This window comes from Dorea ammoniilytica (assembly GCF_025567415.1).
In the GTDB taxonomy this organism is placed as follows: domain Bacteria; phylum Bacillota; class Clostridia; order Lachnospirales; family Lachnospiraceae; genus Claveliimonas; species Claveliimonas ammoniilytica.
Genome location: NZ_JAOQJV010000017.1, coordinates 1 through 54,149 on the forward strand (window position 1 = coordinate 1; position 54,149 = coordinate 54,149).

General features: G+C 43.9%; 50 protein-coding genes, 1 tRNA gene, 1 pseudogene and 1 other annotated feature. Of the genes and pseudogenes, 8 read left to right on the forward strand and 44 right to left on the reverse strand.

All coding sequences use genetic code 11. The features are described from left to right. Positions 1–21: 21 nt before the first annotated feature. Positions 22–405 carry an NUDIX domain-containing protein gene (locus OCV65_RS10910; protein ID WP_262582089.1) on the reverse strand — a complete coding sequence of 128 codons (384 nt, stop codon included), beginning with the start codon at positions 403–405 and terminating at the stop codon, positions 22–24. A 107-nt stretch (positions 406–512) separates the two neighbouring features. On the opposite strand from OCV65_RS10910, the gene OCV65_RS10915 reads away from it, so the two are divergent. From OCV65_RS10915 to OCV65_RS10925, 3 genes are all read left to right on the forward strand, one after another. Then, positions 513–1,373, forward strand: coding sequence for a class I SAM-dependent methyltransferase (locus OCV65_RS10915; RefSeq protein ID WP_262582090.1), 861 nt, complete (start codon positions 513–515; stop codon positions 1,371–1,373). A 3-nt stretch (positions 1,374–1,376) separates the two neighbouring features. Further along, the gene (locus OCV65_RS10920; protein ID WP_118453122.1) at positions 1,377–2,741 is read left to right on the forward strand and encodes an NAD(P)/FAD-dependent oxidoreductase; all 1,365 of its coding nucleotides are present in this window, start codon (positions 1,377–1,379) and stop codon (positions 2,739–2,741) included. A 108-nt stretch (positions 2,742–2,849) separates the two neighbouring features. Next, the gene (locus tag OCV65_RS10925) at positions 2,850–3,374 is read left to right on the forward strand and encodes an adenine phosphoribosyltransferase (protein WP_262582091.1); all 525 of its coding nucleotides are present in this window, start codon (positions 2,850–2,852) and stop codon (positions 3,372–3,374) included. A gap of 170 nt (positions 3,375–3,544) precedes the next feature. On the opposite strand, the gene OCV65_RS10930 is transcribed toward OCV65_RS10925, so the two are convergent. The 11 genes from OCV65_RS10930 to OCV65_RS10980 all read right to left on the reverse strand — a co-directional run bounded on the left by OCV65_RS10930 (position 3,545) and on the right by OCV65_RS10980 (position 16,183). Then, positions 3,545–4,819 (reverse strand): ISL3 family transposase, encoded by a 1,275-nt coding sequence (locus OCV65_RS10930; RefSeq protein WP_262582124.1) that lies wholly within the window; start codon positions 4,817–4,819, stop codon positions 3,545–3,547. A 486-nt stretch (positions 4,820–5,305) separates the two neighbouring features. Beyond that, positions 5,306–5,788 carry an AlbA family DNA-binding domain-containing protein gene (locus OCV65_RS10935; protein WP_262582092.1) on the reverse strand — a complete coding sequence of 161 codons (483 nt, stop codon included), beginning with the start codon at positions 5,786–5,788 and terminating at the stop codon, positions 5,306–5,308. 383 nt (positions 5,789–6,171) lie between these two features. After that, a tRNA-Asn gene (locus OCV65_RS10940) sits at positions 6,172–6,243 on the reverse strand. 72 nt (positions 6,244–6,315) lie between these two features. Continuing rightward, a complete protein-coding gene (pdxT, locus tag OCV65_RS10945; protein ID WP_262582093.1) occupies positions 6,316–6,912 on the reverse strand; it encodes a pyridoxal 5'-phosphate synthase glutaminase subunit PdxT in 597 nt (198 codons plus the stop codon). 1 nt (position 6,913) lies between these two features. Then, positions 6,914–7,789 (reverse strand): pyridoxal 5'-phosphate synthase lyase subunit PdxS, encoded by an 876-nt coding sequence (gene pdxS / locus OCV65_RS10950; RefSeq protein WP_262582094.1) that lies wholly within the window; start codon positions 7,787–7,789, stop codon positions 6,914–6,916. Between the two features lie 242 nt (positions 7,790–8,031). Next, complete coding sequence (locus OCV65_RS10955; RefSeq protein ID WP_262582095.1) at positions 8,032–9,072, reverse strand: XdhC family protein; 1,041 nt, start codon at positions 9,070–9,072, stop codon at positions 8,032–8,034. Between the two features lie 34 nt (positions 9,073–9,106). Then, positions 9,107–10,024 (reverse strand): CvpA family protein, encoded by a 918-nt coding sequence (locus OCV65_RS10960; protein WP_262582096.1) that lies wholly within the window; start codon positions 10,022–10,024, stop codon positions 9,107–9,109. 10 nt (positions 10,025–10,034) lie between these two features. Then, a complete protein-coding gene (locus OCV65_RS10965; RefSeq protein ID WP_262582097.1) occupies positions 10,035–11,291 on the reverse strand; it encodes a DUF5711 family protein in 1,257 nt (418 codons plus the stop codon). An 84-nt stretch (positions 11,292–11,375) separates the two neighbouring features. Then, on the reverse strand, positions 11,376–12,491 hold the full coding sequence (locus tag OCV65_RS10970; RefSeq protein WP_262582098.1) for a LysM peptidoglycan-binding domain-containing protein: 1,116 nt from the start codon (positions 12,489–12,491) through the stop codon (positions 11,376–11,378). Positions 12,492–12,716: 225 nt separating this feature from the next. Continuing rightward, positions 12,717–14,456, reverse strand: a complete 1,740-nt coding sequence (locus OCV65_RS10975; protein ID WP_262582099.1) for an ABC transporter ATP-binding protein — start codon at positions 14,454–14,456, stop codon at positions 12,717–12,719. Continuing rightward, positions 14,453–16,183 (reverse strand): ABC transporter ATP-binding protein, encoded by a 1,731-nt coding sequence (locus OCV65_RS10980; protein ID WP_262582100.1) that lies wholly within the window; start codon positions 16,181–16,183, stop codon positions 14,453–14,455. Before OCV65_RS10980 ends, OCV65_RS10975 begins: the two co-directional genes overlap by 4 nt. 219 nt (positions 16,184–16,402) lie before the next feature. Here OCV65_RS10980 and hcp point away from each other — a divergent pair, with 219 nt between their 5' ends. Beyond that, the gene (gene hcp / locus OCV65_RS10985) at positions 16,403–18,040 is read left to right on the forward strand and encodes a hydroxylamine reductase (RefSeq protein WP_262582101.1); all 1,638 of its coding nucleotides are present in this window, start codon (positions 16,403–16,405) and stop codon (positions 18,038–18,040) included. Positions 18,041–18,095: 55 nt separating this feature from the next. Here the strand turns inward: hcp and OCV65_RS10990 are convergent, their stop codons facing one another. From OCV65_RS10990 to dnaX, 6 genes are all read right to left on the reverse strand, one after another. Then, a complete protein-coding gene (locus tag OCV65_RS10990; RefSeq protein WP_262582102.1) occupies positions 18,096–19,961 on the reverse strand; it encodes an ATP-binding protein in 1,866 nt (621 codons plus the stop codon). Between the two features lie 243 nt (positions 19,962–20,204). Then, complete coding sequence (locus OCV65_RS10995) at positions 20,205–21,143, reverse strand: transketolase family protein (RefSeq protein ID WP_118452455.1); 939 nt, start codon at positions 21,141–21,143, stop codon at positions 20,205–20,207. Next, positions 21,131–21,967 (reverse strand): transketolase, encoded by an 837-nt coding sequence (locus OCV65_RS11000; RefSeq protein ID WP_262582103.1) that lies wholly within the window; start codon positions 21,965–21,967, stop codon positions 21,131–21,133. Before OCV65_RS11000 ends, OCV65_RS10995 begins: the two co-directional genes overlap by 13 nt. Positions 21,968–22,111: 144 nt before the next feature. After that, positions 22,112–22,708, reverse strand: coding sequence for a recombination mediator RecR (gene recR / locus OCV65_RS11005; RefSeq protein ID WP_262582105.1), 597 nt, complete (start codon positions 22,706–22,708; stop codon positions 22,112–22,114). 2 nt (positions 22,709–22,710) lie between these two features. Next, positions 22,711–23,058, reverse strand: a complete 348-nt coding sequence (locus OCV65_RS11010; RefSeq protein WP_118383099.1) for a YbaB/EbfC family nucleoid-associated protein — start codon at positions 23,056–23,058, stop codon at positions 22,711–22,713. A 25-nt stretch (positions 23,059–23,083) separates the two neighbouring features. Then, positions 23,084–24,646, reverse strand: coding sequence for a DNA polymerase III subunit gamma/tau (dnaX, locus tag OCV65_RS11015; RefSeq protein ID WP_262582106.1), 1,563 nt, complete (start codon positions 24,644–24,646; stop codon positions 23,084–23,086). Positions 24,647–24,972: 326 nt separating this feature from the next. Here dnaX and map point away from each other — a divergent pair, with 326 nt between their 5' ends. Further along, positions 24,973–25,782 carry a type I methionyl aminopeptidase gene (map, locus tag OCV65_RS11020; RefSeq protein WP_118383101.1) on the forward strand — a complete coding sequence of 270 codons (810 nt, stop codon included), beginning with the start codon at positions 24,973–24,975 and terminating at the stop codon, positions 25,780–25,782. Positions 25,783–25,820: 38 nt separating this feature from the next. On the opposite strand, the gene OCV65_RS11025 is transcribed toward map, so the two are convergent. From OCV65_RS11025 to OCV65_RS11125, 21 genes are all read right to left on the reverse strand, one after another. Next, positions 25,821–27,863, reverse strand: coding sequence for an alpha-glycosidase (locus tag OCV65_RS11025; protein ID WP_262582107.1), 2,043 nt, complete (start codon positions 27,861–27,863; stop codon positions 25,821–25,823). 21 nt (positions 27,864–27,884) lie between these two features. Then, entirely contained in the window at positions 27,885–29,726 is a 1,842-nt protein-coding gene (gene ftsH / locus OCV65_RS11030; protein ID WP_118383102.1) for an ATP-dependent zinc metalloprotease FtsH, read from the reverse strand. Between the two features lie 15 nt (positions 29,727–29,741). Beyond that, positions 29,742–30,269, reverse strand: coding sequence for a hypoxanthine phosphoribosyltransferase (hpt, locus tag OCV65_RS11035; RefSeq protein WP_262582108.1), 528 nt, complete (start codon positions 30,267–30,269; stop codon positions 29,742–29,744). Then, positions 30,253–31,668 carry a tRNA lysidine(34) synthetase TilS gene (tilS, locus tag OCV65_RS11040; RefSeq protein WP_262582109.1) on the reverse strand — a complete coding sequence of 472 codons (1,416 nt, stop codon included), beginning with the start codon at positions 31,666–31,668 and terminating at the stop codon, positions 30,253–30,255. The genes hpt and tilS overlap by 17 nt, the downstream gene beginning before the upstream one ends. 111 nt (positions 31,669–31,779) lie before the next feature. Then, positions 31,780–33,183 (reverse strand): SpoIIE family protein phosphatase, encoded by a 1,404-nt coding sequence (locus OCV65_RS11045; RefSeq protein WP_262582110.1) that lies wholly within the window; start codon positions 33,181–33,183, stop codon positions 31,780–31,782. Between the two features lie 75 nt (positions 33,184–33,258). Beyond that, positions 33,259–33,582: a septum formation initiator family protein gene (locus OCV65_RS11050; protein WP_118452449.1), complete on the reverse strand. Its 324-nt coding sequence runs from the start codon at positions 33,580–33,582 to the stop codon at positions 33,259–33,261. Between the two features lie 96 nt (positions 33,583–33,678). Then, entirely contained in the window at positions 33,679–33,999 is a 321-nt protein-coding gene (yabQ, locus tag OCV65_RS11055; protein ID WP_118383105.1) for a spore cortex biosynthesis protein YabQ, read from the reverse strand. Between the two features lie 9 nt (positions 34,000–34,008). After that, entirely contained in the window at positions 34,009–34,293 is a 285-nt protein-coding gene (gene yabP, locus OCV65_RS11060; protein ID WP_118383153.1) for a sporulation protein YabP, read from the reverse strand. 115 nt (positions 34,294–34,408) lie between these two features. Then, a complete protein-coding gene (locus tag OCV65_RS11065) occupies positions 34,409–34,648 on the reverse strand; it encodes an RNA-binding S4 domain-containing protein (RefSeq protein ID WP_118383106.1) in 240 nt (79 codons plus the stop codon). A 121-nt stretch (positions 34,649–34,769) separates the two neighbouring features. Further along, positions 34,770–35,045, reverse strand: a complete 276-nt coding sequence (locus OCV65_RS11070) for an HU family DNA-binding protein (RefSeq protein WP_118383107.1) — start codon at positions 35,043–35,045, stop codon at positions 34,770–34,772. 125 nt (positions 35,046–35,170) lie between these two features. Then, positions 35,171–36,157 (reverse strand): protein kinase family protein, encoded by a 987-nt coding sequence (locus tag OCV65_RS11075; protein WP_262582111.1) that lies wholly within the window; start codon positions 36,155–36,157, stop codon positions 35,171–35,173. A 72-nt stretch (positions 36,158–36,229) separates the two neighbouring features. Beyond that, a complete protein-coding gene (locus OCV65_RS11080) occupies positions 36,230–37,555 on the reverse strand; it encodes a CCA tRNA nucleotidyltransferase (RefSeq protein ID WP_262582113.1) in 1,326 nt (441 codons plus the stop codon). 99 nt (positions 37,556–37,654) lie between these two features. Next, entirely contained in the window at positions 37,655–39,094 is a 1,440-nt protein-coding gene (proS, locus tag OCV65_RS11085; protein WP_262582115.1) for a proline--tRNA ligase, read from the reverse strand. Positions 39,095–39,245: 151 nt separating this feature from the next. Continuing rightward, positions 39,246–39,458 (reverse strand) — a binding site (T-box leader). A 141-nt stretch (positions 39,459–39,599) separates the two neighbouring features. Then, on the reverse strand, positions 39,600–41,198 hold the full coding sequence (locus OCV65_RS11090) for an ASKHA domain-containing protein (RefSeq protein ID WP_262582116.1): 1,599 nt from the start codon (positions 41,196–41,198) through the stop codon (positions 39,600–39,602). Further along, on the reverse strand, positions 41,191–42,207 hold the full coding sequence (locus OCV65_RS11095) for a methylcobamide:CoM methyltransferase MtbA (protein WP_330666936.1): 1,017 nt from the start codon (positions 42,205–42,207) through the stop codon (positions 41,191–41,193). Before OCV65_RS11095 ends, OCV65_RS11090 begins: the two co-directional genes overlap by 8 nt. A 12-nt stretch (positions 42,208–42,219) precedes the next feature. Beyond that, positions 42,220–42,870 carry a corrinoid protein gene (locus tag OCV65_RS11100; RefSeq protein WP_262582117.1) on the reverse strand — a complete coding sequence of 217 codons (651 nt, stop codon included), beginning with the start codon at positions 42,868–42,870 and terminating at the stop codon, positions 42,220–42,222. Positions 42,871–42,889: 19 nt separating this feature from the next. Continuing rightward, a complete protein-coding gene (locus OCV65_RS11105) occupies positions 42,890–43,753 on the reverse strand; it encodes a uroporphyrinogen decarboxylase family protein (RefSeq protein WP_262582118.1) in 864 nt (287 codons plus the stop codon). Between the two features lie 112 nt (positions 43,754–43,865). Beyond that, the gene (locus OCV65_RS11110; RefSeq protein WP_118383119.1) at positions 43,866–44,627 is read right to left on the reverse strand and encodes an ABC transporter permease; all 762 of its coding nucleotides are present in this window, start codon (positions 44,625–44,627) and stop codon (positions 43,866–43,868) included. 23 nt (positions 44,628–44,650) lie between these two features. Then, on the reverse strand, positions 44,651–45,754 hold the full coding sequence (locus OCV65_RS11115; RefSeq protein WP_262582119.1) for an ABC transporter substrate-binding protein: 1,104 nt from the start codon (positions 45,752–45,754) through the stop codon (positions 44,651–44,653). Positions 45,755–45,902: 148 nt separating this feature from the next. After that, positions 45,903–46,685 carry an ABC transporter ATP-binding protein gene (locus OCV65_RS11120; RefSeq protein ID WP_262582120.1) on the reverse strand — a complete coding sequence of 261 codons (783 nt, stop codon included), beginning with the start codon at positions 46,683–46,685 and terminating at the stop codon, positions 45,903–45,905. Beyond that, positions 46,678–47,865, reverse strand: coding sequence for a MalY/PatB family protein (locus tag OCV65_RS11125; RefSeq protein WP_262582121.1), 1,188 nt, complete (start codon positions 47,863–47,865; stop codon positions 46,678–46,680). The genes OCV65_RS11120 and OCV65_RS11125 overlap by 8 nt, the downstream gene beginning before the upstream one ends. A gap of 544 nt (positions 47,866–48,409) precedes the next feature. Here OCV65_RS11125 and OCV65_RS11130 point away from each other — a divergent pair. Next, a complete protein-coding gene (locus OCV65_RS11130) occupies positions 48,410–49,267 on the forward strand; it encodes a PD-(D/E)XK nuclease family transposase (protein WP_262582122.1) in 858 nt (285 codons plus the stop codon). 70 nt (positions 49,268–49,337) lie between these two features. Here OCV65_RS11130 and OCV65_RS11135 read toward each other — a convergent pair whose 3' ends face one another. From OCV65_RS11135 to OCV65_RS11155, 5 genes are all read right to left on the reverse strand, one after another. Further along, positions 49,338–49,904 carry a DUF4428 domain-containing protein gene (locus OCV65_RS11135; RefSeq protein ID WP_118453305.1) on the reverse strand — a complete coding sequence of 189 codons (567 nt, stop codon included), beginning with the start codon at positions 49,902–49,904 and terminating at the stop codon, positions 49,338–49,340. A 206-nt stretch (positions 49,905–50,110) separates the two neighbouring features. Continuing rightward, positions 50,111–50,953, reverse strand: a complete 843-nt coding sequence (locus tag OCV65_RS11140; protein WP_118453306.1) for a PTS system mannose/fructose/sorbose family transporter subunit IID — start codon at positions 50,951–50,953, stop codon at positions 50,111–50,113. 16 nt (positions 50,954–50,969) lie between these two features. Beyond that, on the reverse strand, positions 50,970–51,776 hold the full coding sequence (locus OCV65_RS11145) for a PTS mannose/fructose/sorbose/N-acetylgalactosamine transporter subunit IIC (protein ID WP_118383126.1): 807 nt from the start codon (positions 51,774–51,776) through the stop codon (positions 50,970–50,972). A 32-nt stretch (positions 51,777–51,808) separates the two neighbouring features. Next, on the reverse strand, positions 51,809–52,321 hold the full coding sequence (locus tag OCV65_RS11150; RefSeq protein WP_243007050.1) for a PTS sugar transporter subunit IIB: 513 nt from the start codon (positions 52,319–52,321) through the stop codon (positions 51,809–51,811). 1 nt (position 52,322) lies between these two features. Continuing rightward, entirely contained in the window at positions 52,323–52,760 is a 438-nt protein-coding gene (locus tag OCV65_RS11155) for a PTS sugar transporter subunit IIA (protein ID WP_118383127.1), read from the reverse strand. A gap of 414 nt (positions 52,761–53,174) precedes the next feature. On the opposite strand from OCV65_RS11155, the pseudogene OCV65_RS13535 reads away from it, so the two are divergent. Next, positions 53,175–53,435: pseudogene (locus tag OCV65_RS13535) on the forward strand (HTH domain-containing protein); the annotation flags it as partial. Between the two features lie 123 nt (positions 53,436–53,558). Next, positions 53,559–54,134: a helix-turn-helix domain-containing protein gene (locus OCV65_RS11160; RefSeq protein WP_262582123.1), complete on the forward strand. Its 576-nt coding sequence runs from the start codon at positions 53,559–53,561 to the stop codon at positions 54,132–54,134. Positions 54,135–54,149 lie beyond the last annotated feature (15 nt).

A 54,149-nucleotide genomic window follows, 5' to 3' on the forward strand; every position in this document is an offset into this window, starting at 1 on the left:
GATGGTTAAACGACAGCAATACTATGCTTCACTGCAGGGGGCTGCATAAGGTCGAACATTCTTGAGAATAAAGTGTAAACCAATATTGACAATATCATAGTATTCGCTGTGGTTGAAACAACAGCTTACTACATTCAGTCCAATTTCTTCTCGGACTTCACGTCTTAATGCATGTTCTGCAAATTCCCCTTTGTTGACATAGCCGGCTACCAGAATATTACGATCTTTTCCGTATTGCTTGATCAGCAGTAATTTCTTGCCGCCTGGTGCATATACAATAGTGCTGATCGCTGTATTAAAGGTTGGAAAGCGGAAGGCCTTACAGGCCTCGCAGTAAGGTATCTCACCTTCATTTTCCAGATGTCTGCGGATTAATTGGGTTCCGCATTCAGGACAATATGACATATAAATTTCCTCCGCATTATGAATTCTATGGGTTACTATAGCACGAAATATGATTCCACGCAACGACCTGGATTATTTGGTAAGGATTTTCGTTGCGGGCAGGAGGAATGACTGCTATACTGTATGTTGGAATAGAGCGGAGGAGTGATAAAAAGAAGCTTATGACGACTTTGGAAGAATATTATAATAAATTTAATGAGGACAAACGTCTGGACAGCCGACATGGCAGGGTGGAGTTTCAGACCTCTATGCATTATATTCATAAATATCTGGATCAGATCGCGGAAGAGACAGGCAAAAACAGACGAGAAATCCGTATATTGGATATTGGTGCAGGAACAGGCAGGTACAGCATTGCACTGGCTGAAGAAGGATATGATGTGACAGCGGTAGAGTTTGTAAAGCATAATCTGGGACGTCTGAAGCAGAAATGCAGCCTGGTGAAGGCATACCAGGGAAATGCATTGAAGTTAAAACGCTTTGAACCAGAGAGTTTTGATCTTGTATTACTGTTTGGACCAATGTATCATCTGAAAGGTGAAGGTGAGAAGCTTCAGGCGTTGCTGGAAGCGAAGCGTGTACTGAAACCGGATGGCGTACTGCTAGTGGCATATATTATGAATGAATTCAGCGTGCTGACTTATGCATTTAAGGAACGCCATATCAGGGAAGCTGTGCAGGAAGGAATGTTGGACGAAACATTTCACTGTACAGAGAAAGGAAATGAGCTCTATAGCATGGTTCGGTTGGAGGATATTGCAGAATTGAACTGGCAGGCGGGTATGGAACGGATACAGATCATTGCAGCAGACGGAGCAGCGAATTATATGCGTCCGTTTCTGAATGCGTTGGATGAAGATGAATTTGAACAGTTTATAACATATCACATGGCTACTTGTGAACGGATGGATCTGATGGGAGCATCCGGACATACGGTAGATATTTTGCGCAAGTCAAGGGAGGAATAAAGGATGAAGTATGATGTAGTGATAATCGGAGCAGGACCGGGAGGTATCTTTTCGGCATATGAATTGATGAAATTGAAGCCGGAACTGAAGGTTGTTGTATTGGAAGCAGGACAGCCTCTGGAGAAGAGAAAATGTCCGATTGATGGTAAGAAGATCAAGAATTGTATCCATTGTAAGAGCTGCGGAATCATGAATGGATTCGGAGGCGCAGGTGCATTTTCAGATGGAAAATACAATATTACGAATCAGTTTGGTGGTACTCTGCATGAATATATTGGTAAGAGAGAAGCAATTGATCTGATGAAGTATGTGGATGATATTAATATGAGCCACGGCGGTGAGGGTACGAAGCTTTATTCTACAGCTAATACAGAGATTAAGAAGACATGTCTGCAGAACGATCTGCATTTGCTGGATGCATCCGTACGTCACTTGGGAACAGACATTAATTACGTAGTCCTTGAGAACCTTTATAATGAATTAAAAGATAAGGTTGAGTTCCATTTCATGACACCGGTAGAGACAGTGGCGAAGAGTGGAGATGGTTATGTGGTGAAGACCGCAGATGCCGAATATACATGTGATAAATGTATTATTTCTGCAGGACGAAGTGGAAGTAAATGGATGGAAGGTGTATGTAAGGATCTGGAGATCCCGACCAAGTCCAATCGTGTGGATATTGGTGTGCGTGTAGAACTTCCGGCAGAAGTATTTGCACACCTGACAGATGAATTGTATGAAAGCAAGATTGTGTATCGTACACAGAAGTTTGAAGATCTGGTAAGAACATTTTGTATGAATCCGCGGGGAGTGGTTGTAAATGAGAACACGAATGGTATTGTAACGGTAAATGGTCACAGCTATGAAGATCCAGCATTGCATACAGAGAATACGAATTTTGCATTGTTAGTATCCAAGCATTTTTCAGAACCATTTAAGGACAGCAACGGATATGGTGAAAGCATCGCAAGATTGTCTAATATGCTGGGCGGAGGAGTAATGGTACAGCGTTTTGGGGATCTGATCCGTGGACGTAGAAGTACGGTATCAAGAATTGCTGAAAGCTATGTGACACCAACACTTGCAGCAACACCGGGTGACCTGAGTCTGGTTATGCCAAAACGTATTCTGGACGGTATTATTGAGATGATCTATGCACTGGACAAGATTGCTCCTGGTACAGCTAATGATGATACATTGCTGTATGGTGTAGAAGTGAAGTTCTATAATATGGAAGTAGAGATTGACAACCACCTGCAAACCAGACATGAAGGATTGTTTATTATCGGTGACTGCAGCGGTGTCACACATTCCCTGTCTCATGCATCGGCAAGCGGTGTGTGTGTGGCAAGATATCTTGCAGAATAAGAAAATATCAGAGACAGAGCAGAGAATGCATAACAGGAACAGTAGAATTTTGAAACAGACTATGGTATACTAGACGAGTAGTCATTATTTCACTAAGGAGCGATATTGATGAAAAAGATTGAAGAATATGTAAAAAGTATTCCGGATTTCCCGGAGAAAGGAATTATCTTTCGCGATGTGACAAGTGTGTTGCAGGATGCAGATGGATTACATCTTGCGATTGATGAGATGCAGAAGTTCCTGGAAGGTGTAGATTTTGATGTGATCGCCGGAACAGAGTCCAGAGGATTTATTTTTGGTGTACCAATCGCATATAATCTTCATAAAGCATTTGTGCCAGTCAGAAAGAAAGGTAAGCTTCCAAGAGAGACTGTTTCCGCTGAATACGAACTGGAATATGGCAAAGCAGAGATCGAGATGCATAAGGATGCTATTCAACCGGGACAGAAGGTTGTATTGGTGGATGATCTGATTGCTACAGGTGGCACGATTGAAGCGGCAGCCAGATTGGTGGAAGAGCTTGGCGGTGAAGTAGTGAAAATAATCTTCCTGATGGAATTAGAGGGCTTGAAAGGAAGAGAGAAGCTGAAAGGCTATGATGTGGAGAGCGTCATTCATTACGAAGGAAAGTAATGAATTTCTTTGGCGCTGTGTGATGCAGAATCCCCGGAGCCGGCGGTGCGGATATATATCCGATATCATTGCTGACTCCGGGTTTTATATATTTCCGGTATCGAAAATAGAATTCCAATCAGAATTGAGTATGACGTGCATATTTTATATATTTTTTGAAAAAAATAGGCTCAATCACAAATTTTGTGGGATTTCCGATTCCTCTCGTAGCTCTGTCGGCTCATATCGAATAGCTTCAGAAAGAAATATTCGTCATCAGGATATCCGTATCCCTGTCTGCGAAGAGTCTTGATTTTGTTGTTGATACCTTCAATCTTTGCAGCTGAGATATCATAAGTTGCGTGGGCGATAATGCCCTCAAAGTGGTTGCTAAGCAGACGCTCAAACCACAGGAAGTGTGGATTGCCCGTTGCCTTGCACATATCCATAATACTGATGATGTCTTCTGCCATAATGGCCTCATCTTTCCGAGAATAAGCCAGGTTAAGCTTTTCCTTGATCAGGTCCAGAGTAAATAGCAGCTGGTTCTCCTGAAGCAGTGCGTCATAGCGTTCCTCGTATCCTTCCTTACGGACAATACTGTCAGTTTTGAACAGACTGCTCCCTTTGTGAATCTGACGTTCTTCTCTGGCATCGGCATCCTTGGATTGAAGCGTTTTTCTGGAAGACATCAGGATATAGCGAGTCTTCTTTAATGCTCTGGCTGCTTCGACATTACCTTCTTCATAGAGTCGTCGCTGCTCGTCTTTGCGGACTTCGCTTACAACCTTGTCGTTAAAGTTCTTTACGATATGAAAGTAATCGAATACCGGCTGGATATGAGGACACTTCTCCTCGAAAGCTTCCTGAAAATCGGAGTTCATGTCACAGGCAACTGCCTCGACCTGATCCATCCATTTCAGACCGACATGCTCGATAAAGTCATATACAACCTGCTTTTTCTTACCACCGGCAATCCAAAGGATATGCCCGGTTTCCATATCGATGATGTGGGTCGCATATCGGTAACCATTATGCAGTTTGAACTCATCAATACCCAGAAATTTCGCGGGTTTTTCCGGCTTGATCAGCTTTCCATCATTAGTAGTATACAGTTCCCGGAGTCTCTCTTTATCGATATCCTTTACGGTATTCTTACCAAGGCCGGTAAGTTCAGCCACTTCCTTGTTTGTATAAACACCGGAAGCGAGTAGATCCCGGGTATACTGATACAGTTCTTCTGTGATCATATGACCAGGAGCCTTAAAAGAGATAAACTGCATCTTTGTAGATCCACACTTTGGACAGGCATACTGGTTGCGTGTAAAGGTCACGCAGCTAAGGCTGCCACCAAAGGGAAGATGTCTCAGATTTATAGAAGGATGATTATTTACATGCATCTTAGATCCGCAGGAGCAAAGAAGATTTTCCTCTGATGCATCAAGAGATCCTTCGAAACAAAACACTGTCCGACCTGATTTAGCGGTCTTAACAGAAGTAGATTCATTATGAAAGCCGTAAAGGCAGGAAGGAATCTTTAAAAAATCGGTAGATTGAGTAAATGCTAATTGTCCATTCGCTTCTTTTCGTATATAATCCAAGACAGAGGATCTCCTTTCGATTGGGTAAAATACGTCGGCCAAAACGTTTATTCCAATCTTAACGGAAGATCCTTTTTTATTCAATTAATACTGGAGCAAAAGCAACAACTGTTCTAAGGCTCCTGAGTCGGAGGGGAAAACCTAGCCACCCTTTAGGGCTTGGCCTTTACATGGTTCTCAGGCAATGCTACAATGCCTGATCCCGACGGCTCACAAATCACAACTGTTCTTGAGTTCTTCGCCGTCGGGGTGATTACCCTACGCATTACCTGAGGTTCATGTCAAGGCTGGCGGACGGCTTAGAAAACCTATAACGTGGTAACGTCAATCCCACGAAAAAAATGATTGACCCTATTTTTTTAGTAATTTTTCATCCACGTCTTCAATTGTTTTATTTGATGTTAAATTTTCCCATCGATTGCCATCGTCTTCGGTTTTCAAAAGAAAACTGGTTATTTCTTCTCTCGACATAACTAAATCTTCATCTGCAACTCTGATTCTCGCCACATTATATGCAAAATAAGGTATCTGTTTACCCGAAAACTTTACATGAATACAATCCCTTCCTCCTAATACCACTTTGCTTATTTCTGGATAAATTCTTGGTTCAATAAAATTTTTAATCTTCTGACTTACTTCTCGTAATGATTCTTCCGTCACAACTTGTCCAATTACTGTTCCATCTGTTTTTACACCAAAGTAAAGTTCTCCGCATTGATGCTTATTCAATATCGCACAAATAGAATGTACCGCTTCTTTTAATTCACCTGTTGATCTTTTAAATTCTAAAGTCTCCGTTTCGATTCCCAAATTCATATCATCACTCTCTTTCATATATTCCGCCCACACATTTAGACATTTTTTTGATACTTAATTAACCATTAAAAGGTTATATTTCATCATAAAAACCCACATTTTTATTATCCTGTTTTTCCTGATTATTTGGGAGCTCCCTGTCAGACATCTTTGATCATCATATACTCGAATGAGTTATTACAAGCCCTTGTATAGATTACATATGATATTAACACCTTTGATTGTATACGTCAACTTATTTCGAGATTTTGCTAAGAAAATAATTTAGAAACACAATCATCAGAAGTGCTAAAATGCACCTTCTGAGATTGTATGCGGTCGTTAAGATCCAGGGTAAGCTCGAACTTCCCCTCATCGCAATAGAAAAAAGACCTGTAAAGTTATACTTTACAGGTCTTAAACTCCCCGAGTTGGGCTCGAACCAACAACCCCACGGTTAACAGCCGTGTGCTCTACCATTGAGCTATCGAGGAATACGTGATTCATATCACTCGTTTAATATAACCCCTTGCGCGAAAAAATGCAAGGGGTTTTTGCAAATTTTTTTAATTTTTTCTACAATTGTTGTTTTTGATACAGTCAGCGATCAATCCCAGGAATTTTTCATGAATCCGGCTATCCGCATCCAGTTCCGGGTGAAATGACAAGCCGATCTGCGCGCCGTACTGCACTGCCACAATTCTGTCGTCTACATGGGCGAGCACCTGAACCTGCTCGTCTGCTGTCTCAATATAAGGTGCTCTGATAAATGTCATCGGCACTTCTCCAATGCCTTTCACTTCTGCATCTGTATGAAAGCTTCCCAGCTGTCTCCCATAAGCATTTCGCCGCACAGTGACAGGCAGTGTACCAAAGTACACGTGCTCGTCATTGCTTAAATGTTCTGCCAAAAGGATCAGTCCGGCACAGGTTGCCAGAACCGGCATCCCGCTTTCAATCTTTTCTTTCAAGGAATCGTACATCTCAAGTTCTCGCAAAAGTTTTCCCTGTACGGTACTCTCACCTCCCGGAAGTATCAGGCCGTCAAATGGCTGTTCCAGATCTTCTTTTTTCCGAAGCTCGATACATTCTGCGCCAAGTGATTCCAGCTTTTTCCGATGTTCGATGAACGCGCCCTGTACTGCAAGTATCGCTACTCTCACTTTATTTGCCCCTCTCTGCCATCAGAAGTTTAATCTCCTGTTCGTTGATTCCGACCATTGCTTCTCCAAGGTCTTCTGAAAGTTCTGCCAGCATCTTCTGATCTTTGTAATTTGTAACGGCTTTTACGATCGCTGCTGCACGTTTCTTCGGATCACCGGACTTAAAGATACCAGAACCTACAAATACACCTTCTGCGCCAAGCTGCATCATAAGTGCCGCATCAGCCGGAGTTGCCACACCACCTGCTGCAAAATTTACAACCGGAAGTTTTCCATTACTATGTACATATTCCACCAACTCATATGGCACCTGAAGCGTCTTAGCCGCCTCAAACAGTTCATCGTCTCTCATTGACACAAGCTGCGCGATCTGCTGATTCATCTTTCGCATATGTGTCACTGCCTGAACCACATCTCCGGTTCCCGGTTCTCCTTTCGTACGGATCATCGATGCACCTTCATTGATTCTTCTCAGTGCTTCTCCAAGATCCTTTGCTCCACATACAAACGGCACTTTGAACTGACGCTTGTCAATATGGTATACATTATCCGCCGGTGATAATACTTCACTTTCGTCTATGTAGTCAATCTCGATGGCCTCTAAAATCTGCGCTTCTACGAAATGTCCGATTCTGCATTTCGCCATAACCGGGATGGAAACAGCTTCCTGGATACCTTTGATCATTTTCGGATCACTCATACGCGATACACCGCCTGCAGCACGGATATCTGCCGGAATCCTCTCCAGCGCCATGACTGCACATGCACCTGCTTCTTCTGCGATCTTTGCCTGCTCCGGTGTCGTAACATCCATGATGACGCCACCCTTCAACATCTGTGCCAGCTGTTTATTTAATTCATATCTTTCTGTACTCATTTTCAGATCCCTCCTGCTTTTTATCATTTATTATCGTTATTTACCTATAGGATTAGTATGAATGTTACTCCATGTATGGACTGTTTAAAATATCCAGTTTTTATATTTTTAACCAGACCACTTTGTTGTTACAATGTCATCTCGCCTAGCGTCTTGAGCAAGCTCAGACTTTGACTCGTCGCGATACAAAAAAAGAATGCTTCGAAAATTCAAAGCATTCCTTTCACATTTTCATCTATTCCTTATACTTTTCCAGAAATCATTTCCATCAGTACATCCGCAATACCACCGCATACCATACCTTCATCTTCCGCATCTGCTCCCGTCAAATCTACATGACAAATCCTGGCTCCGCTCTCTCCGTTCCGGATCATCTGCAATGCTTTCTGTAGTATATTCGACTCCATGCAACCGCCTCCGATCGTTCCAATACAGGTGCCATCTGCAAGTACCAGCATCTTCACGCCAATTCCCTGCGGAGCTGATCCTTTTCTGGTAATAATCGTTGCCATTACTTTCGCATCCGGATACTTTTCCTCATCACAAATGACGCGGATCATATCTTTAGAATATCCGAATGTACGCTTCTTTTTATTCTTCACTTCGATGATCTCAGCCATGATCGCCACACCAATCTCTACCGGTGTCTCTGCGCCAATATCCAGTCCGATCGGCGTATACACTTCATCCAGCACTTCCTGATCACATCCATTTTCCACTAACAATCTCTTAACCAATGCCACTCTTCTGCGGCTTCCGATCATACCGATATACGCATGTTCTTTCTGCGTAATCTTTTCCAGACACACCTGATCATATCGATGTCCCCTGGTCACAATGACAAAATACGTATCTGAACTTCCCAAAATCTGATCGAGTGCTTCTGCAAATGGTTCACAGATTACCTGATCGGCACCTGCCCTTCTGGCATTATCTGCGAATTTCGGTCGGTCTTCCAACACAGTTACTTTCATTCCCATCATGATCCCGATCTTGATCACAGGTATCGACACATGTCCGCCGCCGCAGACTACCAGATGCTTTTCCTGACCTAAGGTATCACAAAACACCTTACATCCATCAACTGTCTCGATTCCGCTTTCTTGCAACTGACTGACAGCCTCTTCTCGTCCGTCAAAGAAACTTTTCGCACTACTTTTCCAGACTATCTGACCATTAGAGATCAGTGCTTTCTCCCCCAGATATTCTGGTTCCAGTGCTGTCACTGCTATATTCACGCTGCCCAGTTCGCAACGTTCCACAGCCTCAAATAATTCTATCATTGGTTTTTGTCCCCATCATATTCCATAACATATTTTACAACTTCATGGATGTCGCCAGTTTCAACACCGGATTATACTCATAAATCGTTTTGAGAAATTCATTTTCCTGAATCATAGCAATCATGCTTTGTCCGATTCCGGTTGTGCACAACATTGTGATCACAAGAAATACCAGCCACACGATTATCAGTACCATCAGCATACCAAGCACACCTCCTGCCAGGCGATTCACCAGACCAACTACCGGAAGCTCCGACACCACATTCAGCGAGAAAATAATCGCCCGAAGTATGATCGAAACAACTATAAATGTCAGCAAAAATGCCGCTACATTAATAATCAGTTTTGCCATATAAGCAGACACATAACTCACAAATTCGGTCACACCAAGCTTATCGTAGATCTCACTGTTGTTGTTCGTCAGAAGCAGATTCTTAAATACCGATGGTATGTCAGCATTCTCGATTGCCGAGATCTGCATATCTCGTGGAATTTCGATGTTTTCCGGTGACTCAGTCCCATTATCTGCACTCTGTTGATTAATGCCATCCAGGATATTCCGCGAAATTCCCATTTCTGCCAGATCATTCTTGCTGATACTACCGTTCGCAATATCTTCTACGGTAATACCAAGTTCATTTAGTCTGTCTTCGTCCACGCCCGCTGCTTTCAGCGCATTCCGAATCTGGTCTTCTTTGTTCGTTCCGTCTTCTTCGCTGTCTCCCATGACCATCCCGGCAATTGTAGACTCTATCTTCGTCTCCAGAACATCCTGTACAGGTGTCATCTTTGTAATTCCTTTACTCACATACGGTGTCAAAAAGAAGACTAGCACAAATGTCACGATTGTTGCCAGAAGTGATACTGTGATTTTAATCGCCCCTCTTGCAATACCTATGATCAGACCGAGCAAAAAAGCTCCTGCCACAACGGCCACTAACCAGTTATCCATATATTTCTCCTTACTTTACAAACCGGACAACTTCCATCCCATTTGCACTCATCACTATATATTTGTTCACTCCGAATGTAGGGAATATCTCCAGAATAACATCATCCACTTCACCCTGATATTTATGAATGCCGTTACGGGTATAAACACTACATTTTTTACCATCGTACATCAATACCTGACTGCCACTGATCTTCACATTGGCATAATCACCGGTAAAGTCTTCCGACAGGATCTTCTTGCCCGACTTATTATACAGGCACAGTTCGTATCCGCCTTTTCCTTCATTTTTTAAAACCAGACCGATATATTTGTCACTGTGAAATGCACTCTTGATCTTTTTATTTATTGTAATATTCTTGGAAAGCTTCGGCTTCTCTGCACCCTTGTAAATGAGCAGACTGTTATCTGTCACTACTGCTGATGTATCCGCATCCATATAATCTGCTGATGCAGCCACAACTCCAGGATACTCGTCTGATGTCACTTCATAATCCTGACTCTTTTCCTTGGTTCCATCAAAGCTATAATATACTACTTTGGTCAGAATCTGACCTTTCTGCACACTGAGATAGGATACCAGAAGCATCTTGCCGTCCTCCGACAGACTGATATCCATTGGATATCCCGTACCAGCGAGAGAGGTGGTAAGCTCTACAAGCACATTACCTTCCGCATCATAGCAGACCAGCTTCGGTGAGGCATTGGTCGTAAGTACTGCACAGACAATCCCCTGCGAAGACACGGATACCCGTTCTACCGGAAGTGCCGTCTGCATCTCTCCTTTCAGACCTTTTTTATCCATAACCATGATCGTATTGCCACCTTTGTCGGCTACAACCACTGCTTCATCTTGCCATGTATTTACAATGGGATTCTTGATCTGATAAGGTTGATTCCACTCTTCATCGCCCTTGCGGTTCACCAGCGCGATACCATCCTTACTATATTTCAACACTCCATTGCCAAATTCCAGATAGCTTACATTCCCTTCTGCATTGATCTCATAAGTCGTACTGACTCTGGATGTCGTATAGGTTCTCAGATTGATCACCAGTGCCATTGCTACAACTACGACGATGATCAGAACTGCTGCGATAATCCTCTTTGTCTTCTGACTCTTCCTATGCTTACGCACCTGTTCGTCAATCTCCTCCTGCACGCCATCTTCTTCCCGGAGCTCCTTCAGCACCTCATCAATCAGTGCGTCGGTCTCATCCTCATGACTCTCTACTATATGTATATCTGGTTTCTTCTTTCGTCTCATTATTATCCCCTTTTACTCTACAGTAACGGTTTTATTCAACATTCCGTTTACCGCCTACTTGGACTTCCTTATCATACCACACTTTTATGGCAATAACAATTTCTGTCCGATGAATATCAGATTGCCATCTTTTAATCCATTCATCCTGCAGATTGCATCCGTTTCTGAAGTTGTCCCATAGAGCTTTTTGCTGATCAGATCCAGGGTATCTCCCTTCTGTACCACATAATACTCCTCAGATGCACCCTGCAGCTCCTCCTGAATCGTAGACGGATCCGGTGTAGTTCCTCCATTCGTCTCCTGCGATGCTTCATCAGTTCCGCCCACACTCTCTCCCTGGTCACCCTGCCCGGTCTGTTCTGCGATCTGCTGATCACTCTGCTCATCTGAATTCTGCGCATCTTGCTGCGCATTGTTTCCGGATGATCCGTTTGCTCCCATATTCGAAGACAACGTTTCGATCGAATTCTGTACAGAATTCATTTTATCATAATTATTCATGGTTGAGATACCGATTGCAAGCACTATTACAACTAACAGGACACTTGTCAGATATACGTATCTGGATTCCCGTCTCTGCTCTCTGACTTCCATCCGCCCTTTTATGGTGCTGCGAAAATCCTTTGCAGCTCGATCCTCAACCACTTCGCTGGGTGTCACGCCAATCTGCCTGCGTTCACGGATCATGTAACTCTGCATGTCCGGATTCTTTTCATAAAATATATAATGCCCGCCAATCTCCATCAGCTCTTTGAATTTATAGGCAAAATATAATTCTTCTTCCTGTCCTTTCAAGATCAATAAACTATTCTTTTCCGGCAATAATTTTTCGTGCGCTTTCGCCATTTCCCGGCTTAACGCAAGCGGTCTGTCCGGTACAGTCTGAAACCATCCTATAATGTCCATTTCATGGAAATATTCCCGGCTCTCCACCTTTGCCGTTTCCAGTTCTTCTTTCGTGATCACCGGATTTATTTCCTCCGAAATACTATCCTTCACCTGCAAGGCACCGGTCACAAAGATACATTCTTCTCCCTCAATCTGTACCTTTTCTCCCAGCAAAAATGCCGTTATCGTCACTTCTCTTCCCTGTTCTTCCAATTGATTCAGAAATGTCTCCACATAATCTTCCACGTAAATGCGCGGACTGTCACTGACATTTCCGATCTGTTTTACATTTTTTGGAAATTGTCTCTCCATTTATACTCACCTCACCCAATATTTGCGCCTATCATAGCACGTGATCTGCGCGTATTTTAGCAATCGGTGAGATCTGTCTTCACAAAGTTTCTTCTTTTTCTCCTGCGGTACACGAAAAAGCGCCCCGGCAATTGCCGCAGGCGCTTCTCTTCTGTCGTTATTCTATTGATGATGTCGAAATACTTCTTATATCTCTATAACTGTTCAGAGCACCTGAAAATCTGCTCAGCTCTGAACAGTTACAAACTGACTGTTATACAGATTCGCATAGAAACCGCCTGCTGCCAGCAGCTCTTCGTGATTCCCCTGCTCGATAATACTTCCGTCTTTCATAACCAGGATTACATCTGCCTCACGGATCGTTGAGAGTCTGTGTGCTACGATAAAGCTGGTACGTCCCTTCATCATTTTTGCAAAAGCGGACTGGATCTTCATTTCCGTACGTGTATCAATGGAAGATGTTGCTTCATCCAGAATCAGCATCATCGGCAGACACAGCATGGCTCTCGCAATACACAGCAACTGTCTCTGTCCAGCTGACAGATTACCGCCGCCACCTGTGATCATGGTGTCATATCCCTTCGGAAGTCTGCGGATAAAGGAATCTGCATGAGCTGCCTTTGCTGCCTCTATAATCTCTTCCTCTGTGGCATCTGGCTTGCCATAGGCGATATTTTCCCGAACTGTCCCAGTGCAGAGCCAGGTGTCCTGAAGCACCATCCCATATCTCCCTCTCAGATCAGGTCTCGTCATATCCCGGATATCCGCGCCATCTACACGGATCTCACCGGAATCCACATCATAGAATCTCATCAGCAGATTAATGATCGTTGTCTTACCACACCCGGTCGGTCCGACAATCGCCACACGCTCACCAGGCTTTACCTTCAGATTCAGCTCTCTGATCAGTGGTCTGTCCGGCACATACCGGAATGCTACGTGGTCAAGTTCCACCTCACCTTTACACTCCGGACTGATCGCCGGATCTTTTTCCGGCACCTGATCTGTCTCTTCCAGGATATCAAAAATACGTTCCGCACAGGAAATCGCATTCTGCAATTCTGTTACCACACTGCTGATCTCATTAAATGGCTTCGCATACTGACTGGCATAATTCAGGAACACGCTCAACTGCCCGATGGTAATACCGCCGGATACTGTAAAAAATGCTCCGATCAATGTAATCACCGCATACACGATATTATTCACCAGACGGGTACTGGGATTGGTCAGACTGGAGAAGAATGTTGCCTTCATCGCCACCTGCTGTAATTTATCATTTACCTCATCGAATTCTGCAAGTTTCTCCTCTTCCAGACCAAATGCTTTGACTACGCGCTGTCCTTCTACCAGTTCATTGATCATAGCAGTCTGCTCACCACGGATTGCCGCCTGTGCCTCAAAAAACTTATGAGTTGCGGAAGCAATAAATCTTGCAACCAGGATAGACAGCGGCGTCAATATCAGCACCGTCAGTGCGATCAGTGTATTCAGATACAGCATAATTCCAAGAATCGCTACAATCGTGATCACACCGGAAAACAACTGGGTAAATCCCATCAGCAGACCGTCCGCAAAGGTATCCACATCCGCTACCATACGGCTGACCAGATCTCCGGTCGGATGATTATCCAGAAAAGCAAGTGGCAGACGGTGCATTTTCCTGCTGACCTTATCACGCATATCTCTGCACACCCGGTACGTAACCCGGTTATTAAATGCCGCCATAATATACTGCGCTGCTGCTGCGATCACAGCTACCACTCCAAGGATGAGCAGATAATGATCGCGGTCGCCATGCGCCGCTGCTCCTTCTGCAAAGGTATCGATCACATTTCCCGTAAACACCGGGATCAGCAGACTCGCCGTTACGCTGAGCAGTGCACACAGCAGGCTGCACAGCACATATAACTTATAAGGTCGGATCAGAAATAATATCTTTTCCCATGTACGTTTTTCTTTCATGATCTCGCCTCCGTTTTCTTTTCAAACTGACTTTCATAAATTTCCCGGTATACCTGACAGGATGCAAGCAGTTCCTCGTGGGTACCGATGCCTGCCATCTGTCCGTCATCCAGTACCAGAATCTGATCTGCATGAGCGATCGTTCCTGCGCGCTGACTGACGATAAACACGGTTGTTTCTTCCGGCAATGTTTTTAATGCTTTCCGAAGTGCCGCCTCGGTCGCATAATCCAGTGCCGATGAGCTGTCATCTAATATCAGGATATCTGCCTGGGCAACCAACGCTCTTGCAATAGTAAGACGCTGTTTCTGTCCGCCGGAGAAATTAGCACCGCCCTGTTCTACCGGCTCATCCAGTCCGCCAGCCTTTCCGCGGACTACTTCAGCCGCCTGGGCAATCTCCAACGCTCTCCACATCTCATCCTCTGTAGCATCCGCTTTTCCCATTAGCAGATTACTGCGGATTGTTCCGGTAAACAGCTGTGCCTTCTGTGGCACGATTGCAATCTTCTCCCGCAGAGCCTCCTGACTCCAATTCTGGATCGGCTCACCATTCAAATAGACAGTCCCCTTCGCCGCATCATAAAATCGCAGAATCAATTGTACCAGCGAGGACTTACCACTTCCCGTACCTCCAATAATGCCGATGGTCTGTCCTTTCTTTGCCGTAAATGTAATATCCGTCAGGGAATCGGCTCCCGCGCCTGCATAGCGCATATCTACATGTTCAAACCGAACTGCCTCTGTTGTCTCAGTTCCTTTTGCATTTCCCTCAAAGGTCATTGAACTTTCCATATCCAGTACCTGACCGACACGTCCCATACTTGCAAGCGACTTGCTGATGATAACGATCAGATTAGCAAGCTTCACAAGTTCCACCAGAATCTGATTAATATAATTGATCAGCGCAATGATGTCTCCGGAAAAGAGCACACCACTCTCTACCATACCGGAACCAAACCATAGAACTGCAATGATAACTGCATTGATCGTCACATAAGTTAGTGGATTCATGATCGCCGACATATCTCCCACATAAATCTGTGCGTGCAGCAGCTTACTGTTGCGTTCTGCAAAGTTCTTAATCTGTGTCTCTTCTCTTCCAAATGCACGAATCACACGTACACCTGTCAGATCTTCCCGTGTCGCCTCGGTGATCTTATCCAGCTTCTGCTGTGTATGTCTATATAACGGAGCCGTCAGCTTCATCACACCAAACACGATGATGAATAATACGATAATTGCCGCAACAAACAGCAATGCTATTTTCGCATTGATCGTAAATGCCATGATCATCGCGCCAAATACAATGAACGGACTTCTCATGAAAAGACGCAATGTCATATTCAGTCCATTCTGCACCTGATTCACATCGCTGGTCATACGTGTGATCAGCGTTGCCGCTCCTGTCTGATCAAATTCCGTGAGGCTGAGACTCTGGATCTTGTCCAGCAGTTCATGCCGAAGTCCTGCGGATGTTCCCGTTGCTGCTCTTGCTGCAAAATACTGTGCGGTAAAACTGCAGGTAAGTCCAAGCAGTGCCATCATAAGCAGTAATCCGAAATGTGTCAGTATATAATGTGTATCCCTGCCCGCAATTCCCACATCGATCAGATCTGCCACGATCAGTGGCACGATCAGGTCAAAGCATGCTTCCAGCATCTTAAACAGCGGTGCAAGTATTCTTTCTTTTTTGTATTTCTTCAAATACGGTATCAGATATTTCACGTTCTTATTCTCCTGTCATCCTGTAACCGCTCCACACAGTTACTTCCATTTGTCATGCTATAATAGCATAACATTTTTAGTATATTACAGATAGCTCTGAACTTCAAATATTACTACCTTATATTACCCTGAAAATTGTATTCCAAACCACGTTTAACAAGTGGAAAATGGGAGAAACTACCTATGATATGATTAACCTAATTCAAGGAGGAACTATCTATGGATTACAACATGTTCTGTTATCAATGTCAGGAAACTGCCGGTAATTCCGGCTGTACCCGTGTCGGTGTCTGCGGCAAACGACCTTCCGTATCGAATCTGCAGGATCTCTTAGTGTATGTTACAAAGGGACTTTCCGCTGTCACCACCCGTCTCCGTAAAGAAGGAATGCCAGTCTCCGGTAATGTCAACCATCTTGTTACATTCAATCTGTTTGTGACAATCACCAATGCCAATTTCGACGAAGACTTCATTACTGATCGCATCATTAAAACTCTCGAACAGACGCAGCTTCTTCTACGTCAGTTAAAGGATACTTCTGATCTTCCGGACGCTTCGACCTGGTATGGGGCTGTCGATACCTTTACCGAAAAAGCTGCAGAATCTGGCATCTTATCCAGCGATGATGACGATATCAACTCGCTTCGGGCTCTGATTACGTACGGACTCAAAGGATTATCCGCTTACACAAAGCACGCCAACGCCCTGCTTCAGGACAGTGAAAAACTGGATGCATTTATCCAACGGGCATTAGCCGATACCTTAGATGATGAACTGACTGTTCCTGAGCTTGTAGATCTGACTCTGGAAGTCGGCAGACGCGGTGTCGAGGGAATGGCACTCCTGGACAAAGCTAACACCGACGCTTACGGGAATCCTGAAATTACCAACATCCGGATTGATGTTGGAACACGCCCGGGCATTCTGGTATCTGGTCACGACCTGCGGGATCTGGAAATGCTCTTAGAGCAATCAAAAGACAGTGGCATCGACATTTATACCCACTCCGAAATGCTTCCTGCCAACTCTTATCCTGCATTCAAGAAATACCATCATTTCTATGGCAACTACGGTGGATCCTGGTGGAAACAAAAAGAAGAATTTGAAGCATTTCACGGTCCCATCCTCATGACCACCAACTGCCTCGTACCACCAAATTCCAGTTATCAGGATCGCATCTACAACACTGGTCCTGTGGGCTATCCTGGCTGCCATTACATTCCGGGCGGAATCGGAGAAGAGAAAGATTTCTCGGAGATCATCGAGCACGCAAAAAAATGCCCACCTCCGGAGCAACTGGAAAGCGGCACGATTATCGGCGGTTTCGCCCATGCACAGGTCTTCGCACTCGCCGACCAGATCGTAGACGCCGTCCGTTCCGGTGCCATACGCAAATTCGTCGTCATGGCAGGATGCGACGGACGTTTTAACAGTCGCGAATATTATACGGAATTTGCCAAAGCACTCCCGGACGATACTGTCATCCTGACCGCCGGCTGCGCCAAATACCGCTACAACAAATTAGATCTCGGCGATATTAACGGTATCCCACGTGTACTGGATGCCGGACAGTGTAACGACTCTTATTCCATTGCCGTCATCGCGCTGAAATTGCAGGAAATATTCGGGCTGGATGACATCAACGAGCTTCCGGTCATTTACAATATTGCCTGGTATGAACAGAAAGCTGTATTGGTGCTGCTGGCGCTGTTGTCTCTCGGAATCAAGAATATCCATCTCGGTCCGACACTGCCAGCATTCTTAAGCCTAAATGTTACCAAAGTGCTGGTTGAGAACTTTGGAATCGCAGGAATTACTACCGTAGAAGAAGATATGAATCTGTTTTTCGGTAATTAACCATGCAAAAAACGGATGTGCAAAAATCTACTTTGATTTTACACATCCGTTTTATTTATCTGTTCGTCTTTACACTCACCCTTTTCCCGGAAAATGCAATTCCAAACTTCAATATATCTTTCATTCCATCGTTCTTCATATCAGCATCATATCTTCTATCATCAATCTGATCCAATGCTTCATCCGCAAGCACATCTAAAGATTCTATATCCATGTCTTTCTGCCATTTAAGTTCCATGATAATTCCCGGATATCTCGCTTCTCTCGGAAACATACTGATATCATATCTTCCATCTCCGGATTCCCGGTTTGATGTTATCTTATACTGATTATCCATCAATGCGATCAGTCCCAATACCAGACCGTGATAGAATCCTTCTGCCCCGGCATCATAAAAACTGATGGATTTATCCATGTACTCACCAATTGCCTTTTGAAGCTTACTGTGATCATTTGCAAAAAGACTTTCCGCGATCTTATTGGCTGTGGTTCTTGTAATAGCTCCGATCTGCAGCAAGTGTGACAGAATCTCCGTCTTATAGACTGCTGCAATCTCTCTGTTAGGAATCGATACCTCACACAGATACGAACCGTCCATCTGCAGTTCCTTTTTTGGTGTCTTCAAGTATCCAGCTACTAACAGCAGACTGTAAATATTAGCCGGATCTTCTGCGATCGATCTGTAGACTACATTCTGATCAATCCTCGCAACTACTTTTTCGCCTTGCAGGAGCGAATATAACTTCTCGGTTATATCGTCTGTGGCAATCTTTAATACGTCTTCCAGAATCTCATTCTTCCCGGTGTTCACCCAATATGCCTGTGGAATACATCCTCTGGAAATATAATTAATTACCGACCATGGATTATAAATATCTTCGTTACCAAATAAATATCCATCATACCATTCCCGAAGCTCCTTTTTCTTCTCAGACACTTTATAATATTCCAGCAGCGCCTGTACTTCCGTTTCAGTAAAGCCAAAATAATTATCATATTCCTCGTCCATCACAGAATTAACCGTCAAATTATTAAGACCGCTGAAAATACTTTCCTGTGCTATCCGAAGGATGCCAGTCAGAAAGCCATACGAAAGATTCTTATTATCCTTAAACGCTCCCGAGAAGAAATTGCGCATAAATCCTATAATCTCTTCATAGAAGTCCTTTGAATATCCCTCCTGAATCGGTGTGTCATACTCATCGATAATAATGATCGGTGCTCTGTTATAATAAGTACAAAGCATCTTGGACAGTCTTTCAAGAGATGCTGTCAGTTCTACTTCCCCCGCATTACCATTAAGAATCTTCAAAAAATATTCCTTTTCATATTCCACCAGTCTGTCACTGGTAAGCAGTTCCCGATGTCTTCCATATTCTTCCTGCAAGAGACCGCGGATCTTATCAAGCGTTGCTTCCCATGTGTCGAACTTCACATCCTTAAATGTAAGAAATATAACCGGATACTTCCCCTGATGCGCGCGATATTCCGCACCACATCTCCATATCTTTTTATCCACGAAATATTTCGCTGTATTCTCCTCTGAGATCTCAAAAAATACTCGGAGCATATCCATATTCAGAGTCTTGCCAAATCTCCTTGGTCGTGTGAACAATGACACTAACGGCTTCTGATCCAGGAATTCCTTAATCAGCAATGTCTTATCAACATAGTAATATTCTGATTGCGCACGCACATAATCCGAGATACCGATAGGAAGCGGCTTTATCTCTTCCTGCAATTCTCTTTTTATATACTTTCCTGAAGTGACTCTTTTATCTACAGGTCTGCTTGCATCGTCCGGTATCTTCCAGACACCTTTTTCCTTCATCACACCTGGTATCTTCCCAGTCTTGCACATGTTATTCACGGAACGGTCAGAAATCCCCCATTCTAATGCTTTCTCTTTACAGGTTTTCATGTCGGGCACCTCCCCACGCTTATATCGATAAGTATATTACTTTCTTCGAATATTATACTCCGTAATCCGCAAAATATCAATTTGTTTTGATATTTTGCGAATACAATATGCTTTTTGCAGAACAAAGAATGTGCCTTGGCACATTCTCGCGGAGCGGTTTTTACTTTACAGGAAAGCAATTTCCTGTAAAGCAAAAACGCCCCGGCTATTGCCGGGACGCCTGTCCTACATATCATATATCTCTTATACGAATGCTTTTACTTTCTCATAAATGCTGTCTGCATCTAAGCCATATTTCTTAACCAGTTCCGCTGCCGGACCAGACTCGCCGAATACATCGTTGATTCCGATTCTAAGCTGCTTTGTAGGCGCTTTCTCAGTAAGAACTTCTGCTACTGCTCCGCCAAGTCCACCGATTACAGAGTGCTCTTCTGCTGTAACAACCTTACCGGTCTTCTGAGCTGATGCAACGATCAGATCAGCATCGATAGGTTTGATTGTGTGGATGTTGATTACTTCTGCATCAATTCCATCTGCCGCAAGCTTCTCAGCTGCTTCCAGACAGTTAGCTACCAGGATACCTGTTGCGATAATTGTAACGTCTTTACCTTCTCTGAGGGTAACTCCTTTACCAATCTCGAACTTGTAATCCGGCTTGTCATTGATTACCGGAACTGCTGCACGACCAAATCTCATGTAAACAGGTCCCTCATATTCATATGCTGCGAATACAGCTGCTCTTGCCTCAACATCATCTGATGGGCAGATAACTGTCATTCCCGGAATTGTTCTCATAAGAGCAATATCCTCATTGCACTGATGTGTAGCACCGTCTTCACCTACTGTAATACCAGCATGTGTAGCACCGATCTTAACATTCAGGTGTGGATATCCGATGGAGTTACGTACCTGCTCAAATGCACGTCCTGCTGCGAACATTGCAAATGTACTTGCAAATGGTACTTTACCTGTAGTAGCAAGTCCTGCTGCCACACCCATCATATTAGCCTCTGCGATACCACAGTCGATATGACGCTCTGGGAAAGCTTTCATAAATACAGCTGTCTTAGTAGCGCCGGCAAGGTCAGCATCCAGCACTACGACGTCTGCATGCTCTTTACCAAGTTCTGCTAATGCATTACCGTAACTTTCTCTTGTTGCAATCTTCTTTACTTCTGACATATCGCTTCACCTACTTTCTTCAAATCTTCCATAGCGATAGCATACTGCTCATCGTTCGGAGCTGAACCATGCCATTTAGCCTGATTCTCCATAAAGGATACGCCCTTACCTTTTACAGTCTTGGCGATAATTGCTGTCGGCTGTCCTTTTGTCTCTCTTGCTTCCTTAAATGCAGCAGCAAGCTGATCAAAGTCATGTCCGTCTACATTAATCACATGGAAATTGAATGCCTCAAACTTCTTATCGATCGGGTATGGAGAATTAACCTTTGTGATCTCTCCATCGATCTGCAGGTTATTATTATCAACGATCACTACCAGGTTGTCCAGTTTCTTATGAGCTGCAAGCATAGATGCCTCCCATACCTGTCCTTCCTGAATCTCTCCATCTCCAAGGAGTGTGTATACACGATAGTCCTCTCCAGACAGCTTAGCTGAAAGAGCCATGCCGACTGCAACTGAGATTCCCTGTCCCAGAGAGCCTGAAGACATATCTACACCTGGAGTGTGCTGCATACATGGATGTCCCTGCAGATAAGATCCTACATGACGGAATGTCTTAAGATCTTCTACCGGAAAATATCCTCTCTGTGCCAGTACAGAATAGTAACCTGGAGTTGTGTGTCCTTTGGACAATACAAAACGGTCTCTGTCTGCTTTGTTAGGATCTTTTGGATCTACATTCATTTCTTCAAAATACAGATATGTGTAAATATCTGCTGCTGATAATGAACCACCCGGATGTCCGGATTTTGCGCTATGTACGGCCTCAATGATGCCTTTGCGTACTTCATTAGCAGTCTTCATCAATTCAACTTTGTTCATGAAAATTGCCTCCTATTATGTTTGCTTCCTTCTTAGTAACCCAAGTATTTTTATTATATCCACAAAAATAATATCGGTCAATAGATGTTCCAAAATCACCACATTTTATACAAATGTTCAGAACACATCTGTGTTTTATTTCACTTAGAGTTCTGTTCTGCCTTCCAGCGCGCGAAGCAATGTCACTTCATCGATATACTCCAGATCGCCTCCGACCGGCACCCCACTCGCGATCCTGCTGACCTTGATCCCGGTCGGCTTAATCAGCTTACTGATATACATCGCTGTTGTCTCGCCTTCCAGGCTGGAATTAGTCGCAATGATCACTTCGTTCACATCTTCCTGCAGACGCTGCATCAATTCCTTCAACTTAATATCTCCGGGACCGATACCAAGCATCGGCGAGATAGCTCCGTGAAGCACATGATAGACTCCTTCGTATTTGCCCGTCTTTTCATAAGCCGCCAGATCTCTGGTCGTCTCTACTACCATAATGGTCTTATGATCACGCTTGCTGTTGCGACAGATCGGGCAGAGTTCCTGATCCGTAAGTGTGTAACAGCAGCTGCAATATCTTACATTCTCTCTGGCGTCAACCATAGAATCTGCAAGCTCTTTCACCTGCTCTTTAGGCATATGGATCAGATGAAATGCCAGACGCTGCGCAGACTTCGGACCAATGCCCGGAAGTCTGGACAGTTCTTCGATCAGTTTCGAAATCTGACTACTATAATAATCCATAATTAAAACATTCCCGGCATATTCATGCCGCCTGTCAGCTTAGACATACTTCCTGCTGCAGCCTGATCTACCTGTGTCAACGCTTCATTGACAGCAGCTACGATCAAATCTTCTAACATCTCAACATCATCCGGATCTACTACTTCTTCGTCAAGCTTTACAGAAAGAAGCTGCTTTTTGCCAGATACCTTCACCTCTACTGCACCGCCTCCGGCTGTAGCCGTGTACTCTTTCGCTTCCATTTCTTTTGCCTGTTCTTCCATCTGGCGCTGCATCTTCTGCGCCTGTTTCATAAGATTTGCCATATTTCCAGGCATTGCTCCGCCTGGGAATCCACCACGTTTTGCCATGGTCTGTATCCTCCTTTAATCTCTGTTAGTCTTCAATGGTAATATCCATGTGAACCATTTTTTGTATATCCACAAAACTATCTTCAAAATGTCTGCCTTCTTCCACGTGGCGGACATCTATCTCCATAGTCTTGCCGATTTTTTCTTCAATGAGATGTATGATCTCTTCCTTGTGCTCCGGCTTCGCCACGAATCCGGCACTTACTTCATCCGGCAACACGATCAGCAGCCTGTCATTCTCACCTGCGCTGAGTCTTGCCTGTTTCAGATACTGCTTCAGCATCATCGACGCATTATCTGCGATACTGCGGAAGTTCTTTGCCACATTCCGGATATCTTCGGATAATGCCTTCGGAAGCTCCGGCTTCGGTCCGGCCGGCTTCTCTTCCATCGCTTCCCGGTACACAACCCGCTCTGTCTGCGGCGCAGAAAGTCCTTTTTCCACTTCTGCTTCCAATGCCCTTATTCTGGATAATAATGCATCTGGTCCACTCTCCATCTGCGGTCTGCACAGCTTGATAAATGTTACTTCCAACAGCACTCTCTTTTGCGATGAAAACTTCAACTGATTCGTCAGATCTGAGAAAATGCGGATATAGCGGATCAATTCATCCATCTCGATTAATTCCGCCTCTTCCTTCATCCTTACCAGATTCTCTGTCGAAACATCCAGCACATCTTCCATATTCTCCGAACTCTTCAACAGCAGAAGATTACGCAGATACCAGGTAAAATCAGCCGCAAGCTGCGACAGCTCCCGTCCCTGCATGATCAGCTCATCCAGTGTCTCAATCACGCCTTTTACATCTCTCGCCACAAGCTCTTTAAAAATGCGGCTGAACACATCCACATCTACCGCGCCAAGCACTTCCAGTACCCGGTCATAGGTCAGACGCTCTCCGATATAAAACGCCACACACTGATCCAGCAGACTCAGTGCATCACGCATGCCTCCGTCTGCCATTCTGGCAATGTAGCGGACTGCTTTGTCTTCTACATCCAAGTCTTCCTTCTCAATCAGTTCGTTCAATCTGTCACAGATAGTTTCAATCGAAATTCTCTTAAAATCATATCGCTGACACCGGCTCAGAATTGTAACCGGAATCTTATGTGCCTCTGTAGTCGCAAGTATAAAAATAACATACTCCGGCGGTTCTTCCAGTGTCTTCAGCAACGCATTGAACGCTCCCGCCGACAGCATATGCACCTCATCGATAATATAGACCTTATATCGGCCTTCCGTCGGACGATATGCTACCTCTTCACGGATCTCTCGGATATTATCCACGCCGTTATTAGACGCCGCATCGATCTCGATCACATTCATCGATGTGCCTGCTGCGATTGCCTTACACATCTCGCATTCTCCGCACGGACTTCCGTCCACCGGATGTTCACAGTTCACCGCTTTGGCAAATATCTTGGCAACCGTCGTCTTGCCGGTACCTCTTGTTCCACAGAACAGATATGCATGGCTGATCCTGCCTGTCCTGATCTGATTCTTTAATGTCTTAACAACCGCATCCTGTCCCTTCACATCCTCGAATTCAGTCGGTCGGAACTTGCGGTATAATGCTGTATAACCCATGTATCTAACTCCCTGTTGTAACCGTTCTGCTCCCCTGCACACATTCGCAAAACCGCACAATTTCGTGCTTTCTCGCTGCTTCGCAGCTAATTTTGCTCATGTGTGTTTGGGAACTCTATTCGAGTTCCCCTGAAATATGAAAAGCGGCTTCTTACCTGCAAGCACGACGCACCAGCTTTTCATATTTCAAAGGGGAGCTGAATCAGTTACTCCTTAATTTATAACATTTTATCAACGTCTGCCAAAAGCAAATCTATTATAGCATACCCCCCGGAATTGTGCTACAATAAACGATAGCGAGAATGGTAAAGGAGATGGACATATCCATGGATAGATTAGATATTAAGCTTTGGAATCTTGCATCCAAAGGACAGATCGTACCGGACAGAAGTTTACTCAAGACACCGGAACAGATCGCTGAGATCAGAAAGAGTGCAGATCTGAACACTGCTGTTCTTGATCACGTAGCAGCACACATCAAAGCAGGCATGTCAACTGCCGAGATTGATAAATTAGTATATGACTTTACAACCGAGCACGGTGGCATTCCGGCTCCACTGAACTATGAAGGATTCCCGAAGAGCGTATGCACTTCTATTAACAACGTAATCTGCCATGGTATTCCAAGCGAAGATGAGATTCTTCAGGATGGCGATATCATCAATGTAGATGTTTCCACTATATTAAATGGCTATTATTCTGATGCATCACGCATGTTCGCTATCGGCAATCTTGACGAACGCAGTGAGAAGATTATGCGTGTCACAAAAGAATGCGTAGAATTGGGATTAAAAGCAGCTAAGCCTTGGGGTCACCTGGGAGATATTGCTCATGCAATCAATTCCCATGCACAGGCGAATGGCTATTCTGTAGTAGAAGAGATCGGCGGACATGGTATCGGACTGGAATTCCACGAAGAACCTTTCGTCAGCTACGTTACCAAGAAAGGTACTGAGATGGTACTGGTACCGGGCATGATGTTCACCATCGAACCGATGATCAACGAAGGTACACCAGAGTTCTTCGTAGACGAAGACAATGGCTGGACTGTATATACCTTGGATGACGGTTTATCCGCACAGATCGAATACATGGTACTGGTAACCGAAAAAGGTGTAGAAGTACTGACCAAATAAATGACATTTAAAAGGCAGCCCAATGGGCTGCCTTTTTATCAGTATTCCATATTCTTAAGCACTAACACCGAGTACGCTCCCAGATTCACAACGACTTCTCCATCCTGGATCAGATATTCTTCGTGTTCTGTCGTATACCCATTTTCATAGCTGTAGATCAATCTCCGCATACTGCCTTTCTGCGGCAATTCTGCCTGCCACACCGGGATACACACCTGCTGCAGTTCATCACTGTTGTTCACCACCGTAACGATCTGCGCCTGGTCATCAAATCTGGCATACGCCAGCACATTATCTCCAGCCAGCAGCAATTTGATTGATCCAATGCGAAGTGTCGGATACTTACGGTGGATTGCGATCATGTCTCTGTGAAACGCGATCATCTCCTGATCTTCATGTCCCCACGGATAGGTCCTTCTGCTATCCGGATCAGTAAATCCACACACACCGGCTTCATCGCCATAGTATACGGTCGGCGCACCCACCCAGGTCATCTGGATCGCAACTGCTTCCCGCATAACCGCCGGGTTCACATTCTGCTCAGCATCTTCCGGTCGGAAAGCTCCGATTCGTCCCACCACATGATTGGTTCTGGTAAGGAATCTGGAATGATCGTGATTGGACAATTCATTCATAGCCACCTGCATGGACGAGTTCAGATAACTTGCCATGTTGTGCGCTACTGAATGACTGAAGGCATATCCATTGCCTCTAAGGTCAGCACGTTCTTCATCACTGTGCTTCTCCATACCGGTCAGGAACCAGGTCACCGGCTCCATAAATGCATCGTAATTCATAACCGAATCCCACTCTTCACCATCCAGCCATTCTGCCGGATCGCCATAATGTTCCGCAAGAATCAGCGCATCAGGATTCGCTTCCTTTACTGTCTTACGAAACTTCTTCCAAAATTCATGGTTATATTCGTTGCTGTGTCCCAGGTCTGCTGCCACATCCAGTCTCCAGCCATCTACATTATATGGCTCAGATACCCATTTTCTGGCAATATGCAGAATATACTTTTCCAAAGCTTCGGAATGTTCATAGTCTAATTTCGGCAGTGTATCATGTCCCCACCATCCGTCATAATTACCATTATACGGCCACTGTTCCGGACCTGCACCCCGGAAATCAAAGAATGTATGATATGGACTGTCCGCAGACACATAAGCACCCGGCTGATAACCGTCCTTCCCTTCGTAAATTTGTTCTCTGTCCATCCATTTATTAAAAGAACCACAATGATTAAACACGCCGTCCAGAATCACCTTCATACCTCTGCGATGAATCTCTGCCACTAACTGCGCAAAGAATTCATTGCTTGCTTCCAGATTTTCCCAGTTAGTTACACGGCTCTGGTAGCGGGTTGCGTGTCTGTTATCCAGATCACCTTCCGCCAGCACATCACCTGCGTCCTCCCTGATTACTCCAAAATGCGGATCAATATAATCATAATCCTGTATATCATATTTGTGATTAGACGGAGAGACAAAAAGCGGATTAAAATAAATAACTTCTACTCCCAGATCCTGCAGATAGTCCAGCTTATCCCAGACTCCCTGCAGATCACCTCCGTAAAAATTACGTACATCCATAGCTTCCGGATAATGATTCCAGTCATCGACCTTTCTTACTGGCTCGTGAATATAGGAATATTCCCGTTCCAGCACATCATTGGACGGATCACCGTTACAGAATCGGTCTGTAAAGATCTGATACATAACGGCACCTTTCGCCCAGTTCGGCGTTGTAAATCCCGGAGTAATCCGAAAGTCATACATCTCAATCCACTTATCAGTTACGCCAAAACGATTAAAATATACCACTTCATCTCCGGAAGTCACCCGAAAAGAATACTTCATCATATCTGTTCCGAGCTTCCAGCTGATCCGGTAATAGTCGAATACAGACCCCGTATCTGTCTTCTTCATTTCATAATAGTTGCCGTCCGTATACAGTTCCACACAGTCCACATCCGAAGCCGCAGTACGGAAGAGCAGATCTGTCGTCTCTTCCTTATTCGGCTCCGGGGGAATAACGTAGCTTCCTGTTCCGTCACAAAATAATGCATCTCTGTTCATAACATCTCTCGCCACACAATTCTAATCTTCTGATATCTCCACACCCTCAAACAGTGCTTCAAATTCTTCTCTTGTAATCTTCTCTTTTTCTATAAGAAGCTTCGCACATGCATCCAGTTCATCATGATACTTACGAATAATGTACTGTCCACGCTGATAACAGGTATCGATAATACTTCGGATCTCTCTGTCAATCTCACCAGCCACTTCTTCACCGTAACCTCTTCCGGTATGCGCCAGATCACGTCCGATAAATACTTCATCACCGTCATTATCGTAATTGATCAGGCCAAGCTTCTCAGACATACCAAACTTCGTCACCATAGATTTGGCTGTTGCAGTCGCCTGTTTAATATCCTGTGATGCGCCGGTTGTAATGTCTCCGAAGATTTCTTCTTCTGCGATACGTCCGCCAAGTGCAACCGTAATATCCTGAAGCATACTGCCCCGTGTCTCAAACATATTATCCTGATCCGGCAGCGGCATCGTATAGCCGGCCGCACCCATTCCCGTAGGAATAATGGATACGCTGTATACCGGTCCCACATCCGGCAACACGTGGAACAGGATCGCATGCCCTGCTTCATGATATGCAGTAATCTTCTTTTCTTTCTCAGAGATTACTTTACTCTTCTTCTCCGCTCCAATACCCACTTTGACAAATGCCTGGCGGATATCAGCCTGGCGGATATACATACGATTCTCTTTTGCTGCTGTAATCGCAGCTTCATTCATCAGATTCTCCAGATCCGCTCCGGTAAATCCTGCTGTCGTCTGTGCGATCTGCGTCAGATCCACATCATCACCAAGCGGCTTGCCCTTGGCATGCACCTTCAGGATCTCTTCTCTTCCCTTTACATCCGGACGTCCAACGCCCACTTTACGGTCAAATCTTCCCGGTCGCAGAATTGCAGGATCCAGAATATCCACACGGTTAGTCGCAGACATTACGATAATACCTTCGTTCACACCGAATCCGTCCATCTCCACCAGCAACTGGTTCAGTGTCTGTTCACGTTCATCATGTCCGCCGCCCATGCCGGTACCACGTCGTCTTGCCACCGCATCAATCTCATCGATGAAAATGATACAAGGTGCATTCTTCTTGGCTTCTTCAAACAGATCTCTCACTCGCGAAGCACCGACACCGACAAACATTTCCACAAAATCAGATCCGGAAATGCTGAAGAATGGTACACCCGCCTCACCTGCGACTGCTTTGGCAAGAAGCGTCTTACCTGTTCCCGGAGGTCCTACTAACAGGACACCCTTTGGGATACGAGCTCCCACCTGGATATATTTCTTCGGATTCTTTAAGAAATCTACGATCTCTTCCAATTCTTCTTTTTCTTCCTGAAGCCCTGCAACATTTTCAAATGTCACACTTTTTCCGCCTGTATGAAGCTTTGCTCTGCTTCTGCCAAAGTTCATTGCTTTATTATTGGCTCCATTCTGACGGTTCATCATGTAGAACAACAGCAGAATACCACCAATCATAATGACCGATGGAAGCAGAGACGTCACCATCCAGTTCTCTTCCGGCACATCCTCCAACTGATATTCCACATTCTGTTCATCCAGATAATTACAGATTTCTTTGACATCTGCTACATTTAACTGCCATTCATTACCGGAATCATCACCTTTTTTGTTCAATTCTACATGTCCGGTCGGAACATCCCGGTTCTGCACGACCGTCACATCCACTGCATTGCCCTCTTCCACCAGAGAACGAAATTCGCTGTAACTCAGTTCCCGCTCCTTCTGTTCTATCTGATTGGTAAACCAAAGCGCACCAAAGAGGATCACAATCAACATCAGAAATGTGATACCACCCGCTCCACGTCTTTTATTATTCTCCAAATCTGTATATTCCTCCTACTCTACACCTTCCACAACACCAATAAACGGAAGATTTCTATATTTCTGTGCATAATCCAGACCATATCCTACTACAAATTCGTCCGGAATGTTAAATCCTGTGTAGTCTACATCCACCATCTTGACACGTCTGTCCGGCTTATCCAACAGTGTGCACAGACGCATGCTCGCCGGCTTTCTCTCCTGTAATACTTTCATCAGGTAAGACAATGTTCTTCCTGAATCAATGATATCCTCTACGATCAGTACGTCTTTGCCTTCCAGCGGTTCATCCAGATCCTTTGCAATTCGTACCACACCGCTCGACTTCGTATCATCTCCATAGCTTGATACGCTCATAAAGTCCATGCTGACTGGAACGGTAATTCTCTTTGCCAGTTCACACATAAAAAATACTCCGCCCTTCAGTACACAGATCATATGCACATCTTTCCCTGCATAATCTTTGCTGATCAGCTCGCCGAGTTCTCTGATTCTTTTATCTACTTCTTCTTCAGATACTAATACTTTAATATGCTCTGCCATCTTCTTTTCCTCCGTAATCTTCTACTTGAATCTCCAGGATCCTCTTTGTATGTTCTGTTACCTGGTATTTCTGATTCTGTCTGTATCCTATGATCCACAGGATCTCCTGTCCCGCTGCAATCAGCGGTATCTGGTCTCGCTGCCCCTTTGGAATCTTTGCATTGATCAGATAGTTCTTCAGCTTCTGCGTATGTCCCTGCGCATCAATCTGCAGATAATCTCCTGGTCTGCGTCCTCGTAAGACAACGTTACTCTGTATTATATCATAATCAAACCATTTCGTGTAGAGTCGTTCCTCAAATGCATCCGGGATTTTTTCGAAGGTAAATACCCGCAGGTGCACGCCTTCCTCCGTCTGACGGTCAAATGCCTCCTTGCCAGGCCTGCAGAGCAGCACTTCTGACAACTTTCCCTCGCATTCTTTTACTACATTTTTTCCATTTCCCCATCGTTCCATTTCTGACTTCTTTTTTCGGATCCATATCGTATCATATTCCCGCACGGCTTCCAGTCCGTAAGGGAGCATCACACGCCTTCCGCTCTGCCTGTCACAGAGTTCTGCCACGTTTTTCACATGAACAGACTCAATATCCTTCTCTCTCCCTGCCGCTGCTGCGATCACCCGGCGAATCAGGTATGGATGCAGTGCCTTGTCCTCTTCCTGAAATGGTTCCAGCGCGATCTGATATCCTATATCCGAATCTTTCACACACGCATTCCACAGCTTATCCGTCTGACGGTCCAGATAGCCTGCTGCCTGTTCCATCTGCTCTGCATATTCCTGCATATGCTCGACCGTTTTCCGGTTCACATGACTCTCCAGATATGGAATCACATGATTCCTGATACGGTTGCGGGTATACGCATCCTCCAGATTCGTATTGTCTGTCTGATATCCTGTACGCTGTTTCCGAAGATATTCCTCAATCTCACTTCTGCGCACGGCAAGAAGCGGTCGGATATAGTTGCTATTGACCGGTCGGATTCCTGCCATGCCTTTCATGCCGGTACCTCGTGCCAGGTTCAAGAGCATCGTCTCCGCATTATCATCCATATGATGAGCAAGTGCGATCTTCGTGCCATTATAAGCATCCATTGCCTGACGATACGCTGCCCGGCGCACCTCACGTCCGGCTTCTTCCTCCGACAGTTTGTACTGCTCTGCATAGGCTTTTACATCTTCCCGCACACACAGGATCGGAATATCCATTTTTTCACAGAGATTCCGTACAAATATTTCATCTGCATCCGCATCCTTGCCCCGCAGGCAGTGATTCACATGCACGACTGCCAGTCCAAATTCCCATTCTTTTTTCAGCTTTTCCAGAAGCAGAAGAAGGCATACCGAATCAGCTCCTCCGGATACGCCTGCGATCACCACATCTTCTTTTTCTATCATACTATATCTGCGTATATACGTTTTTATCTTCTCATACATAGCTTTTCCTTTCCATAACAGCATTATTTTATCATGCTTATATGGAAAAATATAGGATAACCTCCGATTCTGCTACATTTCCCAGATTCCTATCACTATGACCGTCATATCATCCATCGGCAATTCCCCAGTACTCTCCAGTACCCGTTCCAGCACATGATGCGCCATTTCTTTCGGATTCTGACTGCTCAGTTCGCACAGATATCCGCCAATCTGTGCTTCCTGTTCTCCCACTGGCAGCGCATCCATCACACCATCTGTGACCATAACCACAAAGTCCCCGTCCGATAGTTTTCTGGTCACGCAGTCAATCTCTATATTCTGCATCACTCCCACAGGCAAAGTAGTCGAAGTAATCTTCTCCACCTCTCCGCCATGACGGATAAATGTCGTCGACGCCCCCGCCTTTAAGAATTTGCAGCTTCCCTCATAGAGATCGAACACACACATGTCCACCGTCGAGAAATACACTTCCTCCCGTCCCATAACCAGTGCAGTATTCAAAAGCTGAATTGCCATTTTCTCCGGAAATCCTGCCACCAGCAGTTCCTCCGCCATTTCTACCACCATAGCGCTCTCCCGAAATGCTTCTTCCCCGGATCCCATTCCATCCGATAACATCACGCTCTCCCTGCCGCCGGGCAGATACGTCATCAGAAATGTATCCCCTGAGATCTGCTCGCAGCCTTTTCCGATCTTAGCCACTCCCTGCAGGGTATGATATCTTGCCGCTTCCCGCAGAATAATAGTTGTGTATTCTTCCCATATAATTGGCTGTTCTCTCGCTTCCGGATACATGGATCTGCCCACACAATTACTGACTATTTTCGCCATTTCTCTCGTAGCCACACAGTGTCCTTTTGCCGCTTTCAGCGTAAGATGCACCTCACATTTTCCCGCTTTTGTCATATAAAACACACTGCTGATTACCCGTATCCCGACCTTTTTCAGTTGATTGACAATCTTCTTTTCCAACCGTTCGTCCGAATAAATCCCGGCTCCGAGCTCCCTCGCTGCCTGACTGATAGTATCTGCAAACGAGATCAGCGACCTGGCACAGCCTTCCCGATTCTGCACGATCCGGTTATTCCACAGAAGCTTTTGTTTGGCATCTCCAAAGACCTCCAGCGTCTCTCTTAGAAACCTTGGCGCACGATCACATTTTTTCTGCAGTTTCCGTTTTATCTCCACATTCAGTTCCGCGCCAAACTCTTCTGCCGTACACAGAATCTCACAGACCATCTGGCAGGTCTGAATGCGGTTCTCACACAGACACCAGTTCCGCTTTTCGCAATTCGTACAGACACGCTCCGACACTCGCCGGAACATCTCCTCAATCTCATCTTTCGTGAAACTACCTTTATAATCCTCCAAATACAAGAACGTCTCTGACAGATGCTTCAGAGACTCTGCAAAACGATCCATCTGTATAATGTATGGATTGGAAAATAATTCCCGGTCCTTCACATACTCCATACCATTTCTCCTTTTCTGCCAAAAAAGAGAATGTGCTTTCACACATTCTCTTTTGCCTGATTCTTTATTCTTTTATCATTTCTTTTTAAATATGATCTCGTTCTCATGCACAAGATTCAATTTATCTTTAGCAGTCTGTTCAATGTACTCGTCTGTACCTACATACTCTTCTAAGCTGTCAATCTCTTTGGATCTTTCTTCCTCTGCGTCAATCTGCTCCTGCAGCTCCTGTTCCTGTGCAATGTATGCCTTATTCTTTGCCCGCAGTGATATACTGCTGACGGTAACAACAGCTACCAGCAAAAGCAATACTCCGCTGACTGCCAATACGCTTGCCTTATGTCTGCGAAGCCGGTTCTTCTTCCGCCTCGCCTGACTCTTTTGTTTAATCTTATTCATTTATATACTCACCCTGTTCCGATACCCCTATCGGATTACCCCTTATCATAATGTTATATTTATCTTATCTTTTTTTATAGTCGATTTCAATAGTTTTCAGGGAATTCTTTTTCTTTTTTTGACGTATCTGTTTACCCTGTTTCGGATCCTTTTTTCTACTGTATAAAATACAGCAGCTCCCACAATAATTCCAACCACAAAATACCACCGGATCACGCCATTACTCACATGATAAATCTGTTCAAACAGATACCATGCCATACAGATCCAATATACCGCATCTTCCACATTTACCAATATTCTGGAGTGTCGGAATACCTTCCTCAGGTTCCTGATACATACATATGCACATACCATCGTCATCCCACTGAGTACCGCTGTCGCCAAACCTCTTAATTCGGTTCCAAGCTCCTGCATCCCGACCACCTAACGGAACAGCTTACCAAACAGAGACTCTTCATTTTTCCCTCTGCTGCCAGCCTCCGAATACGCCACACTGTCAATATTCCCCGACAGATCTACTTCGCCTTTTTCCAGATTCAGGCGGTTCACGTGCAGATCCATTCCTTTTACCATCAGCATCCCCTGTTCCGTCTCTAACAGCACCTCATTCAGATCAAATGACAATACATCCAGCACCCCTGTCACCAGACTTGTCTGCCGGTTGTTGATCACCAGCTTGTGCGGACCACGTACCTGCTTCTCTTCCATATTCTTCACAACCTTTCCCCTTCTCACTCTGCCTTATCGTTGTCCTGTAAATAAGGTTATGAACAGCTGCGAAGATTTATTACTGTTTATTCATTCGTCGGCAGTAACATCTGACTTACAGATAACGGAACAGATCCTTTGCCTCTTCCTTCTTTGTCGTATCACGGATATCAAGTACTTCAGCTTTTACCGACTTTGTGCCAAATTGAATTTCAATAATATCTCCCGCCTTTACCTTTGCAGACGCCTTGGCAACTGCTCCGTTTACCAGAACTCTTCCTGCATCACAGGCTTCATTAGCCACGGTTCTTCTCTTAATCAACCGGGATACCTTTAAAAATTTGTCCAGTCTCATATCATTCTCCTCATTTATTGACTCGCCACACTAATCGAGCAGGCTGACACCTGCTCGACGCGATACAAAAAGGCACCGGGAAAATCCCGATGCCATCATATACACATTCTTCAAAACACTATTAAGCGTTAACAGCATCCTTCAGAGCCTTACCAGCTTTGAACTTAGGAGCCTTGCAAGCACTGATCTTCATTGTCTCGCCTGTCTGAGGATTTCTTCCCTCTCTTGCGGATCTTTCAGAAACTTCGAAAGTACCAAATCCAACTAACTGGATCTTCTCACCTTTTTTCAATTCTTCTGCTACTACATCTACAAATGCTTTCAAAGCTTTTTCTGAATCTTTTTTTGACAGCTCAGCTCTCTCTGCGATTGCTGCTACTAATTCTGTTTTATTCATGTATATTTCCTCCTCTTGTCTCTTGGCATCATTATGCTCTAGTCTTATTATACAGTTTTCCATATCCTTGTCAAGGAAATAAAGTCTGAAATCCCTTATTCCATGGGATTTATCGAGGTTTTCCACTACCTGTGAAAACCGAATATTTCTTCCAGTAGTTTTTCCTTTTCTTTCATTTGTGATACAGACATCTGGAACTTTTCTACATTCTTTACAGATGTCCATGCTTTGTTGGATTTGTAATATGATCCTGCAATCTTCCAGAATTTTTCCGGATAAATAAACCGGGCTTTCAGATATTCCATTTCCCGGTCAGTTACCGGGCAGATTGCACTATATGCATTCATCATATGATCAAATAATCTCGCGTCCCATTCATGCTTTTCCATCGTCTTTCTTAGAAAATAATAAAAATCCTCCATCTGCACATGAATACGGAATTTTTCAAAATTCGTTGTCGCGATTCCGTCTGTGCAGATCAGAATATTGTGATAATTATATTCTCCGTGAACCATTACCCTCTCGCGCAGACTGTCTTGATACAGTTCCTCACATCGGGATTCAAGCAGTACCTCCATAGCAATTTCTGCCCACTGATACAAGCCCTCATATTCCTGAAGAAACCGGAGTTCGAACTCATCCTTCGTCCTGCGGCTGCGCACAAAGCTTCTCACCTTCCGCAGCTCTCTGTTATGACGTTCATATATCTGTTTCAGACTTTCGTCCTGCATGGTCACACCATCTGTTGGTTCACGCATTAAAAGATGAAGTCTTGCAAGATTCTTTGCTCCCATCATAAGTTCTCTGGTCCTTCTGGCATCACATTCCCTGGCTGAGAACCACCGCTTCAGAAGATAGCGTCCGCCTTCTTCTGAGACGGTGACCAGTCCGCCTTCCACATTCGGCTTCAACTGATCAATTCCCCGATATCCGGCTGCAATCAACATTTCCCCTAATTTATATAATGCGTCTGCCCGCTTTTCGGATATTCCTGCCTCTTTAAGCAGGAACAATCCCTCCTCTGCCTCGCAAAAAAATGCACCCCTGACTCTCCGGGTGCTTTTCACATTCAAAGCATAGCGATCCAGTATTTTCAGTTCATATTCCTGCATAACAATCCCCCCGCACCTCACAATCCATTCTTTTCAATGTATGAGGGCAGGGGGATTATTATGACTTTATACTTATAACTCTATCCGCTTCAAAAGCTCTTCTTTCTGATTAAGTTCCGGATGTTCCAGCACCAGATCCAGAAAATGTTCCAGCATCTGACCAATCTCTTTTCCCGGTTTCATTCCGGCAGCGATCAGATCTTTACCTGTCACTGCCAGCATCTTTAACGACACGCATTCCTTTCTCTCCATAATCTCATGATAGAGTTTTTCCACGCCGTCAATATCAGCAACTTTTTCCTTGTGCTGATACATACTCTGTGCCGCCACGTCCGCACGGCGCACCTCCAGATAAAGCAGGAACAGATCTTCTCCAATCTCATGAACCGCACGGCGCACATGTGCAGGAGTCACAGGCATCCTGTGATCATGATAACGCACCAGCTTCGTCACCTTACGGATCGTATCATTATCGAATTTCAGCCGATGCAGAATCTCATTGGCCAGCTCACTGCTCTTCTCTGGATGTCCCTTAAAATGCGCAACTCCATCTGCATCCATCGTCTTCATATATGGCTTACCTATATCATGGAGAAGCATCGTCAGACGTAAAATCCGATCCGGTCTTACCTCCAGCAGTGTATGCAGGATATGCTCGCCCACCGTGTACATATGATGAACAGTCTCCTGCGTTGTCTCCATGGCGAGGTCAAATTCCGGCAAAAATTCTTTTGTAATGCCAAGCTTCCATGCCTCCCGCAGCAGATCCGGTCTTGACGAAGTCAATGTCTTCACCAGTTCTACCTGGATTCGTTCTGCACTGATCTTCCTGAGCGTCGGTGCCAGCAGCCGCATGCCTTCTCTGGTCTCATCTTCCAGTTCAAACCCAAGCTGCGCTGCGAAACGGATTCCTCGCAAGATACGAAGTGCATCTTCTGAAAACCTCGCCTGCGCATTGCCTACACATCGGATGATGCCTGCTCTCAGATCATCCATACCGCCAAAGATATCTACAATCCCCTCTTTTTCATTGTACGCCATCGCATTAATAGTAAAATCCCGGCGCAGCAGATCCTCTTGCAGATTGCGGACAAATATAACTTCTTTCGGATGACGGCTGTCTTCGTACTTGCCATCCACACGATAGGTTGTCACTTCAAAGCCTTCGTGATCGAGAAGCACCGTGATTGTTCCATGCTCGATTCCTGTATCAAATGTATGTGGAAATAATGCCTTTGTTTCCTCCGGCATCGCAGATGTCGTGATATCCCAATCCATTGGTTCCCTTCCGAGAAACGAATCCCTCACACACCCACCTACTGCATACGCTTCATAACCATGTTCCTGAAGTGTATGAATGATCTTATTTACTTTTTCAGGAATCTGTATTTCAACCATGTAACTTTTCCTCTCATTTCATCATGTTTATTTCATTATAAAAGAAAAAGGCTGTTTTTTCAAACAGCCCTTTTCCCATAACATATCTTTGAATACGTTTTAGTATGATTTGCCCCAGTATGCCATGTGTTTCGCCGGCTTACCACACCAGATACATTTGTCAGATACAAATTCTTCGTCTTCGATCAGACATCTGGTAGCTGCTCCGCCGGTTACATACTTCACTTCGCCTTCACATTCCGGATCTCCACACCAGCATGCTTTTACGAATCCACGCTTCTTAGTGAATTCTTCCTTCATCTCATCCAGACTGGTTGCTGTGTAAATATGAGTATCCAGGAAGTCTTTCGCTCTGTCATACATATCACTCTGGATTGTCTCGAGGATCTCACGCAGTTTCACTGCGATCTCATCCATAGATACTACGATCTTCTCACGGTTATCACGACGAACAACGACAACCTGATTCTTCTCAATATCCTTCGGTCCGATCTCGATACGTGTCGGGATACCAAGCATCTCCTGCTCAGAGAATTTCCATCCCGGACTCTTCTCAGAATCATCAATCTTCACTCTGTATCCGGCTTTCTTAAGTTCAGCAAACAGTTCATTTGCTTTGTCAAGCACGCCTTCCTTGTGCTGAGCAATCGGAATCACACGACATTCAACCGGTGCAAGATGCGGTGGTAATACAAGACCATCATCATCACCATGTACCATGATCAGCGCTCCGATACTTCTGGTAGATAATCCCCATGAAGTCTCATATACACTGTGCAGCTGGTTATTCTTATCTACGTATTTAATATCAAATGCATCCGGGAATCCATTACCGAAGAAATGGCTGGTAGCAGACTGCAGTGCCTTACCATCATGCATCAGTGCTTCTACTGTATAAGTATCCTGTGCTCCGGCAAATTTCTCATGCTCGGCTTTTCTTCCTGATACATAAGGAATAGCCATAGTCTCTTTATAGAAATCCTCATATACATGCCACATCTGAATGGTACGTTCTTCTGCTTCTTCATATGTTGCATGAATGGTATGTCCTTCCTGCCACAGGAACTCTCTGGAACGAAGGAATGGTCTTGTAGTCTTCTCCCAACGAAGAACGGAATTCCACTGATTCCATACCTTTGGAAGATCTCTGTAAGACTTTACAGTTCTTGCCCACAGATCGCAGAACAGCGTCTCTGATGTAGGACGAATACAAAGTCTCTCCTGAAGTCTCTCCATTCCACCGTGAGTTACCCATGCTACTTCCGGTGCAAATCCTTCGATATGATCTGCTTCCTTCTCCAACAGTGATTCCGGGATCAGCATTGGCAGTGCTACGTTCTCTACACCTGTCTCTTTAAAACGTCTGTCAAGATCTGACTGAATCAGCTCCCAGATCGCATATCCGTTCGGCAGATAATTCAGACATCCTTTTACGCTGGAGTAATCGCAAAGCTGTGCTTCACGTACTACATCTGTGTACCACTGTGCAAAATCTTCATCTCTTGAGGTAATGCTTTTTACCATTTTTTCCTTAGCCATATCTCTTCTCCTTTTCTTTCTTCGCAGAGCCCTTGCTCCACTGCTTGTTGAGGGGGATTCCTTCGTGACTTTTGTTAAGCGTTTTTATCTATCATGAAAGGGAAAACCTTTCTTGATAAATAAAAACAAACGCCGAACACTTCTGTCCCCGCTAAGGGACCGAAACATTCGGCGGTACCACCCTAATTAACTGCATATGTAATTGCAGTTCTCTCTTCACATCGTTAACGCCAATGCATACGCTGTACTTTCATACAGAGGCTCCAAGGCAGGTTCACCGTCTCTCGGTTCGGAGATCTCTCAGCTAACAATCTCTTCTCTGTGGAACGTCCTCACGATTACTAGTCCTTTTCAACACCAACTCTGCTTTCTGTAACTATCATTACCGGCAGATATTTTCGTTAAACGTAATTTTAATAGAAAGTCAGATGTTTGTCAAGGGGTGAAGTGAGGATTAGTTTGCCCCTTTAATCCTTACCATCTGCTTAGAAAATGCGAACTCTGGCTATACAAACCGCATACTCTCGGCAAATAACTTCTCATAATCCTCCGTCTCCGCAAGTTCAATATATTCCATTCGTTCAGCGAGCCCTTCCATCTCTTCCTTCACCTGTTCAGAGAGTAATGTCATATATGCACCGGTCTTGGATGAATTACCCACATAGATAATTTTATCCTCCACCTCTTTTGGCAGAATACCTGTTCCCGTTAATGATTCAGCCGGCAGATGTGCGCCAAACTGTCCTGCGATCATCACTTTATCCAGTTCTTCCATACGAATCCCAGCTTTATTTAACAACGCCAGAAAACCTGACAGAATCGCACCTTTTGCAAGCTGTACCTGTCTGATGTCTCCTTGTGTCACCACCAGTTCCGGTGCCTCGCATATCAGGAACTCTCTCTTTTTTCCGTTCATGCGTATCATCGGATAACGGTAATCTTCTTCTGGAATATTTTCTTTTTTGACAAATGCGCCATTTTTTCTGACAAGTCCTGTCCGGATCAGTTCTTTCAGCACTGCCAGAATTCCACTTCCGCAGATACCCACCGGTTCTTTTCCATCGATACAGGTAAACTCTACTCCATGCTCTGTGATCTTCACATCTTCGATAGCACCTTCTGCCGCCCGCATTCCACAACTGATATTCATACCTTCCAGTGCCGGTCCTGCCGCACAGGAACAACATAATAATCTGCCCTTCTGTGACAAAACGATCTCTCCGTTTGTTCCTATATCAATAAACAAAACATTCCCATTCTGTTTTTCCAATTCACATACATAGGCTCCTGCCACAATATCCGCGCCGATAAACGCAGATACCTGCGGCAGACAATATACCAGCGCACTGTTATCCATACCAGCGCGCAGACCGATCTCACCGGCACTGCGCTTCTGTGCTCCTAAAAACGCCGGCTGATATGGGGAACGCCCGATACTTCTGGCGTCCGTTCCCAACAACATATGCATCATGGTACAGTTAGCTGCTATATCTATTTCCAGAATCTCTTCTGTTGAAATTCCTTCGTCCCTGCACACCTGTACAAGCATATCATTTACAGAATCCACGATTGCACATCTGAGTTGTTCAATGCCCTCTTCTGCATGTTCATATTCATAAGTGATCCGTGTCAGCACATCCAATCCAAAATGCTTCTGCGCATTGATCATAGATGCGGATGTAATCTCTCTTCCGCTCGCCAGTTCTACCAGCGACGTAACAACTGTTGTCGTTCCGATATCAATCGCAACACCGTATCCTTCGTCATGCTCATCACGGGCAAATTCCGGAACATATCCTTCTGTAAGGACTTTATGCTTCCGTTCTTTTTGCAGCAATTCAACCTGAATATCACCGGAAACACATGTCATACATGCCAGACGGATACCCTGCGCCAACTCCTCTCGGCTGAGTAATTTCTGTTCTGTCGCAGATACTTTCGACACCTCTCCATCCACAATTCGCACTTTGCATTTTCCACATACACCGGTTCCATTGCATGGGTTATCCACAAATGCACCTGCCCGCAGTAATTCTGCCAGCAGATTCGCACCTTCTGCACACTCTCTGACCGTTCCGTCATTTACGATCTCAATTCTAGCCATCAGATTCCTCCACACTTGAAAGCAGTGCCTGAATATTGCGAAGTGGGGAACTCATGCCGAGTCCACACGCAGGTGACACAATATCGGAGCCACATTTTATGCAGTTCCCAGCCAGTCTCCTGACTGCTTCTTCACTGCCAAACTCTAACGTATAGGTACTGACATTTCCCATCAGCACACGGTCAGCCAGATTCTTTCTCGCATCCATCATCGGCACCGCCGAATCGAAACTCAATGCATTGCTGTGCACTTCATTTACTTCTTTGTATACATTCTTCATGTGTCCGCAAATGTGCACGATCGTCTCCACATGCAGATCTGCCAGTCCGTCCAGTAGTTGATTAATATACCTCACTGCAAACTCTTTAAAAAATCGTGGTCCGAGAATCTCTCCGGTACCGCTCGGATCAGCGATTGTAATGACATCTGCCCCCGCTTCCACCTGCGCCCTGCCAAATGCGATCAGCTGCTCGGTCACAAAATTCATATACGCATGTGCCTCTGCATTTTTTTTGCGCAGTTCTTTATAAAATACGACTGGTTCAATAACTGAACTCGCCGTACTGATCGGTCCTGTGAGATTACCAATGATCGGCATATCTTTCACTTCTTCTTTCAATATTCTGATTGCATCCAGCACTACTTTCGCGCGACCTTTTGTCAGATCGATCCCCGACAGTTTCTCATAATCAGATACTGAATCAATCGCATATTTTATCACATGCGGTTCATATATCTGAGAACCAAGATCTACCCTCGCTCCCATTTCTTCCGCTTCAATAGTCATGCAGAATGGAACACCACAGTTTTCGAAACAGCCCTGCTCATATACTGCTTTCGCAAGATCCGCCATTTTCCTGGCATCCGTATGCGCCTCAGGAAGATAGATTCCCACCCGCTCCATCAACTCTGCCGTAACCATATTCATCATTCCACCCGGACAGATACACGGCGGACGATCTACACGCTCTCCGTTCAGGCTCATTTTTAATCGTTTCTTTGGATTCACTTTTATTCCCTCTTATGCAATTGCCAACAGACGTTTCGCTAATTTAACCGCTTCTACAGCTGTCGTCGAATATCCATCTGCACCAATCTTATCCGCATAATTCTGCGAAACCGGTCCGCCTCCTATCATAACTTTGACTTTGTCACGGAGTCCTTCCTTTTCCAGCAGATGAATAATTTCTTCCATTCCAGGCATGGTCGTCGTCATCAGCGTAGACAGGCAGATCAATTCCGCTTCTTTTTCCTTCGCGGTATCCACGAACTTCTGCAGCGGAACATCCCTGCCAAGATCGATCATTTCAAAACCTGCTGTTTCCAACATAATCTTGACCAGGTTCTTGCCAATATCGTGAGTATCTCCTTCCACAACTCCAATCACACATTTATGCTTAACATCATTCTTTTCTTCCGGCAAATATGGACGGAGCACATTAATTCCCGCATACATGGCATCTGAGCAAAGAAGCAGGTCTGTCACAAAATATTCCTCTTCTTCAAACAGTTCACTGGCCTGATTCATTCCATCGATCAACCCCAGGTTGATAGCATCCAGTGCCGGATACCCCGCATCGATATATTCCTGTGCAGCCTCCGCCACATCGTCTTCCTCCATTTCCAACACACCCTCTGAAAGACGTTTTAACAGTTCTTCCTTTGTGCTCATAAGCTTTTCCTCCCTCTGCTTAATAAAGCCTGATTTCTCTGAACTTTTTATTTTCCAATTGATAATCAATATTCTTAATACACATCTGTCCTGCCACTGGTACTTGTCCGATCAATGATATACAAGCTTCGCCGTAACGCATCGCTTCCGGCAATTCATGATCCACATAACAGGCTTTCTCTGTGCCGATCAACGCAAGCGTAGTCTTCGGGCACAATAACAGCATTGCTTTTCCATTCAACAACTCTACGGCCTTTTTCAAAAAGTCATACGTAAAATCCATCACTACCTGTTCTGCCATCTTCGGTCCGAGAATATTCACCCCACCCGATGAATCTGCATAGCTGATCATATCCACACCATACTCAACAGCAATTTTAATATAGGTTAGTAATTCTCTTTCTATCCTTTGGAATATATCCTGCATAAGTTCCGGCTGTTTGCGCATTGCCTTAAAGACATATTTCGGATCAATCAATACATTGAATATCGTAAATGGTCCGGAGATCATCAATGCCACATGCTCTCCCTCTTCCCGAAGTCTCTGACACGCTTCAAGCACCTCATAAATCCGGCCTTTCGAATAATCAATTTCCGGAAGTTCCAGTAATTCTGTCGCAGAGGTACAACAGTATTCCTTTGCCCGCAGACCCAAATTACCATCTCCCATGTTGACAATGCCACCCATCGCTTCTCCCTCAACTGTATGGCAGAACGGAAGCATGCAAAAAGCTGCTCCTTCTTTTTGCTTCATAGCATGTGCGATTTTCGCCATAGTATCCGCATGCATATAAGCATCCGGAAAGGACAGCTTCAAATCGTTTGTAATCTCCGGAGAAATACCGATTGCATTATCAAATGTACAACGAAAATCTGATATCATCAGCCCCACCGCCTTTTGCATTAATTATAATAATTATACCAAACCAGGAAACATTTTCCTACAACAAAGGCAGATGCCATTACTGACACCCGCCTTATTCCTACACAATATTTTAGTCGATTGTCCACTTGAGCAGACGTTCTTTTATCTTCTCAAATATCTGCATCACAACCACCAATACAATTACCATGAATACAAATCCAACCCAGGTATTTGCAAATACTCCAAGTTCGGAATTCTTTTTTACAAAATAACCCATTCCGGAACCACCGCCATACATCTCAGCGAATACGAGCATTACAAATGAACTTCTCAGTGAATTTACAAATCCAGCCAGAATCGACGGGCTTGCTGCTGGCAGTATTACCTTCACAAAGCGCTTTACCCCTGTCAGTTCCAGCGTAGCTGCTTTATCCAGATAACGCTTATCGATCGTCATGATTCCCGTAATTGTAGCAAATAATGTTGCCCATACAATATTATATACAACCAGAAATACGGATGCTGAAAACAAACTCGGTGACAGCAACAATACAAACGGCGATAACAAAATCGATGGAATTACACTAAATGCATAAATTACCGGATGCAACACTTCACGAATTTTTTTATTCATTCCCATGATTGTACCAAGCACAACTGCTACCACCAGAGAAATGATCACAGATGGGATCAGCAATCTGAATGACGCGAACATATTTGTCAGCATCTCATGCTTGTTCGACATAAAGGCTGTCACAATCTTTTCCGTTGCCGGAAACAAATACGGATTCAGTTTCTTCACATCTGCCACATAGTAGTATGTAAACACTAATCCGACGAAGATCAACGCTGTAATCCAATATTTTTTTACAAAGCCTGTAATCGTTTTCATTTACCCATCTCTCCTAAAATATACTATTTGTCATTTTCTTCAAAGAATTTCTGCTGTGCATCGTAGAAGTCCGGTGCCTCATCGCCGTAAGCATCTTTCGCTTCAGACAGAGCTTCTTCATAAAGATCTGTGTTAATATGATCTTCAATGTTGATCTGGCAGTCATCACCAAGGTATCCTGTCTTGTCAAGAATGCCCCATGCACGTACAACGCTGTTCTTAAGTGGATCAACGTTTACAAAGTAATGCTCGTCATCCAGCATGTATGCTGCAACATAGTCATCATCCTGACCAATCTTCTTAGCATGCAGAGAAACAGCCTCTTCCTTATTAGCCTCATACCATGACTGAGCACGAAGTAATGCGCGGATGATAGCTTTTACTGTATCCGGATTATCATTTACCCATTCTGTCTGTCCAACCATACGGCAGCAAGAATAGTTTTCCATGATCTCACTCTGGTAACTTACGATTTCGATCTCGCCAGCGTCTACCAGTTCTTTGATACCATAATTGTTCTGTGTTCCCATAAGAGCGTATTTTACTTCACCGTTCTGTACAGCAACAAGAGCATCATCATAGCTTGAGTATACTTTCCAGTCTACTACATCCAGAGGATTGTCATATCCAAGATCCATAACCGCACCTGTGAATGCAAAGTAGCTTGGATTTACAGCCACAGACTCACCGATGAATGACTCAATACCGTTCCACTCTGTTCCTGCTTTTGCGATAACCGGCATACAACCTTCTACCATGTGTCCGCCGAAGATTGTAAGGTCTACACCCTGTGCGATCTGCTGAAGTGGGTTAGATGTACCTGCATTTGATACTACGTCTACCTTACCAGCCGCAAGAAGTGCCATAGCATCCATGTTCTGTGTAGCTTCTACCGGCTCGATCTTGATTCCTTCGTCTTCAAAGTATCCTTCTTCCTCTGCGATCGTTACCAGAACGTTACCACTTGAACCATAGTTCCATTTTACAGTTGTAAGTTCATCCTTAGATTCTGTGTCAGTTGATTCTTTCTTATCGTTTGTGTCTGCGGCTTTGTCACTGCCAGCACATCCTGCAAGTCCAAAAGTCATGCCAAGTGCTAACACCATTGCTAATACTCTCTTCTTCATAATCTTTCTCCTTCTAAAAATTAAATAAACCTACCACATTACCGTTCGATGGTCAGCTACTCCATTCGTTTTCGGATAATGCATTATATATAACAGGCGTCCCTGTATATACCAAAATCAGCTCCGATCATCCTAACGCATTACCATTTTAAATATGCGTCGTTACATCTTTGTTAATCTGATTGATCAATGTCATACGCAGCTTCATCATTTCCATATTTTCAAACAATGTGTCACGAGTCGGATGCTGTTCTTCCGGAATCGTAACATCATAAATAATATGACTCGGTGACTGTCCAAGTACCAGAATACGGTTCGCCAGTAGAAGGGCTTCATCCACATCATGTGTTACGAAAAATACCGTTTTCTTCTTTTCTTCCTGTGCCCAGAGTTCTCGGATCAAATCCTGAAGTCTTGCACGAGTTACCGCATCTAATGCGCCAAATGGCTCGTCCATCAACAGGATTGGCGGATCAATACTAAATGCCTGTGCGATTGCACATCTCTGCTTCATACCACCAGACAGCTCTTTCGGAAGCTTCTTATATACTGCTTCATCCAATCCAACAGCTTTTATCATGTTGATAGCAATTTCCTTTAATTCCTTTTTATTCCTTTTCGGGAACTTCTGTTTCAATGCCAGCATGATATTTTCACCTGCTGTCATCCACGGAAACAGACCGTAATCCTGGAATACCACTCCCTTGTTGAGGCTCGGGTTGCCGATCACCTCACCATCATTCAAAATCTCGCCCTCTGTTGCCGTCTCAAGACCAGCCAACAGACGAAGAAGTGTACTTTTTCCACATCCGGACTGTCCCAGAATGCAGACAAATTCTCCGTCTCCAATCTCCGTATTAATATCTTTTAAAATTAATTTGCCGCCACTTTCATATGCAAATGATAAGTTGTTAATCTTAATACTACTCATGTATAAAAGCCTTTCTCTCTTTCAAAATCCCATCCATAATACGCTTCGCACCAATCTCTACATTCTCTCTCGAAGTGGCAAGATTCATGCGGATAAATCCATTAAACTGTTCACCACCGAACCAGTCTCCAAAGTCTACCGCCAGACGGCATTTCTTCTGTATAAACTCTCTCGTATCTTCCGGCTTCACATATGCCCGCAGATCAATCCATACCAGATAAGTACCTTCCAGCGGGGTTACCACAATCTCCGGAAGGTTCTCTTTAAACAGCTCTCTCAAATACTGATCGTTATCGACAATCTGCTTCTTTACTTTATCAAGCCAGTCCTGACCGCCTTTGTAAGCCGCCTCCGCAGCCACAAACCCAAACGCATTACCTGTCATCAGACGGATTCTCTTAGCGAAATCATCCCATCTCGCACGAAGCTTTTCATCCGCAATGATCATGAATGAATTCTGCCCTCCTGCGAGATTAAATGTCTTGGACGGAGCTGTGATTGCAACCATTTCATCCCAATGCTCTGTTGCCTGGTAAGACGGTATCTGCACTTTGTCACCAAACACAAAATCCTGATGAATCTCATCGGAGATTACATACACATGATGTCTGTGACAGATTTCAAACATCCTTGTGAGTTCTTCCTTCGTCCAGACTCTTGCCACCGGGTTATGTGGTGAGCACAGAATAAACGCTTTTACATCGTTGTCTATTATTTTCTTTTCAAAATCCTCAAAGTCAATTGTGTATTCACCATCTTCATTAACTAGCTCCGATGTGATCAGCTTACGTTCGTTATTCGTTACTGCCTGTAAAAATGGATAATACACCGGAGTCATTACGATCACTGCATCGTCTGGCTCTGTCAGAATCTGAAGCATCCAGTTAAAGGCTGCTACAACCCCTGGTGCAAAACGCAGCCATTCTCTCTTTACTTCAAAATTAAAATGTGCCTTTTCCCAGTTAATAAATGCATCATAATATCCATCTGGAATCCGATAATAGCCAACTGTTCCAAAATCCACATAATCATGTAATGCTTTCTGAACACATTGCGGAATCTTAAAATCCATGTCAGCAACCCACATAGCGTGAAGTCCTTCCTCGCCAAACATTGCCGTCTGACCATCCCACTTATTACAGTTAGAATTTCGTCTGTCTACATATATCAGTTCTTCCATCATTTCCACTCCTTGCACATCCTTTATTCAGTTTTTATTCTCCGAAATAAGACACAAAAAAATTGTCCTTTTCCATATTCTCATAGCATGTATGATTTTCACCTGGGTGTCCGTATACGTGTAAGTAGCTGGGGGAAGGACAACTTAAAATCTTTTGTTTCTTTCTATTAAAAATTATATCAAATTTAAGAGAGTGTGCATAATAGGTTTTTCACATCTATTAATAGATGTCATCTATAAACACACGCTACTTCAGCAGATAATTATAATTAGTCTCCGCGCAGAAATGTTCCATTTAAATCATCATTTTGCGGTAATCCTAATGGATATCATCAGCATTTTCTTATATTACATTTCTGTTTAATTCACATAAATTATTTTTATTTTTCAACATAAAGTTCTTGATTAGTTCACATAGTTATGTTATATTGTTTCCACCAGGTACCGTAATCTTCATTTTTCACATTGTAAAGCATCGTTTATGATGATATACTATTCTAAACGAAAATGCTTTCACCATTCATACACGGAGGTATTTTCTTATATGTCAACAGCTACATCCTTGCAGCCAGGCACGCTACTACAACAACGTGAAATTTACCTGAGTATTCTAAAAGACCTCACTATCATGGACGATATTTTTATGCGCAACGTTCTAAAAGACAGTGCCTGTACAGAATACATATTAAAGGTCATTATGGATCAGGATAATTTGAAATTAAAAGACCAGATCCTTCAGGCGGACTACAAAAATCTTCAAGGACGTTCTTCCATACTTGATTGCATAGCCTTAGATAATTCCGGCAGAAAATATAACATTGAATTTCAGAATGCAGACAGCGGTGCCTCTTTGAAAAGAGCCCGCTATCACGGCAGCTTAGTGGATGCCAACACATTGGAAACCGGTCAGGTTCCTAATGAACTACCTGATACCTATATCATTTTCATTACAGAAAATGACACGCTTGGTTGCAATTTGCCAATCTGTCACATTAACCGAACGATTGAAGAAAACTGCCAGCAATGCCACGATCAATTACATATCATCTATGTTAATTCATCATTTCAGGATGATACTACTCTCGGCAGACTTATGCACGACCTGCATTGCTCTGATCCTCATGATATGCATAGCGAAATTCTGGCACAACGGGTACTAGAACTAAAAGAAACGCAAAAAGGAGTTGATATTATGTGTGATAAATTAAATGAACTGATTGTAGAAGAAAGAAATGAAGGAATCTTAATTGGTGAAGCTCAAGGTATCCTGCATACTCAAAAAGAAACGGCTAAAAATCTGCAGCATATGGGAATGGCTCTGGAACAGATTTCCCTGGCTCTGAATGTCAGTGTCCAAATGATTCAGGAATGGTTTTCTGCTGACTGTGTACCAGTGAAATAGTTAAAATAAAAATGTGCTGTTATTCTCATAATTTCAAACAATCACAAGTATAACAGCACATTTTTATTCTTTATGCTTCTTTAATTGCATTCAATTCTTTCAATATATCCATCGCCACCTGATAAGACTTACGGAATGCATATGTTGATGATCTTACCGGACTGGCAAGTACCACCAGATCCTTGATACCTACGCCTTTGATCTTCATGCGTACTTTCAGCTTTTTGATAACCTTAACCGTCTTTTTATCTTCTTTCAGATGTACCAGTTCTTCCGGTGTAAGCTCAGGCTCACAAATCAGCATATATCCCATCAGATCTTCATAATGATAGATTTCCGGTCTGCTGTATTCTTTTGAAACTGTCGGATTTCCAGAAATACAAAACTTCTTATTCTGCTCATCGATCAGTAACAGCGACTGTATTTTACGGGTAACTACAAAACCATCTTCGCCCAGATCAATCGGAACCGCATTTGCCTCATATGTTTTTTTCAGTTCAGCAAGTGTTTTCTTTGTAATGGTCTCTGTAAATCCATTACTTACTACAGCGTAGCACTTCTTACATACCACACCATCCTGACAATGGAATTTTCTAAATCCAAGTTTCTCTCCACAGATATCACAATTTCCAGCCATAATTCTCTCCTGACATTTCTAACGAGGTAATTCCCATTTTATACTATTGAGTCCTGTAATCAATACGTATTATAGAATTCCTTCGGATTGTTTTGTGCTTTGCACTCCACTAGCATCACCATATTATACATGATATAACGATAAAAATCGAGTAGGATTACTCCTACTCGATTCATATCTTTTGATTCTTTAAACCGTTGTTACAATTAAGCAACCAGAATGTTGAAGAATCCACATACAACACCAACTACTACGATTAACAGAATAATCTTGATAGATGTCCATTTCTTCTGCATCAGACCATAGATACCCATGGTTGCTGCCAGTGGAAGAATGTTAGGAAGTACTGCGTCAAACAGGCTCTCCTGCAGTGAGAAATCTGATCCTGATGTAGAAATCGTGATACCACATTTAACTTTTACATAGTTAACGATCAGACCACCCATTACCATACAACCCATGATAGAAGCTGCTTTCAGAAGCTTGTTCAGAATTCCTTTTTCTAGGAAGTCCATGATAGCCTCACTACCGGCATTATATCCAAACATAAAGTTAAGATATGAGAAAATATATGTAATGAAGAACATCAGTACTGCGTAAATAATTGCTCCCCAGATGTTTCCATCACCGGAACGTGTAATATCAATACACAGAGCCAGCAGAATCGGGATCAAAACTCCCTGCCAAATAGTATCACCAACACCAGCAAGAGGTCCCATCAGGGAAGTCTTGATGTTTGTAATGAATTCGTTCGGAATATCGTTGCCCATAGCTTTTTCCTCTTCAAGAGAAATAGCCAGACCAAGGATACATGAACCAAACTCCGGATGTACGTTGAAGAACTCCATCTCACGAGTCATTACATCAATCTGTTTTTCTTTGTTATCCGGGTATAAGTATTTTACTACCGGAAGGAATGTGTGGGCACATGCCATACCCATCATACGCTCATAGTTGTAACATGTCTGAACCCAGGTCTCCCAGATTAAGGAGGCTCTAAACAGGGCTTTCTTAGGAATCAATCTCTGTTTCCATTCTTTCTTTGCCATTTCGCTCTACCTCCTCTTAGTCTTCATCCGGATCATAATCCGGGTCGTATGCTCCATCAGCTGGTGCTCCAGCTGTAGCAGCTACTGCTGTCTTTCCACCTGCAAGCTGAATGTAGATGATAGCCATGATCAGACCTACAATACCCTGCTCGATCAGTGTCATTCCAGAAACTGTTGCGATCATAAATCCTAAGAACAGGAAGATACGAGCCTCGCCTTTGAAGATGTACTGCAGTGTGATTGCAATACCAAGTGCAGGCATTAATCCACCGATTACCTGGAAGATCTGCAGTGGCTTACCAGCACACATATCGATGAATGACTGAATGTAGTCAGCACCAAAGTATGCAGCCAGTGTACACGGAGTTACACAGATAATTGCAGAGAAGATCTGTGGCAGGATTACGTTTGACAGGTACAGGTTATTGAACTTACCTTCTGCAACCCATTTATCTCCCATGTGTACGAATACAGAGTCAATTGTCATACGCAGGTACCATACGATTGTTCCCAGCAGACCAATCGGAACTGCGATTGCAAGAGCTGTATCTGCATCAAGGTTACCAGTGATTGCGTATGCAACACCAAGTACACCTGCCAATGCCATATCTGCAGGCATTGATCCACCAGCGGAAATAAATCCGAGGTATACCAGGTTGATTGTTGCACCTACAACCGCACCTGTTACAGGCTGTCCCAGCAAACATCCTGTAAGAAATCCACAAACCAGTGGTCTCTGGAGTGTCCAAAGTCCAACGAATGGAAGGTTTGCTTCAGCGAGCCAATAAATGATTCCACAAAGAATCGCTACACCTAAACTCATTTTTCATCTCTCCTTTTTAGTTATTGAGTTTTTTATAAGCCAAAGTTATCTTTAGCTTTTTTTAACGCATCATCAATCTTGACGACTGACTGTTCCGGAACGAGCTGGTAATATACATTAACGCCAGCTTTCTGCATTTCCTCACACGCCAGAACTTCTTCAGGATTTAATGCTACGTTATTAATGAATGGCTGTCTCTCTCCACGGATACCAGCTCCTCCGAGGTTAACCTCTTTCAACGGAACTCCCGCTTTGATCAGACGATTGTATGTAGTCGGAGTCTTTGCTAAAAGCAGAAGTCTCTCTCCAGGCACACCCTGAACCATCAGTTTCTCAGCTGCCTTTTCTACATTGTATACGATTACTTTTGTACCAGCCGGAGCCAGTGCCTTTACTACACGTACATTAAAAGTATCCTTTGCAACTTCATCATCAATAATAATGATTTTGTTTGCTTTGAAAGTTGGTGTCCATGCTGTTACCACTTCTCCGTGGATCAGACGGTCATCAACACGGGCCAATACGACATTTCTCATCTCTGCCATCTTATTCGTCCTCCTCGTCATCATCAGAATCCATTAACATTTTTCTAACATCCACGTAGCTGTCTGCAGCTGCGTTGATTGCCGCTTCACACAGTCCCTCACAGGTTGCTCCCTCGAAATCACGTTCCAGCACGATTGTCATCAGCATTGCCAGATTGGTTCCAGTCACATGATAAACGTCGTAGTCTCTTGTGAGCGATACGACTGCATTGAACGGAGAGCCATGTTTCAACTCTGTCAGGAAAATAATATTTTCCGCTCCGTATTTCTCAATTTCCTCTCTTAATACCTTTGTCAGATCATCAATTGTCTGCTCTGGATATAAAGAATATGCAGCAATATTTGTCTGCTCCCCAAGAAGCATCTGTACCGTGTTCAACATTCCTTTTGACTGTTCTCCATGAGAAACCAGTACTACACGAATTTTTGAATCAGCCATTGTGTAATTCATCCTTTCTCTATCTGTCTATTTACTCATCACAAGCCAGCTCGTGCTTACGGTTTAGAGAGAACCAGCGTACCTGTTATGACGCACAATCTTTGTCGTCATATGCAACGTGGCTTATGCTGTTATCAATAATAACATCTTTCTCAAGAGACTCGGACTTAATATATTTCGCCATAATTACGCAATATGCGAAATGCCCTCTTCAGTCATTTCGCACAATAATTGCAAGTCCCTCAGATATGCATCTGACAGTTTCCACAATTTCACTCATAACAACCACACTGTAATAGAGTAATTACTTAATTATGGATTTACGCAATTACTCTATTACTTTTTTTCGCGTTATTGCCAAATACTCGTAATATCTTCGGATAATTCTTTATATTATTAATGATAAGCTGTAATATGTATTATTATATATTAAGCTGTGGTTTGTATTATTCCATTTATTTGACTTTGGGCTTAACTATTGAGAGGTGTATAATATTGCTATTAAACCAACGACAATTAGAAATTTTACTAGAATTATTTGAAAAACCGGAAGTTTATATGACTGCTTCCTACTTTTCCAGTAAACATCAGTGTAGTCTGCGCACAATCCAAAATGATATACGGCAAATCAAAACCGAGCTCGAATCAACAAATTGCGTAATATTCGAGTCTACTACGCGAAAAGGCTGTAGAATCTTAATTCAGGATTCTTCCCTTTTCTCTGCATTAAAAGACTCTTATTATCAACAGTTCAGTTCTGCAACATTGAACTATCCAAACGGAAGAGTCAATCAGATCTTGCATCTGTTATTAAAGGAACATCGTGCCATTTCACTTTATGATCTGGAATCTGCTGTATTTGTATCTCGTTCTACTTTGTTAAATGACCTGAAAGGCGTGTCCGAGGTAGTTGCCAGATATAATCTGGAATTATTACGCAGTTCTAATAAAGTAATTATTGATGGAAGCGAAATTAACAAACGCCTTTGTCTGATGGATCAGAATCTGATTATCACAAATACCGTTGCTGCTTTATCTGAACAGGGTAGTAATTCTTCTATCGAAAAGATAAAAAATATACTTGTAGAAACATTCGTCTCGTTCAAGCATCCAATTACAGAAGCATCATTAAATAATGCGATTATTCAGTTGTATGTCGCATTAGAACGTATGCAGGACTGGTTCTTTATTGAACCCTCTGATATGGAGATTGCCGAGAATCTGGAGCCGGAATATACGATTTCCAAAGAAATCTTCCGCCGTATAGGCAAAGAATTCTTCTTACGCATTCCAGAAACTGATATTGTCAATATTGGTTTACACTTTATTCTCAAGAATGTTCGACCTTATGCAGCCCCCTGCAGTGAAGCATAGTATTGCTGTCGTTTA

What these genes read in the sequence shown, in the direction of transcription:
- OCV65_RS10910 (WP_262582089.1), bottom strand. Translation starts at nt 405, where the DNA reads ATGTCATATTGTCCTGAATGCGGAACCCAATTAATCCGCAGACATCTG.
- OCV65_RS10915 (WP_262582090.1), top strand. Translation starts at nt 513, where the DNA reads ATGACTGCTATACTGTATGTTGGAATAGAGCGGAGGAGTGATAAAAAG.
- OCV65_RS10920 (WP_118453122.1), top strand. Translation starts at nt 1,377, where the DNA reads ATGAAGTATGATGTAGTGATAATCGGAGCAGGACCGGGAGGTATCTTT.
- OCV65_RS10925 (WP_262582091.1), top strand. Translation starts at nt 2,850, where the DNA reads ATGAAAAAGATTGAAGAATATGTAAAAAGTATTCCGGATTTCCCGGAG.
- OCV65_RS10935 (WP_262582092.1), bottom strand. Translation starts at nt 5,788, where the DNA reads ATGAAAGAGAGTGATGATATGAATTTGGGAATCGAAACGGAGACTTTA.
- pdxS (WP_262582094.1), bottom strand. Translation starts at nt 7,789, where the DNA reads ATGAGTACAGAAAGATATGAATTAAATAAACAGCTGGCACAGATGTTG.
- OCV65_RS10955 (WP_262582095.1), bottom strand. Translation starts at nt 9,072, where the DNA reads ATGATAGAATTATTTGAGGCTGTGGAACGTTGCGAACTGGGCAGCGTG.
- OCV65_RS10960 (WP_262582096.1), bottom strand. Translation starts at nt 10,024, where the DNA reads ATGGATAACTGGTTAGTGGCCGTTGTGGCAGGAGCTTTTTTGCTCGGT.
- OCV65_RS10965 (WP_262582097.1), bottom strand. Translation starts at nt 11,291, where the DNA reads ATGAGACGAAAGAAGAAACCAGATATACATATAGTAGAGAGTCATGAG.
- OCV65_RS10970 (WP_262582098.1), bottom strand. Translation starts at nt 12,491, where the DNA reads ATGGAGAGACAATTTCCAAAAAATGTAAAACAGATCGGAAATGTCAGT.
- OCV65_RS10975 (WP_262582099.1), bottom strand. Translation starts at nt 14,456, where the DNA reads ATGAAAGAAAAACGTACATGGGAAAAGATATTATTTCTGATCCGACCT.
- hcp (WP_262582101.1), top strand. Translation starts at nt 16,403, where the DNA reads ATGGATTACAACATGTTCTGTTATCAATGTCAGGAAACTGCCGGTAAT.
- OCV65_RS10990 (WP_262582102.1), bottom strand. Translation starts at nt 19,961, where the DNA reads ATGAAAACCTGTAAAGAGAAAGCATTAGAATGGGGGATTTCTGACCGT.
- OCV65_RS10995 (WP_118452455.1), bottom strand. Translation starts at nt 21,143, where the DNA reads ATGTCAGAAGTAAAGAAGATTGCAACAAGAGAAAGTTACGGTAATGCA.
- OCV65_RS11000 (WP_262582103.1), bottom strand. Translation starts at nt 21,967, where the DNA reads ATGAACAAAGTTGAATTGATGAAGACTGCTAATGAAGTACGCAAAGGC.
- recR (WP_262582105.1), bottom strand. Translation starts at nt 22,708, where the DNA reads ATGGATTATTATAGTAGTCAGATTTCGAAACTGATCGAAGAACTGTCC.
- OCV65_RS11010 (WP_118383099.1), bottom strand. Translation starts at nt 23,058, where the DNA reads ATGGCAAAACGTGGTGGATTCCCAGGCGGAGCAATGCCTGGAAATATG.
- dnaX (WP_262582106.1), bottom strand. Translation starts at nt 24,646, where the DNA reads ATGGGTTATACAGCATTATACCGCAAGTTCCGACCGACTGAATTCGAG.
- map (WP_118383101.1), top strand. Translation starts at nt 24,973, where the DNA reads ATGGATAGATTAGATATTAAGCTTTGGAATCTTGCATCCAAAGGACAG.
- OCV65_RS11025 (WP_262582107.1), bottom strand. Translation starts at nt 27,863, where the DNA reads ATGAACAGAGATGCATTATTTTGTGACGGAACAGGAAGCTACGTTATT.
- hpt (WP_262582108.1), bottom strand. Translation starts at nt 30,269, where the DNA reads ATGGCAGAGCATATTAAAGTATTAGTATCTGAAGAAGAAGTAGATAAA.
- tilS (WP_262582109.1), bottom strand. Translation starts at nt 31,668, where the DNA reads ATGATAGAAAAAGAAGATGTGGTGATCGCAGGCGTATCCGGAGGAGCT.
- OCV65_RS11045 (WP_262582110.1), bottom strand. Translation starts at nt 33,183, where the DNA reads ATGGAGTATGTGAAGGACCGGGAATTATTTTCCAATCCATACATTATA.
- OCV65_RS11050 (WP_118452449.1), bottom strand. Translation starts at nt 33,582, where the DNA reads ATGAATAAGATTAAACAAAAGAGTCAGGCGAGGCGGAAGAAGAACCGG.
- yabQ (WP_118383105.1), bottom strand. Translation starts at nt 33,999, where the DNA reads ATGCAGGAGCTTGGAACCGAATTAAGAGGTTTGGCGACAGCGGTACTC.
- yabP (WP_118383153.1), bottom strand. Translation starts at nt 34,293, where the DNA reads ATGGAAGAGAAGCAGGTACGTGGTCCGCACAAGCTGGTGATCAACAAC.
- OCV65_RS11065 (WP_118383106.1), bottom strand. Translation starts at nt 34,648, where the DNA reads ATGAGACTGGACAAATTTTTAAAGGTATCCCGGTTGATTAAGAGAAGA.
- OCV65_RS11070 (WP_118383107.1), bottom strand. Translation starts at nt 35,045, where the DNA reads ATGAATAAAACAGAATTAGTAGCAGCAATCGCAGAGAGAGCTGAGCTG.
- OCV65_RS11075 (WP_262582111.1), bottom strand. Translation starts at nt 36,157, where the DNA reads ATGCAGGAATATGAACTGAAAATACTGGATCGCTATGCTTTGAATGTG.
- OCV65_RS11080 (WP_262582113.1), bottom strand. Translation starts at nt 37,555, where the DNA reads ATGGTTGAAATACAGATTCCTGAAAAAGTAAATAAGATCATTCATACA.
- proS (WP_262582115.1), bottom strand. Translation starts at nt 39,094, where the DNA reads ATGGCTAAGGAAAAAATGGTAAAAAGCATTACCTCAAGAGATGAAGAT.
- OCV65_RS11090 (WP_262582116.1), bottom strand. Translation starts at nt 41,198, where the DNA reads ATGGCTAGAATTGAGATCGTAAATGACGGAACGGTCAGAGAGTGTGCA.
- OCV65_RS11100 (WP_262582117.1), bottom strand. Translation starts at nt 42,870, where the DNA reads ATGAGCACAAAGGAAGAACTGTTAAAACGTCTTTCAGAGGGTGTGTTG.
- OCV65_RS11105 (WP_262582118.1), bottom strand. Translation starts at nt 43,753, where the DNA reads ATGATATCAGATTTTCGTTGTACATTTGATAATGCAATCGGTATTTCT.
- OCV65_RS11110 (WP_118383119.1), bottom strand. Translation starts at nt 44,627, where the DNA reads ATGAAAACGATTACAGGCTTTGTAAAAAAATATTGGATTACAGCGTTG.
- OCV65_RS11115 (WP_262582119.1), bottom strand. Translation starts at nt 45,754, where the DNA reads ATGAAGAAGAGAGTATTAGCAATGGTGTTAGCACTTGGCATGACTTTT.
- OCV65_RS11120 (WP_262582120.1), bottom strand. Translation starts at nt 46,685, where the DNA reads ATGAGTAGTATTAAGATTAACAACTTATCATTTGCATATGAAAGTGGC.
- OCV65_RS11125 (WP_262582121.1), bottom strand. Translation starts at nt 47,865, where the DNA reads ATGGAAGAACTGATATATGTAGACAGACGAAATTCTAACTGTAATAAG.
- OCV65_RS11130 (WP_262582122.1), top strand. Translation starts at nt 48,410, where the DNA reads ATGTCAACAGCTACATCCTTGCAGCCAGGCACGCTACTACAACAACGT.
- OCV65_RS11135 (WP_118453305.1), bottom strand. Translation starts at nt 49,904, where the DNA reads ATGGCTGGAAATTGTGATATCTGTGGAGAGAAACTTGGATTTAGAAAA.
- OCV65_RS11140 (WP_118453306.1), bottom strand. Translation starts at nt 50,953, where the DNA reads ATGGCAAAGAAAGAATGGAAACAGAGATTGATTCCTAAGAAAGCCCTG.
- OCV65_RS11145 (WP_118383126.1), bottom strand. Translation starts at nt 51,776, where the DNA reads ATGAGTTTAGGTGTAGCGATTCTTTGTGGAATCATTTATTGGCTCGCT.
- OCV65_RS11150 (WP_243007050.1), bottom strand. Translation starts at nt 52,321, where the DNA reads ATGGCAGAGATGAGAAATGTCGTATTGGCCCGTGTTGATGACCGTCTG.
- OCV65_RS11155 (WP_118383127.1), bottom strand. Translation starts at nt 52,760, where the DNA reads ATGGCTGATTCAAAAATTCGTGTAGTACTGGTTTCTCATGGAGAACAG.